At 70.1% G+C, this 51,729-nt stretch carries 55 protein-coding genes (1 of these 55 running past the window's edge); 28 read left to right on the forward strand and 27 right to left on the reverse strand.

Annotation, left to right across the window (positions count from 1 at the left end; genetic code table 11):
• The 4 genes from ACFOY2_RS38880 to ACFOY2_RS38895 all read right to left on the reverse strand — a co-directional run.
• On the reverse strand, positions 1–149 hold the start of the coding sequence (locus ACFOY2_RS38880; protein WP_379533117.1) for a methyltransferase domain-containing protein. 766 nt of this gene lie to the left of the window's left edge; only the first 149 of its 915 coding nucleotides appear in the window; it begins with the start codon at positions 147–149; the stop codon falls past the left edge of the window.
• Entirely contained in the window at positions 146–307 is a 162-nt protein-coding gene (locus tag ACFOY2_RS38885) for a hypothetical protein (protein WP_379533118.1), read from the reverse strand. Before ACFOY2_RS38885 ends, ACFOY2_RS38880 begins: the two co-directional genes overlap by 4 nt.
• 47 nt (positions 308–354) lie before the next feature.
• Positions 355–489, reverse strand: a complete 135-nt coding sequence (locus ACFOY2_RS38890) for a hypothetical protein (protein WP_379533119.1) — start codon at positions 487–489, stop codon at positions 355–357.
• 69 nt (positions 490–558) lie between these two features.
• The gene (locus tag ACFOY2_RS38895; protein WP_379533120.1) at positions 559–1,158 is read right to left on the reverse strand and encodes a TetR/AcrR family transcriptional regulator; all 600 of its coding nucleotides are present in this window, start codon (positions 1,156–1,158) and stop codon (positions 559–561) included.
• 110 nt (positions 1,159–1,268) lie between these two features.
• Here ACFOY2_RS38895 and ACFOY2_RS38900 point away from each other — a divergent pair, with 110 nt between their 5' ends.
• Positions 1,269–2,042 carry an alpha/beta fold hydrolase gene (locus ACFOY2_RS38900; protein ID WP_379533121.1) on the forward strand — a complete coding sequence of 258 codons (774 nt, stop codon included), beginning with the start codon at positions 1,269–1,271 and terminating at the stop codon, positions 2,040–2,042.
• Positions 2,043–2,284: 242 nt separating this feature from the next.
• On the opposite strand, the gene ACFOY2_RS38905 is transcribed toward ACFOY2_RS38900, so the two are convergent.
• Positions 2,285–2,920, reverse strand: a complete 636-nt coding sequence (locus tag ACFOY2_RS38905) for a transcriptional regulator (protein WP_379533122.1) — start codon at positions 2,918–2,920, stop codon at positions 2,285–2,287.
• Positions 2,917–3,312, reverse strand: coding sequence for a DNA-binding protein (locus ACFOY2_RS38910; protein WP_379533123.1), 396 nt, complete (start codon positions 3,310–3,312; stop codon positions 2,917–2,919). The genes ACFOY2_RS38905 and ACFOY2_RS38910 overlap by 4 nt, the downstream gene beginning before the upstream one ends.
• A gap of 60 nt (positions 3,313–3,372) precedes the next feature.
• Between ACFOY2_RS38910 and ACFOY2_RS38915 the strand changes: the two genes are divergently transcribed.
• Together ACFOY2_RS38915 and ACFOY2_RS38920 are read left to right on the forward strand one after the other, a co-directional pair.
• A complete protein-coding gene (locus ACFOY2_RS38915; protein ID WP_379533124.1) occupies positions 3,373–4,827 on the forward strand; it encodes a PEP/pyruvate-binding domain-containing protein in 1,455 nt (484 codons plus the stop codon).
• Between the two features lie 80 nt (positions 4,828–4,907).
• A complete protein-coding gene (locus tag ACFOY2_RS38920) occupies positions 4,908–5,522 on the forward strand; it encodes a histidine phosphatase family protein (protein ID WP_379533125.1) in 615 nt (204 codons plus the stop codon).
• Positions 5,523–5,532: 10 nt separating this feature from the next.
• On the opposite strand, the gene ACFOY2_RS38925 is transcribed toward ACFOY2_RS38920, so the two are convergent.
• From ACFOY2_RS38925 to ACFOY2_RS38940, 4 genes are all read right to left on the reverse strand, one after another.
• Complete coding sequence (locus ACFOY2_RS38925; RefSeq protein WP_379533126.1) at positions 5,533–6,273, reverse strand: cytochrome d ubiquinol oxidase subunit II; 741 nt, start codon at positions 6,271–6,273, stop codon at positions 5,533–5,535.
• 9 nt (positions 6,274–6,282) lie between these two features.
• Complete coding sequence (locus ACFOY2_RS38930) at positions 6,283–7,536, reverse strand: cytochrome ubiquinol oxidase subunit I (protein WP_379533127.1); 1,254 nt, start codon at positions 7,534–7,536, stop codon at positions 6,283–6,285.
• Between the two features lie 96 nt (positions 7,537–7,632).
• Positions 7,633–8,301 (reverse strand): response regulator, encoded by a 669-nt coding sequence (locus ACFOY2_RS38935; RefSeq protein ID WP_379533128.1) that lies wholly within the window; start codon positions 8,299–8,301, stop codon positions 7,633–7,635.
• The gene (locus ACFOY2_RS38940; protein ID WP_379533129.1) at positions 8,298–9,425 is read right to left on the reverse strand and encodes a sensor histidine kinase; all 1,128 of its coding nucleotides are present in this window, start codon (positions 9,423–9,425) and stop codon (positions 8,298–8,300) included. The genes ACFOY2_RS38935 and ACFOY2_RS38940 overlap by 4 nt, the downstream gene beginning before the upstream one ends.
• Before the next feature lie 68 nt (positions 9,426–9,493).
• On the opposite strand from ACFOY2_RS38940, the gene ACFOY2_RS38945 reads away from it, so the two are divergent.
• Positions 9,494–9,712, forward strand: a complete 219-nt coding sequence (locus ACFOY2_RS38945) for a hypothetical protein (protein ID WP_379533130.1) — start codon at positions 9,494–9,496, stop codon at positions 9,710–9,712.
• Positions 9,713–9,742: 30 nt separating this feature from the next.
• On the opposite strand, the gene ACFOY2_RS38950 is transcribed toward ACFOY2_RS38945, so the two are convergent.
• Positions 9,743–10,651 (reverse strand): fatty acid desaturase family protein, encoded by a 909-nt coding sequence (locus ACFOY2_RS38950; RefSeq protein WP_379533131.1) that lies wholly within the window; start codon positions 10,649–10,651, stop codon positions 9,743–9,745.
• Between the two features lie 195 nt (positions 10,652–10,846).
• Here ACFOY2_RS38950 and ACFOY2_RS38955 point away from each other — a divergent pair, with 195 nt between their 5' ends.
• Together ACFOY2_RS38955 and ACFOY2_RS38960 are read left to right on the forward strand one after the other, a co-directional pair.
• Positions 10,847–11,731, forward strand: coding sequence for a phosphotransferase enzyme family protein (locus ACFOY2_RS38955; protein WP_379533132.1), 885 nt, complete (start codon positions 10,847–10,849; stop codon positions 11,729–11,731).
• Between the two features lie 56 nt (positions 11,732–11,787).
• Positions 11,788–13,098: an FAD-dependent monooxygenase gene (locus tag ACFOY2_RS38960; protein WP_379533133.1), complete on the forward strand. Its 1,311-nt coding sequence runs from the start codon at positions 11,788–11,790 to the stop codon at positions 13,096–13,098.
• Here ACFOY2_RS38960 and ACFOY2_RS38965 read toward each other — a convergent pair.
• Both ACFOY2_RS38965 and ACFOY2_RS38970 read right to left on the reverse strand, forming a co-directional pair.
• On the reverse strand, positions 13,020–16,001 hold the full coding sequence (locus ACFOY2_RS38965; RefSeq protein ID WP_379533134.1) for an AfsR/SARP family transcriptional regulator: 2,982 nt from the start codon (positions 15,999–16,001) through the stop codon (positions 13,020–13,022). The two genes, ACFOY2_RS38960 and ACFOY2_RS38965, sit on opposite strands and share 79 nt — an antisense overlap.
• A 57-nt stretch (positions 16,002–16,058) precedes the next feature.
• A complete protein-coding gene (locus tag ACFOY2_RS38970) occupies positions 16,059–16,997 on the reverse strand; it encodes a beta-ketoacyl-ACP synthase III (protein ID WP_379533135.1) in 939 nt (312 codons plus the stop codon).
• A 47-nt stretch (positions 16,998–17,044) separates the two neighbouring features.
• On the opposite strand from ACFOY2_RS38970, the gene ACFOY2_RS38975 reads away from it, so the two are divergent.
• Positions 17,045–17,644 (forward strand): TetR/AcrR family transcriptional regulator, encoded by a 600-nt coding sequence (locus ACFOY2_RS38975; protein ID WP_379533136.1) that lies wholly within the window; start codon positions 17,045–17,047, stop codon positions 17,642–17,644.
• Between the two features lie 6 nt (positions 17,645–17,650).
• Here the strand turns inward: ACFOY2_RS38975 and ACFOY2_RS38980 are convergent, their stop codons facing one another.
• The 4 genes from ACFOY2_RS38980 to ACFOY2_RS38995 are packed head-to-tail and all read right to left on the reverse strand — an operon-like array spanning position 17,651 to position 19,056.
• A complete protein-coding gene (locus tag ACFOY2_RS38980) occupies positions 17,651–17,863 on the reverse strand; it encodes a hypothetical protein (protein WP_357816692.1) in 213 nt (70 codons plus the stop codon).
• A gap of 37 nt (positions 17,864–17,900) precedes the next feature.
• A complete protein-coding gene (locus ACFOY2_RS38985; protein WP_379533137.1) occupies positions 17,901–18,251 on the reverse strand; it encodes a YybH family protein in 351 nt (116 codons plus the stop codon).
• Positions 18,252–18,255: 4 nt separating this feature from the next.
• Positions 18,256–18,573: a DUF3140 domain-containing protein gene (locus ACFOY2_RS38990; RefSeq protein ID WP_379533138.1), complete on the reverse strand. Its 318-nt coding sequence runs from the start codon at positions 18,571–18,573 to the stop codon at positions 18,256–18,258.
• A 42-nt stretch (positions 18,574–18,615) separates the two neighbouring features.
• Positions 18,616–19,056, reverse strand: a complete 441-nt coding sequence (locus ACFOY2_RS38995) for an Lrp/AsnC family transcriptional regulator (protein WP_379533139.1) — start codon at positions 19,054–19,056, stop codon at positions 18,616–18,618.
• Positions 19,057–19,135: 79 nt separating this feature from the next.
• Here ACFOY2_RS38995 and ACFOY2_RS39000 point away from each other — a divergent pair, with 79 nt between their 5' ends.
• Entirely contained in the window at positions 19,136–19,873 is a 738-nt protein-coding gene (locus tag ACFOY2_RS39000) for an AzlC family ABC transporter permease (protein ID WP_379533140.1), read from the forward strand.
• Positions 19,866–20,192, forward strand: coding sequence for a branched-chain amino acid transporter permease (locus ACFOY2_RS39005; RefSeq protein ID WP_379533141.1), 327 nt, complete (start codon positions 19,866–19,868; stop codon positions 20,190–20,192). Before ACFOY2_RS39000 ends, ACFOY2_RS39005 begins: the two co-directional genes overlap by 8 nt.
• Before the next feature lie 285 nt (positions 20,193–20,477).
• On the opposite strand, the gene ACFOY2_RS39010 is transcribed toward ACFOY2_RS39005, so the two are convergent.
• From ACFOY2_RS39010 to ACFOY2_RS39020, 3 genes are all read right to left on the reverse strand, one after another.
• On the reverse strand, positions 20,478–21,494 hold the full coding sequence (locus ACFOY2_RS39010; RefSeq protein WP_379533142.1) for a LacI family DNA-binding transcriptional regulator: 1,017 nt from the start codon (positions 21,492–21,494) through the stop codon (positions 20,478–20,480).
• Positions 21,495–21,569: 75 nt separating this feature from the next.
• The gene (locus tag ACFOY2_RS39015) at positions 21,570–21,839 is read right to left on the reverse strand and encodes a sulfurtransferase TusA family protein (RefSeq protein ID WP_379533143.1); all 270 of its coding nucleotides are present in this window, start codon (positions 21,837–21,839) and stop codon (positions 21,570–21,572) included.
• Between the two features lie 4 nt (positions 21,840–21,843).
• Positions 21,844–22,857, reverse strand: coding sequence for a LacI family DNA-binding transcriptional regulator (locus tag ACFOY2_RS39020; protein ID WP_379533144.1), 1,014 nt, complete (start codon positions 22,855–22,857; stop codon positions 21,844–21,846).
• 111 nt (positions 22,858–22,968) lie between these two features.
• Between ACFOY2_RS39020 and ACFOY2_RS39025 the strand changes: the two genes are divergently transcribed.
• From ACFOY2_RS39025 to ACFOY2_RS39050, 6 genes are all read left to right on the forward strand, one after another.
• Positions 22,969–24,237: an ABC transporter substrate-binding protein gene (locus ACFOY2_RS39025; RefSeq protein WP_379533145.1), complete on the forward strand. Its 1,269-nt coding sequence runs from the start codon at positions 22,969–22,971 to the stop codon at positions 24,235–24,237.
• Positions 24,234–25,148, forward strand: a complete 915-nt coding sequence (locus ACFOY2_RS39030) for a carbohydrate ABC transporter permease (protein ID WP_379533146.1) — start codon at positions 24,234–24,236, stop codon at positions 25,146–25,148. The genes ACFOY2_RS39025 and ACFOY2_RS39030 overlap by 4 nt, the downstream gene beginning before the upstream one ends.
• Positions 25,145–25,909: a carbohydrate ABC transporter permease gene (locus tag ACFOY2_RS39035; RefSeq protein WP_379533147.1), complete on the forward strand. Its 765-nt coding sequence runs from the start codon at positions 25,145–25,147 to the stop codon at positions 25,907–25,909. The genes ACFOY2_RS39030 and ACFOY2_RS39035 overlap by 4 nt, the downstream gene beginning before the upstream one ends.
• Entirely contained in the window at positions 25,902–27,734 is a 1,833-nt protein-coding gene (locus tag ACFOY2_RS39040) for a glycoside hydrolase family 127 protein (RefSeq protein WP_379533148.1), read from the forward strand. The genes ACFOY2_RS39035 and ACFOY2_RS39040 overlap by 8 nt, the downstream gene beginning before the upstream one ends.
• A gap of 9 nt (positions 27,735–27,743) precedes the next feature.
• Complete coding sequence (locus ACFOY2_RS39045) at positions 27,744–31,745, forward strand: galactose-binding domain-containing protein (RefSeq protein ID WP_379533149.1); 4,002 nt, start codon at positions 27,744–27,746, stop codon at positions 31,743–31,745.
• An 82-nt stretch (positions 31,746–31,827) separates the two neighbouring features.
• Entirely contained in the window at positions 31,828–33,867 is a 2,040-nt protein-coding gene (locus ACFOY2_RS39050; protein ID WP_379533150.1) for a sensor histidine kinase, read from the forward strand.
• Between the two features lie 4 nt (positions 33,868–33,871).
• On the opposite strand, the gene ACFOY2_RS39055 is transcribed toward ACFOY2_RS39050, so the two are convergent.
• A complete protein-coding gene (locus ACFOY2_RS39055; protein ID WP_379533151.1) occupies positions 33,872–34,528 on the reverse strand; it encodes a TetR/AcrR family transcriptional regulator in 657 nt (218 codons plus the stop codon).
• Between the two features lie 113 nt (positions 34,529–34,641).
• Between ACFOY2_RS39055 and ACFOY2_RS39060 the strand changes: the two genes are divergently transcribed.
• The 4 genes from ACFOY2_RS39060 to ACFOY2_RS39075 are packed head-to-tail and all read left to right on the forward strand — an operon-like array spanning position 34,642 to position 38,888.
• On the forward strand, positions 34,642–35,151 hold the full coding sequence (locus ACFOY2_RS39060; protein WP_379533152.1) for a (2Fe-2S)-binding protein: 510 nt from the start codon (positions 34,642–34,644) through the stop codon (positions 35,149–35,151).
• The gene (locus ACFOY2_RS39065; RefSeq protein ID WP_379533153.1) at positions 35,148–36,143 is read left to right on the forward strand and encodes an FAD binding domain-containing protein; all 996 of its coding nucleotides are present in this window, start codon (positions 35,148–35,150) and stop codon (positions 36,141–36,143) included. Before ACFOY2_RS39060 ends, ACFOY2_RS39065 begins: the two co-directional genes overlap by 4 nt.
• Positions 36,140–38,389: a xanthine dehydrogenase family protein molybdopterin-binding subunit gene (locus ACFOY2_RS39070; RefSeq protein ID WP_379533154.1), complete on the forward strand. Its 2,250-nt coding sequence runs from the start codon at positions 36,140–36,142 to the stop codon at positions 38,387–38,389. The genes ACFOY2_RS39065 and ACFOY2_RS39070 overlap by 4 nt, the downstream gene beginning before the upstream one ends.
• Before the next feature lie 52 nt (positions 38,390–38,441).
• Positions 38,442–38,888 carry a nuclear transport factor 2 family protein gene (locus tag ACFOY2_RS39075; protein ID WP_379533155.1) on the forward strand — a complete coding sequence of 149 codons (447 nt, stop codon included), beginning with the start codon at positions 38,442–38,444 and terminating at the stop codon, positions 38,886–38,888.
• A gap of 286 nt (positions 38,889–39,174) precedes the next feature.
• On the opposite strand, the gene ACFOY2_RS39080 is transcribed toward ACFOY2_RS39075, so the two are convergent.
• The gene (locus ACFOY2_RS39080; protein ID WP_379533156.1) at positions 39,175–39,765 is read right to left on the reverse strand and encodes a mycothiol-dependent nitroreductase Rv2466c family protein; all 591 of its coding nucleotides are present in this window, start codon (positions 39,763–39,765) and stop codon (positions 39,175–39,177) included.
• A 92-nt stretch (positions 39,766–39,857) separates the two neighbouring features.
• Between ACFOY2_RS39080 and ACFOY2_RS39085 the strand changes: the two genes are divergently transcribed.
• Positions 39,858–40,874 carry a hypothetical protein gene (locus ACFOY2_RS39085; RefSeq protein WP_379533157.1) on the forward strand — a complete coding sequence of 339 codons (1,017 nt, stop codon included), beginning with the start codon at positions 39,858–39,860 and terminating at the stop codon, positions 40,872–40,874.
• A 35-nt stretch (positions 40,875–40,909) separates the two neighbouring features.
• Here ACFOY2_RS39085 and ACFOY2_RS39090 read toward each other — a convergent pair whose 3' ends face one another.
• Positions 40,910–41,776: a TetR/AcrR family transcriptional regulator gene (locus tag ACFOY2_RS39090; protein ID WP_379533158.1), complete on the reverse strand. Its 867-nt coding sequence runs from the start codon at positions 41,774–41,776 to the stop codon at positions 40,910–40,912.
• A 56-nt stretch (positions 41,777–41,832) separates the two neighbouring features.
• Between ACFOY2_RS39090 and ACFOY2_RS39095 the strand changes: the two genes are divergently transcribed.
• Both ACFOY2_RS39095 and ACFOY2_RS39100 read left to right on the forward strand, forming a co-directional pair.
• Positions 41,833–42,768, forward strand: coding sequence for a CPBP family intramembrane glutamic endopeptidase (locus ACFOY2_RS39095; RefSeq protein WP_379533159.1), 936 nt, complete (start codon positions 41,833–41,835; stop codon positions 42,766–42,768).
• 65 nt (positions 42,769–42,833) lie between these two features.
• Complete coding sequence (locus tag ACFOY2_RS39100; RefSeq protein ID WP_379533160.1) at positions 42,834–43,400, forward strand: YciI family protein; 567 nt, start codon at positions 42,834–42,836, stop codon at positions 43,398–43,400.
• A 5-nt stretch (positions 43,401–43,405) separates the two neighbouring features.
• Here ACFOY2_RS39100 and ACFOY2_RS39105 read toward each other — a convergent pair whose 3' ends face one another.
• Positions 43,406–44,056: a response regulator gene (locus ACFOY2_RS39105; RefSeq protein WP_379533161.1), complete on the reverse strand. Its 651-nt coding sequence runs from the start codon at positions 44,054–44,056 to the stop codon at positions 43,406–43,408.
• Positions 44,053–45,174 carry a sensor histidine kinase gene (locus ACFOY2_RS39110; protein WP_379533162.1) on the reverse strand — a complete coding sequence of 374 codons (1,122 nt, stop codon included), beginning with the start codon at positions 45,172–45,174 and terminating at the stop codon, positions 44,053–44,055. Before ACFOY2_RS39110 ends, ACFOY2_RS39105 begins: the two co-directional genes overlap by 4 nt.
• Positions 45,175–45,277: 103 nt before the next feature.
• Between ACFOY2_RS39110 and ACFOY2_RS39115 the strand changes: the two genes are divergently transcribed.
• Positions 45,278–45,949 carry a hypothetical protein gene (locus ACFOY2_RS39115; RefSeq protein WP_379533163.1) on the forward strand — a complete coding sequence of 224 codons (672 nt, stop codon included), beginning with the start codon at positions 45,278–45,280 and terminating at the stop codon, positions 45,947–45,949.
• A 16-nt stretch (positions 45,950–45,965) separates the two neighbouring features.
• Here the strand turns inward: ACFOY2_RS39115 and ACFOY2_RS39120 are convergent, their stop codons facing one another.
• Both ACFOY2_RS39120 and ACFOY2_RS39125 read right to left on the reverse strand, forming a co-directional pair.
• Positions 45,966–46,244 carry an alpha/beta fold hydrolase gene (locus ACFOY2_RS39120; RefSeq protein WP_379533164.1) on the reverse strand — a complete coding sequence of 93 codons (279 nt, stop codon included), beginning with the start codon at positions 46,242–46,244 and terminating at the stop codon, positions 45,966–45,968.
• Positions 46,245–46,354: 110 nt separating this feature from the next.
• A complete protein-coding gene (locus ACFOY2_RS39125) occupies positions 46,355–46,867 on the reverse strand; it encodes a hypothetical protein (RefSeq protein ID WP_379533165.1) in 513 nt (170 codons plus the stop codon).
• 365 nt (positions 46,868–47,232) lie between these two features.
• Here ACFOY2_RS39125 and ACFOY2_RS39130 point away from each other — a divergent pair, with 365 nt between their 5' ends.
• The 5 genes from ACFOY2_RS39130 (at position 47,233) to ACFOY2_RS39150 (ending at position 51,656) form a co-directional block, all read left to right on the forward strand.
• Positions 47,233–47,520, forward strand: coding sequence for a hypothetical protein (locus tag ACFOY2_RS39130; protein ID WP_379533166.1), 288 nt, complete (start codon positions 47,233–47,235; stop codon positions 47,518–47,520).
• A 209-nt stretch (positions 47,521–47,729) separates the two neighbouring features.
• Positions 47,730–47,858, forward strand: coding sequence for a hypothetical protein (locus ACFOY2_RS39135; protein WP_379533167.1), 129 nt, complete (start codon positions 47,730–47,732; stop codon positions 47,856–47,858).
• 68 nt (positions 47,859–47,926) lie between these two features.
• On the forward strand, positions 47,927–48,517 hold the full coding sequence (locus ACFOY2_RS39140) for an RNA polymerase sigma factor (protein ID WP_379533168.1): 591 nt from the start codon (positions 47,927–47,929) through the stop codon (positions 48,515–48,517).
• Positions 48,510–49,508, forward strand: a complete 999-nt coding sequence (locus ACFOY2_RS39145; protein WP_379533169.1) for a CU044_5270 family protein — start codon at positions 48,510–48,512, stop codon at positions 49,506–49,508. Before ACFOY2_RS39140 ends, ACFOY2_RS39145 begins: the two co-directional genes overlap by 8 nt.
• 78 nt (positions 49,509–49,586) lie before the next feature.
• A complete protein-coding gene (locus ACFOY2_RS39150; protein ID WP_379533170.1) occupies positions 49,587–51,656 on the forward strand; it encodes a WD40 repeat domain-containing serine/threonine protein kinase in 2,070 nt (689 codons plus the stop codon).
• Positions 51,657–51,729 lie beyond the last annotated feature (73 nt).

Here is a 51,729-nt window from a genome sequence, read left to right on the forward strand (position 1 = left end):
CCGACGTCGTTGGCGCAGGCCAGCCCGAAAGGCGGGACGAAGAGGTGGCGGGGAACGGCGTGGAAGAGGACTCGTACGCTCTCACCGCAGGGGACGGTGGCGCTGACCTCTGCGATCAGTGCGTCGGTTCTGCGGACGACGTCGGTCATTTGCCGCTGCCGCTGCCATCGCTCCCGTCGCTGCCGCTGCCGTCCTTGTCGTCGTTGGCGCCGCCGCGCTTGCCTCCGCTCGCCTTCCTGTCCGGATTGGGTTTGGCGGGCTTCAGGGGCTCGTCCTTCTTCTTTCCGCCTGCGTGCTTACCGCCCATTGATAGGACTCCTTCGCCTCATCCGGATGCTTGGTGTAAGCGTAAGGTCACTCTATGGATTCGGCCACGCCCGGCCAGTTGACGCGGTGCGACGGATGCCAGGTGTCGCCCGCCGGTTCCCCCGCCATGTTCCAACTCCACGACACGACCGGCGTGATGCGGGTGTAGATGCCGGGCCCCACCAGGCGATTGCCAGATCGAGCCGGCCGCACTCTGTCATGACCGGCACCGGGGGTTCGGCATGAGGTGGGTCAATCGGAGGCGGCGGGTGTCGGCCAGGTGGACATGGCGAGGGCGGCGACCCGGAGCAGGTCGTCCTCGCTTGCCCCGTCCCGCGCCTGTGTGGACATTCCCTGGATCACGACCGCGAAGAACGCCGCCATCCCCTCGGTGTCGGTGTCGGCGGGTAGTGTTCCGGCTGCCACGTCATCGTCGATGCGCTTCTTGAGTGCGGCCCTGGTCTCCTGTCTGAACCTCCGCAGCAAGGCTTCCACCTCGGCCGACTCGGGCCCGCAGTTCACCGCCGCCGTGATGATCAGGCACCCCGCCGGATGCTCCGCGCTGGTGAACTCGGCCGCCGAATCGCGAAGCACCCGCTCGATGGCCCGCCGCCCGGTCGGCTCCTCGGCGAGCGCGTGGGTGGTGGCGGCGCCGTACGTCTGCTGGTAACGCCGTACCGCCTCCTCGAACAGCCGCCGCTTGTCGCCGAAGGCCGCGTACAGGCTGGGTGGTTTGATCCCCATCACGGCGGTGAGTTCGGCCACCGACGTCGCCTCGTAGCCGCGCTCCCAGAACGCCCGCAACGCGCTCTCCAGCGCCGCCTCCCTGTCGAACGTCCGTTGTCTGGCCATGCGCTCATTCTATAGCGATCGCTATGCTACGGTTTATCTGTAGCGATCGCTAAAGAAAGGTGGCGGGAGAATCGACGCCACCGGCGGCGGCAACCTCTAGGAGCACGACCATGCCCACGATCACCCACCGCTCGGGCGCCGTTCACCACGGCCGGGCGGGCAGCGGCCCCGGACTGGTCCTGGTGCACGGCAGCGGCGGTGACGCCGCCACCAACTACGACCACCTCGTGCCGGGTTTCTCCGACATCCGCACCGTCATCACCCCCGACTACGCGGGCAGCGGCCAGACCGCGGACCCGGGTGGGGAGCTCACCCTCGACCTGCTGGCGGACCAGGTCCTGGCCACCTTTGATGGCCCGTCCGACCTCGTCGGCTTCTCGCTGGGCGCGGCCGTGGCCGCGACGATCGCCGCCGGACACCCGGAGATGGTCAGGAGGCTCGTCCTCATCGCCGGCTGGACGCACGTCGACGACAGCCGCCTCGAACTCGGCCTACGCACCTGGGGGCGGCTGGCCACGACCGATCGGGAGAGCTTCGCCGCGTACGGGCCGCTGGTGGGGTTCAGCCCGGGGTTCGTGAGCAGGGTCGGGACACAGGCCCTGATGGCCGCGCCGCCGCCGCCCGGGGCGCTGCGTCAGATCGAGCTGGACCTGCGGCTCGACATCAGGGACCTGCTGCCCAGGATCACCGCGCCCACGCTGGTCGTCGGGAACAGTCAGGACCATCTGATTCCCGTTCAGCACCATCGGGCCCTGCATGCCGCGCTGCCCGGCAGCCGGTATGTCGAGTTCGACAGCGGCCACGTGGTCCTGCACGAGCACCCGGCCGAAATCACGGCGCTGATCAGGGAATTCATCACGAGCCCGGCTCCGGCTGAGGTCTGATCGTCGCCTTCCGGCCGCGTTTGCGGTTCTTTGCGGCTCCAGCAGGTCTGATCGACGCTTTCGGTTTTTTTGCGGCTCCGGCTGAGCGGTGCTTTCCGGCCGTGCGTTTTTCCCGTCTTTACGGCTCCGCACGGGAGGGCCCACCCGCCGGCCGTGGCCGGGCTCAGTCCAGGGAAACGCTCACCGTGCGCACGTGGCGGGCCGCCGCGACGTGCGCACGGGCGCCGGCCAAGTGGTTCGGGTCAGGGTTCCGCGCGCCGGTCGATGCCGAGTGTGGCGATGAGGTCTTCGTGGAGTTCGAACCAGACACGATGGCAGGAGTCGACGTCCGTGCGGTCGACCCAGGCGCCCTCCCCGGCTCGGGCACGCGCCAGGGCCGTGCCGAATCGCGTGTCGTATCCGCGGAACCGGGTCAGGACGCTCCCGAGCCGGTCCACGAGCGGCGTGAGAGCGTGGTCGATGCCCGCGAGCTCGTGGAGGATTCTGGCGTCCCAGGCGTGATCGGAGTGGTCGTTGGCGGCGAGCCGGTCGCCGGGGGTGGGGCGGAGCTGCCAGTCGGTGCAGGCCCGTAGCAGGAGGGCGTTCAGCGGGAGGAACTCGCGGTAGACGTCACGGACCTCGTCGGCACCGCCGACGAGGTCGAGCTCGGCCGCCAGTTGGCGCTCGTTCTCTGTCCGGCCCGGTTCTGTCAACGACCAGCCTCCGGTGCCGGCGAAGGCGGTGTGCTCGACCCAGCCGCGCGCCTGGGCGTCGTACAGCAATTCTTTCGTCTCGGCCGTGTCGAGACCGTATCGCTGCGCGATCACCGGGGTGTCGGCGTACCCGTTGACGCGCACGGCGTGCAGGGCCAGGAGGTCGGGCGAAGAGTTGCGGGTCATGAGTCGGCGTCCTGTCGTGCTGTGAGGCGGTTGAAGTGCTGCTGGCATGCCTGCGGCGAGTTGAACCCCATCGCGTGCGCTATCTGCGCCCAGGTCAGTCCGGCGCTCCTGGCCGTGAACAGCAGCGCGGATTCGAGTCCTTCGACCTCGGAGCGTGCGGCGGGCAGGAGGGCGAGCGCGCTCAGGACGTCCTCGGGGCCCAGGTCGGCGTGGCGCCAGACGGCGTAGCGCACGAGGTCGACCGCAGACGGGGGGACGGGCGGGGGCTGCCACGGGCGGGGGGCGAGTGTGTCCGCGCCCAGGTCCAGAAGATGCTGACGCGCGTCCCGCTCACGTTGGACCTGTGCGTGGTCGGTGTGCGCGTCGTGATCGATGTCCTGCTTGCGTGGCATGCCACTCATGATGAACAATCAACAGAATGTTGTCAACAAACTGTTGAAAGGCAGGAGCGGGTGATCATACCCCTGAGGGAGGCCGTCGCCGATACATGCGGGGGCAAGGCCGGCGCGCTCGGCGCTCTGCTCCGCGCGGGTCTGCCGGTTCCTGACGGCTTCGTCGTTCCGTTCGCCGCCTATCTGGCGGCGGTCCGCGACCTGGGCCTCGGGAGGCGGTTCCTCGGCGAGTCGGGCGAGGACCTGGAGTCCGGGCGGTTCGCCGGCGAGCCGGACGATCCTGACGCGGTGCGGGCGGCGATCCTGGCGCGCCCGGTCCACGCCACCCTGATCGACGCGCTGGGACGCGCACTCGACGAGCTCGGCGACCCGCCCGTGGCGGTCAGATCATCGGCGGCGAACGAGGACACCGGTCAGGCGTCGGCGGCCGGCCAGCACGAGAGCTTCCTCGCCGTACACGGAGCCGGCGACGTCGCCGATGCCGTACGCGCCTGCTGGGCCTCGCTGTTCTCGCCACGCGCCATCGACTACCGCGGCGCTTCCGGCCATGACGGCCATGACGGCCATGACGGCCATGACGGCGATGACGGCTATCACGGCTATCACGGCTATCACGGCGATGACGGCTATGGCGGCTATGACGGCCATGGCCGCTGCGGTGGTCTCGGCGTCTCCGGTTGCGACGGCCGGTCGTCCGGCGATCTTGCGATGGCCGTCATCGTCCAACGCCATCTGGACGCCGAGGTGTCCGGGGTCATGTTCACCCCAGCGGACCCGGACGACGCGACCGCGATCGAGGCGTCCTGGGGCCTCGGCCCCAGCGTCGTCGAAGGCAAGGTCACCCCCGACGCCTACCGTGTCACCAAGAACGGGCCGATCATCCGCACCATCGCCGACAAACGCACCCGCCTCGACCGGAGCGGCACGCGACTCGTCGTGCGCGACGTGCCCACCCCCGCCCGCGACCAGCCGGTGATCGACGACGCGACCGCCACGCGGCTCGCCGAACTGGGCGAGGAGATCGCCGCCAAGCGCGGCGGGCCGCAGGACATCGAGTGGGCGATCGCCGGCGGTCGTATCTGGGTTCTGCAGGCTCGGCCGATCACCGCCGCACCCCCACCGCCGGCGTCGCTTTCCGGTGCTCCGGCTGCCGCACTTCCGACGTCGGCGTCGCCTTACGGCACCCCGGCCGCCGCGCTCACCGGGACGCCGGGCAGTCGTGGGATCGTGACCGGCCCCGCGAGGGTCGTCCGCGGTCCCGGCGACTTCGCGCGTGTGCGCCCTGGCGACATCCTCGTCTGCCCCTTCACCGACCCCGCCTGGACGCCGCTGCTGCGCATCGTCGCCGGCGTCGTCACCGAAACCGGAGGGGTGCTCTCCCACGCCGCGATCGTCGCCCGTGAGCACGGCATCCCCGCCGTCCTCGGTCTCCCGAACGCGACGAGCAGGCTCCACGACGACACCCTCATCACCATCGACGGCACCACCGGCGCCGTCACGGCGGCAAACGCCTGACCGATCGCCGGCCAGGATTCCGGGAGCCGGCCCCACACCCACGGATCGAAAGGAGACGGGCACCGCGCCCTTCACCACTTATGGCAACTCGACACCTCTACCTGGCCCGCCACGGCGCGGCCGACGCGTTTGGGACGCTCACCGACATCGGGCGCCGGCAGGTCGGCCTGCTGGGCGAGCGGCTTGCCGGCGTCCCGGTCGACGCCGTGTGGCACTCTCCGCTGCCACGCGCCGTGGCGAGCGCGCACGAACTCGCCCGGCGGCTACCGGACGTGCCCGTGACCGAGGCCGCCGAACTCATCGACCACGTGCCCTACGTGCCCGGCGCGGCCGAAATGCCCCCGTCCTGGGCCGGTTTCTTCGACGGCTATGACGCCGCCGAGGCGGCCTCGGGCCAAAAGCAGGCCGAGGCCCTGGTCGCCCGGTTCGCGAAGGTCCCTGACACGACCGCGGACGGCACCCGGCCGGACACGCGCGAGGTCCTGGTGACGCACTCCTACCCGATCGCGTGGCTGGTGCGGCACGCACTGGACGCGCCGCCGGTCCGGTGGCTCGGACTGAACAGCGCCAACACCGCACTGACGGTCATCGAGTACCGCGACGGCCTGCCGCCCACGATCGTGATGTTCAACGACATGAGTCACCTCCCGCCCGACCTGCGCTGGACCGGTTTCCCCGTAGGAACGAGGCCGTGAGGCGCGCCCTTCACAGGTAGGAAGGGCCTGTGACCCGGTGCCTGAACGTCCACCACACCCATGCCTGGGCGGCCACCAGGAACGGGATCAGGACGAGGATGATCGGCGTCAGCACCGCGCCGGACGTGCCGGGTTCCAGCGGCAGCCGGAGCCCGGCCACGATCCCCACGGTCACCAGCGCCGCCGACGTCAGCGCGTATGTGCGCAGCTCTCCGGCCCCGCCCGACAGCACGGCCGCCCGCTCCCGCAGCACCCCGCGCAGCCGCAGGGCGGCGAACGTCAGCCCGTGCGTGGCGAACAGGACCGCCAGCATCAGCGCGGGCAGGAGGGAGATCGGCCCTTCGAGGCCGAGCAGCACGTGGCCGAGCAGCAGGCCCCAGCTCAGCGCCAAACCCCAGCTCCCCGCCACGATGGCGCCGTCCCAGAACCCCTGCCAGCGCGCCTCGGGCACCCGGCCCCGCAACCACAGGCCCATGTCGCGGATGACCCAGGCCAGCAGCAGGACCACGATCAACGTGTAGTTCCCGGTCAGCAGTTCGCCTTCCAGCTCGGGGAACAGGCCCGCGAGCACGCCTGCCACGGCCACCAGCCACACTTCGTTGCCCAGGAAGAACGGCGCGATGGCGGCGATCACCTCGCGTCGTTCGGCGGCAGAGCGACCCAGGTAGGGGAGGGTCATGCCGACCCCGATGTCGGCTCCGGCCAGCACGAGGTAGCCGAGGGTGAAGAAGGCCAGGATGAAGATCTCCATGACGGCTCCTCAGAAGGTGGGGGCGGGGACGGGGGTGTCGAGGGGGCGGTCGGCGCCCAGGGTGACGGCGTCGGGGCCGCGGCGGGCGGTTCTGGCCAGCAGCCAGTAGTTCGTGATGATCAGTGCCGTGAACACCGTCACGAACGCCGTCAGCGAGATCCGCATCTGCGCCGCCGTGACCGGCGACATCGCCTCGGACGTCTTCAGCAGCCCGAACACGGCCCAGGGCTGGCGTCCCATCTCGCGGAAGATCCAGCCGGCCAGCATGGTCACGAACGGCACCGGGATCATCAGCGTCAGCAGCCGGTGCCAGAGCCGGAACCCGCGCACGACCGGCCGGAACAGCATCAGCAGGAAGCTCACCCCTGACACGATCGTCATGACCAGCCACAGCATGAGCATCGTGTAGCCGCCGCCCTGCACCCAGCCCAGTGACGGCAGGTAGTCGCCGGGCCCGTGCGCGGCCACCATCTCGGCCTGGGCCGCGGCCAGCCGTTCGGCCGAGCCGACCCACGCCGCGACCTTGGTCGGCTGCAGGGTCTCGAACCCGATCCCGCCGAACGTCGCGGCGGCGAACGTCGCAGGCAGCGCCACCCCGATCCCGATCCGCAGCGACTTCCTGAACAGGTCCTGCTCGGCAGTGCGTTTGCGCAGGTGGTAGGCGCTCACCCCGGCCATGAAGAACCCGCCGACGACCATCGCGCCGCTCATGATGTGCCAGAACGCCACCTGCGCGGCCGGGTTGGCGACCATCGCCCCGAGGTCGGCCAGTCGCAGCGTCGCGCCGTCGACCACATGGCCGACGGGGTTCTGCAGGAAGCCGTTGGCCACCATGATCCAGAACGCCGACGCGTAGGCGGTCAGCGTCACCACCCAGATCAGCGCCAGGTGCGCCCACCGGTTCAGCCGGTTCCAGCCGAAGATCCACAATCCCAGGAACGTGGACTCGATGAAGAACGCCACCAGCGTCTCGATCGCCAGCGCCGAGCCGAAGACGTTGCCCGCGTACTCGGTCAGCCCGCTCCACGACAGCCCGAGCTGGAACTCCATCACGAGCCCGGTCACGATGCCCATCGCGTAGTTGACGATGTAGAGCTGGCCCCAGAAGCGCGTCATCCGCAGGTGCACGGGTCTGCCGCCGAACGTGGCCCGCGTCTGGACGACGGCCACCAGGGTCACCAGGCCCAGCGTCAGGGCGACGAAGAGGAAGTGCGCGCCCGCGGTGAGCGCGAACTGCAGGCGGGCGAGGTCCACGGTGTCCATGATCCGAGCTTCGTGTCATGGTCTCGCCCGCCGCGTCATGCCCGGGCGGTCACCTGGTGTACATCTCCAGGAGTAACGGGCCCGTCCGCGTACACCTCAGGGTGTAAGCCAGCCGGGAGTGATCACCCCGGCCTCATACGCGATCACCACGAGCTGGGCCCTGTCGCGGACGGAGAGCTTGGTCATGATCCGGCTGACGTGCGTCTTGGCGGTGGCGGGGCTGAGCACGAGCCGGGCGGCGATCTCGTCGTTCGACAGGCCGCCGGCCACGAGCGTCATGACCTCGCGCTCGCGTTCGGTGAGCGAGTTGAGCTCGGGTCCGGGCTCGGGGCGTTTGACGCGGCCGGCGAACTCGGCGATCAGCCGCCGCGTGACCGACGGCGAGATCAGCGCGTCGCCCCTGGCCACGACCCGGACCGCGTGGATCAGCTCGGCCGGCTCGGTGTCCTTGACCAGGAAGCCGCCGGCTCCGGCCCGCAGCGCGCCGTAGACGTAGTCGTCCAGGTCGAACGTGGTCAGGATGATCACCTTGACGCCGTCGAGCCTGGGGTCCCCGGCGATCTGGCGGGTGGCCTCCAGGCCGTCGAGCTCGGGCATGCGGATGTCCATGAGCACGACGTCGGGCCGCAGCTCGCGGGCCGAGGCGACGGCCGCGGCGCCGTTCGGGGCCTCGCCGACGACCTCGATGTCGTCCTCGTCGCTGAGTATGGACCGGAATCCGGCCCGTACCAGGGTCTGGTCGTCGGCGAGCAGTAGGCGGATCATCGAGCTCCGTTCAGTGGCAGGTGGGCGACGACGCGGAAGCCGCCTTCGGGGCGCGGGCCCGCCTCCAGGCTGCCGCCGAGCGCGGTGGCGCGCTCGCGCATGCCCTGCAGGCCGAAGCCGGTGCCCCCGTCGTAGGATGCGCCGGGCCCGTCGTCCTCCACGCGGATCATGAGGTTCCCGGACGTGCCGGCGACCGTCAGCGTGGCCGAGGTCGTGCCGGAATGGCGGGAGACGTTCGTCAGCGCCTCCCTGATGATGCGGGTGGCGGCCAGGTCCACCTCGGTCGGGACGGCGTCGAGGGCGCCGGACAGCTCGGTGCGCACGTCCAGCCCCGACGCCTCGACCAGCGCGTCCATCCGGGTCAGGCTGTCGGCGGGCCTGGTCGGCGCGTCCTCGTCCACCTGCCGGAGCACGCCCAGCGTGGTGCGCAGCTCGCGCAGGGTCTCCTTGCTGGTGTCCTTGATCGTCCGCAGCGCGGCCTCGGCGTCCTCCGGCCGCTTCTTGAGCCCGTGCAGCGCCGCCGCGGCCTGCACGTTGATCATGGAGATGTTGTGCCCGAGCACGTCGTGCAGCTCCCTGGCGATCCGCAGCCGCTCCTCGCTCGCCCGCCGCCTGGCCTCCTCCTCCTTGCCGTGCTCGGCGTCGAGGGCGCGCTTGTGGGCCTCCATCAGGTACGCGCGGCGGGTGCGGGTGACCGCGCCGGACGCGATGGCCGCGACGACCCACCCGGCGATCATCATGAACATGCTGTCGTCCACGTGCCTGACCCCGCCGCTCTCGCCGATCCCCATGGCCAGCAGGGAAGCCGCGCCGGTGGCGATGGCCGCCGTCAGGTGGCCCCTGTCGGCGGCGGTGTAGAGGGCGACGAACGACAAGACGATGAGCGGCCCGTCGAGCCCCGCCCACGGGTAGTAGGCGGCGACGGACGCCACCACGACGATCAGGGCCGCGACCGGATAGCGGCGGCGCAGCAGCAGCGCGCCGCACGCCACCAGCGGCAGCACCACGTCCAGGACGGTCGGCTGCCGCTCGGGCGGCCGCAGCGCGTAGGTGAGCAGCGTTCCTCCCAGCACCGCGGCGATCACCGCCAGTGACACGGCCGTACCGGTCGAAAGCCTGCGCATGTCTCCCATTGTGTATGTCTGCGCATTCGGCGGGTAATCGCGGGCGCGCATCTGGGTAGAGCCGGTAAATGAGCATCGAGGATGAACTTCGGCAGGTCGAAGAGGACCTCGTCCGGTTGCGGGCCCAGAACCAGGAGATGCGCCGGCAGGTCAGGGAGGTCGGCGCGACCGACCAGGTGGAGGTCTCTGCCATGATCAGCCAGGCGGACGAGCTGATGGAGCTGATCGCCGGGCTCGAACGCCGCCGTGACACTCTGCGCGAGCGGCTGGAGAAGGGGAGGAAGTGAGGGCGCCTCCCGAAGAGGCGCCCTGGGCGGTCAGCGGAGCGCGGCGCCGACCTGGTGCAGGTGCCGTAGTGCCTGGCCGTACGATTCGATCAGCCCGGTCTGCAGGTAGTCGACGCCGATCTCCTGGCAGTACCGCTCGACGATGGGTTGCGCCTTACGCAGGTTGGGGGCCGGCATGTTGGGGAAGAGATGGTGCTCGATCTGGTAGTTGAGCTGGCCGAGCGCCACATCGGTGAACCAGCCGCCTCTGACGTTGCGCGAGGTCAGCACCTGCTTGCGTAGGTAGTCCAGCTTGTCGTCCTTGGTCAGCACGGGCATGCCCTTGTGGTTGGGCGCGAACGTGCAGCCGAGGTAGACCCCGAACAGCCCTTGGTGCACGATCAGGAACAGCAGCGCCTTGCCGAACGGCAGCACCGCGAAGACCACGCCGAAGTAGGCCGCGAAGTGCGTGATCATCAGCGTCAGCTCCAGCCACCGCCGTTTGGCCGACGGCTGCAGCAGCGACTTGAAACTGGCCACGTGGAGGTGCCAGCCCTCCAGGGTGAGCAGCGGGAAGAACCAGTAGGCCTGATATTTGGCGAAAAATCGCGGTATCCCGGTACTGCGTGCGACCTGGTCCTCCGACCAGACGATCACGGCGGGGGAGACGTCCGGATCGTGATCCTCATGGTTGGGATTGGCGTGGTGGCGGTTGTGCTTGGTGGTCCACCATCCCCAGCCGAGCCCGATGCCGAGGTTGCCCATGAGCAGCCCGGCGATGTCGCTGGGCCGCCGCGTGCGGAAGACCTGCCGGTGTCCGAGATCGTGAGCGACGAACCCGAACTGCGCGAAGATCACCGCCATCACGACGGCGACGAGGAGTTGCAGCCACGAATCGCCCAGCCAGACGAACAACGTCCAGCCGCCCGCGTAGACGACGACCGCGATACTGAGCCGCACAGCGTAATAAAAGGGACGCCGATCAAGAAGTCCGGCGTCCGCGATCTTGCGGGATAGTCGGGCGAAGTCACTGCCCCGAACGTCGGTCGTGCCAGGACTGGCCACAGCTCTCCTTACCTCGCGGTGCAAGTTGCCCCAACATTGGCGCATCCGCCGCCAAACCGGAAGCGTGTGCTCCGACCGTAGGCTGCCAGGGTGACATATACCAAAACGCCGCTCACCCTCGCGATTCGCGAGGCAGTGGCCCTGACCTGGAATGTTACCGGTGAGGGCGAGCGTCTGTACGGCGGCGAGGAGTCGGCGGCCTACCGTCTCGACGGCCACGTGGTCCGCGTCGGCCCCGCGTGGCGTGGCGCCGCCGAGTCGGAGTGGTGCCACGCGATCGCCGGGCACGCCGCCGCCCGGCTGCCGGAGGCGGTAGCGCCGCTGCCCGCCGCCGACGGCGCCACGGTCGTCGTCGTGGAGGGACGCCCGATCTCGTGCTGGCCGTACGTCGAGGGCTCCTGGCCCGACTCCGACCTCCCCGGCCAGCGCGTGGCCGGCGCCCGTCTGCTGGCCCGGCTGCACGAGGCCCTGGCCGGCTGCCGCCCCGGCCCGCGCCCCGTGCCCGCCTTCCAGGAGTCCGGCCTGTACGGCGACCCGCCCCAGGACGCCCCAGAACTGGCCGACCCTGAGCTCGACCGCTGGCTGGCGGCCTTCCACGCCGCCCACCCCGTGCGCCACCCGCTGCACGGCGACTACTACACCGGCAACACGCTGGCCCGCGACGGCGCGCTCGTCGCCGTCCTCGACTGGGACGAGACCTTCGTCGGCGCCCCCGAGGTCGAGCTGGCCGCGGCGGCGCTCGAATGGGGCGACGACGAGATCGGGCCGAGCAAGGAGTTCGTGGCCGCCTACCACGAGGCAGGCGGCACCGCGGGCCCGCTGGACGAGGAGGCGCTGGCCCAGCTCGTCCGGCACAAGTTGCGCAGGGAGTACGCCTACTTCCACAAGGCGGTGCGCTCGGGCGTGGAACATGACGCGGACGACCTCGACTACCACCGCGTCCGAGTGGAGCTGTTCCACCGCCTGCGCCCGTAAAGCCCGTGAAAGCGGCTGACAGAGATCTGGCAGCGCGGCCCGGCATCGTCAGGGGCATGACACACGTACTGATCGTCGGCGCCGGGCCGACAGGACTGACCCTGGCCGTCGAACTCGCCCGCCGAGGCGTGGACCTCCGCATCGTCGACAAGTTCCCCCAGCCGCCCACCGGTGTGCGCGGCAAGGGACTGCAGCCGCGCACGCTGGAGGTCTTCGACGACCTCGGCGTGATCGACCAGGTCTTGGCCACCGGCGCCGAGTACCCGAACGTGCGCGCCTACAAGGGCGAGGAGGTGGTCTGGGAAGGCCGGCTGGACGAGCTGCGCGAGCCGTCCGAGACCATGCCGTACCCCAACCTGTTCATGCAGCCGCAGTGGCGGACCGAGAAGATCCTGCGTGACCGGCTGGCCGAGCTGGGGCATCAGGTCGAGTTCGGGGCCGGGGTGATCGACGTCGAACAGGACGCCGACGGCGTCACCGCCACCCTTGAGGGCGGCGAGCGGGTCCGCAGCGCCTACCTCGTCGGCTGCGACGGCGGCCGCAGCACCGTGCGCAAGCGGCTCGGCATCGGATTCGCCGGCGAGACCTTCGACAGCGAGCGCGTGATGCTCGCCGACATCAGGACGAAGGACCTGGACCGCGACTACTGGCACGTGTGGGGCACCATGGCGCAGCACGCCGTGTATGTGACGATCTGCCCGCTGCCGCACACCGACGTCTTCCAGATCATCGCGCCGGGCGAGGGCGACCTGACCGCGCTGGTGGCCGAGCACGCGCCGCACGTCCACATCGACGAGATCCTGTGGCGTTCTGAGTACCGGGTCAACGTCCGCATGGCGGAACGGTTCCGCGTCGGCCGGATCTTCCTGGCAGGCGACGCGGTCCACGTGCACTCGCCCGCCGGCGGCCAGGGCCTCAACACCGGCGTCCAGGACGCCTACAACCTGGGCTGGAAGCTGGCCATCGGCACGGAGGCGCTGCTGGAGACGTATGAGGACGAGCGGATGGCCGTGGCCGAGCACGTGCTGGGGCTGAGCAGCAGGCTGCACAGGGAACGGCGGACCAGGCTCAGCGACGACACCAACCAGCTCGACCTGGCCTACCGAGGCAGCGCCCTGTCCGTGGGCGAGCGCGGCGGCGAACGGCTCGGGACGTACTTCGCCGAGCAGCGCGGCACCGGCTTCCTCCTGCTGTCCGACACGGCCGCCGACCACGGTTTCAAGCAACTCCCGCCGCTCGACGGCCAGCAGGGCGTCATCCTGGTCCGCCCCGACGGCTACATCGGCTATCACGGGGAGGAGAGCGGCCTCAGCGCGTACCTCTCCGGGTTCGGCATCGCCGCGCCCCTGTCCGACGCGGCCCGGTAGCGGTCGGCGCCCAGCGCGGCCAGGCACCGCGCCTCCAGGCCGACGACGTACGGATCGGCCGAGGCGTCGATCCCGCGCAACGCCCGCGCCGCGCCGAGCAGCTCGGCCGCTTCGCGGGGCTCCAGGTGCTCGGCCACGCCTTCGAGCACACTCGCCCGCGCGGTCCTGTCGGCGCAGCCGTCCATCAGCTCCAGAGCCGCGCGCAGCGGCCCCTCGGGCTCGTGGACGACCCGGGCCAGCTCGACGTTCACCAGCGCCCTGAACTGGGCGCTGACCTCGACCTCCACGGCCAGGGCCGCGCCGAGCAGCCGGGCGGCCCCGGCGGGGTCGCCGACGCGCCTGGCCAGCTCCGCCCTGGCGTGCATGACCCTGGCGGTCATCTCCTGATCCTGCGACCGCGTCGCCGCCTCCCAGGCTTGCCGCAGCAGCTCGGCGGCCCCGGCGTGATCGCCGGCCCGGATCTTGAGCTGCCCGGCCCGCAACAGGAACGTCATCGGCCCGAGCGAGGCGTCGAGCCCCGACAGCTCGGCCGCGAACCGCTCCGGCACCTCGGCGAAGGCGAGGGCGGCGGCGAAGTCGCCGCGGTTCTCGGCGGCCAGTGACAGCCAGCAGAGGGCCGCCCACTGCCCCCACCGGTCCCCGGTCTCCCTGAACCCGGCCAGCGCCGGCTCCAGCAGGCCCTCGGCCCCGGCCACCGCGCCCCACTCGAAGCGCGCGATGCCCCCGAGCAGCAGCACCGCCGACCTGGTCCAGAGGTCAGGATGGGTGCGCAGCCGCTCGACGGCGTCCTCGATACGGCTCACCACCTCGGCGGCGGGGCCGTCGACGCCGCCCAACGCCCATGAGTTCACCGCGGCCGGGTGGTCGGACCCGAGGACCGCCTCGGTCGCCGCGCCGCCCGTCATCACCCGGCAGAGCCCGTGCGCCAGCTCCCTGCCCGCGGGTGGTACGTCACCCACCCGGCGCAGCAGCGCCGCGACCTGCTCGCGCATCTCGCGCTGCCGGCCGCGCATGATCCACGGCCAGAACCTCGGCAGGATGAGCCTGAGCGGGTCGTCGGAGTGCCGCAGGGCCGCGTCCAGGTTGCCCTGCTCGGCGTCCAGCACCGCCAGCCAGGCGAGCTGGTCGCCCGTGCGCAGGTGCGGCTCCGCGGCCTCGGCCAGCTCGGTGTAGTAGCGGGCGTGGGCCAGGCGCAGCTCGGGCAGGTCGGCGACGGCGTACTGCCTGATCGTCTCCAGCATCGTGTAGCGCTCGCCGGAGACCGCGATGAGCGACTTGTCCACCAGCGAGGAGAGCAGGTCAGGGTCGCCGCCGCAGATCCGGGAGATCGCGTCGTACGTGGCGCCGCCGGAGAAGACCGTCAGTCCGCGGAGCAGGTCGCGTTCGCGTTCCGACAGCAGGTTCCAGCTCCAGTCGATGACGGCGCGCAGGGTGCGGTGGCGGGGCTCCGACGTGCGTCCGCCGCGGAAGGCCAGGCGGTCGCCGAGCTGCTCGACCAGCACCGACACCGGCATCGTGCGCAGACGGGCGGCGGCAAGCTCGATGGCCAGCGGGATGCCGTCGAGCTCGTGGCAGATGCGTTCCGCGTCCTCGGGACGCACGTCGAGATCCGGCCTGGCGGCCGCCGCCCGGTCCACGAACAGCTCGGCCGCCGTGGCGTCGGGGAGCGGGAGCACCGGGTGCAGGGTCTCGCCGGGGATGTCGAGCGGCTCCCTGCTCGTGGCCAGGATCCTCAGCCCGGCAATCTCCGACAGCAGCCATCTGGCCACCTCGGCGGCCTCGTCGATCACGTGCTCGCAGTTGTCCAGGATGATCAGCGGGGAGGTGCCGCGCAGGGCGGCGACGAGGTCGGTGGTCTTGAGCACGGCCTCCACGGCCGCCCGAACCTGGGTGGCGGCGGCCAGCTCGACCAGCCAGACGCCGTCCGGCACGTCAAGCCCGGCGGCCACCTCGACGGCCAGCCGCGTCTTACCTGCACCCCCGGGCCCGACCAGCGTCACCAACCGCGCCGCCGCCCCAGCTTCTCCACCCGCCTGGCCCGCTACCGCTGCTCCGGCCTTCGCGCTGGCTTTGCCCGCTTCCGCGTTCGTGCCTGTCCCAGCCGGTGTGCCGGCGGCTTTCGCGTCCGTTTTGGTGGTCGTTCCCGTCAGGAGCCCACGAAGGCGGGAAATATCATCTGATCGCCCAACGAAGCTCGTGAGCCGGGCGGGCAGGTTCGTTCTCGGGACGGGCTCGGCGTCGCGTAACGCCGCCAGATGCGCCTCCCGCAGCTCGGGCCCCGGATCGACGCCCAGCTCCGCCACCAGGGCCGTCCTGATCCGCGAGAAGACGGTCAGCGCCTCCGCGCGCCGCCCCTGCGCGACGAGCGCCCGCATCAGCAGGGCGTGGAACGGCTCCCGCAACGGATGCGCGGCCACCAGCCCCTCCAGCTCGGCCACCACGTCGGGTCCGCCAGAGGAGGCCAGGTCGGCGGCGATCCTGGCGGCCAGCGCCGTCAGACGCAGTTCCTCCAGCCGGGCCGAGGGGGCGGCGGCGAAGGGCAGGCCGGCCGCGTCCGCCAGGGCGGGGCCGCGCCAGAGCGCCAGCGCCCGACGGGTGTCGCCGGTGCGCACCAGGCGTTCGAACGCGCACGCGTCCACCTCGTCGGCCGGCACGTCCAGCAGGTATCCGGCCGGATGGGAGGCGATCACCCCGGGCGCCTCCCTGCGGGCCCGCGACACCAGCGACTGCAATGCCGCCATCGGATGCGTGGGCGGCTCGTCCGGCCACAGGTCGTCGATCAGCCGGTCGGCGGTGACGACCCGCCCGGGGTCGAGCGCCAGCCGTACCAGCAGGGCCCGCACCCGAGCCCCGCCGACCGCGCCCCCCGCCACCTGCAGGGGACCCAAGATCGCGACCCGCATCCACCCTCCACGACCACGCCCGGCCCGCGGCCCCCGACTCCGAACTGTACAGAAGGGTCAGGGGCAGCGGACGATCATGCCGGCGTACGACAGGTTGCCGCCGAAGCCGAACAGCAACATCGGCGCCCCCTTCCTGACCTCCCCCCGTTCCAGCAGCTTGGACAGCGCCAGCGGGACGCTGGCGGCGGAGGTGTTCCCCGAGTCCACCACGTCACGGGCGATGATCGCGTTGACCGCGCCGAGCTTCTTGGCGATGGGTTCGATGATGCGCAGGTTCGCCTGGTGCAGCACCACCGCCGCCAGTTCGTCGGGACGGACGCCGCCGCGTTCGCACACCTGCCGGGCGATGTCGGGAAGCCGGGTGGTGGCCCAGCGGTAGACGGTCTGGCCGTCCTGGGCGAAACGGGTGGGGGTGCCCTCGATGCGTACGGCGTGGCCGAGTTCGGGAGCGGAACCCCACAGGACGGGGCCGATCTCCGCCTCGGGGGACGCGCTGATCACGGCCGCGCCCGCCCCGTCGCCCGTCAGGACGCATGTCGTCCTGTCGGTCCAGTCGGTGATGGCCGTCATCTTGTCCACGCCCACGACCAGGGCGTTCGTGGCGGCGCCCGCGCGGATCGTGTGATCGGCGACGGCCAGGGCGTGGGTGAAGCCGGAGCAGGAGACGCCGATGTCCATCAGCGCGGCGGTGGGCACGCCGAGTTTGGCGGCGACGCGGGAGGCGACGTTCGGTGCGCGCTCGGTCTGCGTGCAGGTGGCGATCAGGACGAGGTCGATGTCGGAGGCGTTCAGCCCGCCGGCGGCCAGGGCCTTGGCGGCGGCGTGCCCGGCCAGGTCGGCGACGCTCTCGTCGGACTCGGCCACGTGCCTGGTTCGGATGCCGACCCGCTGGGTGATCCACTCGTCGCTGGTGTTCACCATGGCCGCTAATTCATCATTTGTCAGTACCTTGGCTGGTTGGTAGTGACCTGTCGCGACCAGTCGTGAGCCGTTCATGGGCCGGACTATAGCAAGCGAACGTTCGGACGCTAATCTGCTGAACCATGAGTCCGCGCAAGTCCGTCGCAGAAGCCCTCACCACCCGTTCGTCCATCCTGGACCGCTCGGTCGCCGTCGCCTCCGTCGAGGGGCTCGAAGGGCTGACCATCGGCCGTCTCGCCGCCGATCTCGGCATGAGCAAGTCAGGCGTGCTCGGGCATTTCGGCTCCAAGGAGTCGCTGCAGCTCGCGGTGCTCGAACGCGCGGGGGAGATCTTCCGCGCCGAGGTCTGGGAACCCGCACGGCGCGTGGCGTCCGGACTGCCCCGGTTGCGGGCGCTCTGCGAGTCGTGGATCTCCTACCTGGAACGCGGGGTCTTCCCCGGAGGCTGCTTCTTCGTGGCGGCGGCGCACGAATTCGACGGCAGGGAAGGCGCCGTGCGGGACGCGGTCGAGTTCAGGTTCGACACCTGGCGCGAACGGCTGCGCAAGGAGGCGGCACGCGCCGTGGCGGCCGGAGACCTGCCCAAGGGCATGAACGCGGAACAACTCGCCTTCGAGTTGCTCGGGCTGGTCATGGCGCTCAACCACGCCATCCAGCTCCATCGTGACCCCGGGGCCGCGAGCAGAGCGCGGCAGGCCGTACGGGCGCGGCTCGGAGAGTGAGCGCGGCTACTCGGCGGACAACCGGTCGAACAGCGCCAGGGCCGCCTGACGTACCTCCTCAGGAGAGACGCCGTCGAGCGTCTTCCTGGCGGCGGCGATGTCGCGCGTCGTGGCCAGCGTGATGGCCACGGACGAGGCGGCGGCGTGGTCGATCGATCCCGTCGGGGCGGCGTCGGCCAGTTGCTGAGCGCTCGCGGCGAGGTCGAGGTTGTCTTTCAACGGATCTCCTCGGGTGAAGATGGCTCGGCCCATTGCATCACTTGGCATCGTGTCTCATCCACCATTCGGTGAATTCCCGGCATCGCCCATCAGGTGCGAACCGGATCACCCAAAGGTTGCTATAAGTTTTGTCGAAATACGTGGTGACCCCTTGGACGACGCTCACATCGTCCGTCACGCTCACCGGATGCCATTCGAACGTGGCCTCGCCCGGCGTGTCCTGCCGCCCCAGCCACTGGGAGACGATCTCGTCACGCCCCTGCCAGGGTGAGCTGTAAGGCTCGGTGTAGTACACGGCGTTCTCGGTGAACAGCGCGGCGATGTCGTCGGGGTCGTTGGAGTTCCAGGCCCGTACGTACCCTTCGATCCACGGGTGCGGCTCGACCATGAGCTCATCCTCTCAGCGGGTCGTGCCCCACGGTCATGAGCTCGTGTCGCGAGTCGTCGTCCGTCAGGTCGCCCATCGTCTGGACCAGATCGACGACTTGGCGCATCACATCGAGGTCCTCTTTGGTGAGATCGATCTTACGCTTGCCCAGCACGTGCAGGACACGGCGCCCCACCTCGTCGATGCCCAGGTCGGGGTCGGGCGGGAAGCCGACTTCGTCGGAGGCGTCGGCGAGGAGGTACTCGCGCAGTTCCTCGGAGTTCATGTTGACCACCCGGTGGAACTCCTCCCACAACGTGTCGGTGTCGAAGCCCTTGGTCATAACCGCCCGTCTACCCGCCAGACCTGCGGTTACGCTCAGGCGTCATGGGGCCGGCTTGACGTTCTTCATGGTGAAGTGCGAGGCGACGCCCCTGACACGCGGGATGGTCATCACGTGCCGGCTGAGGAAGGCCTCGTACGCGGCCAGGTCGGCGACGGCCACCCGGACGAAGTAGTCGGGGCTGCCGAACAGCCGGCGCAGCTCGACGACCTCCTCGGCCCGGATCAGGGCCTGTTCGAAGCGTTCGACGGTCTCCGAGTCCTGGGCGTCGAGGGTGAGGTCGACCAGGACCTCGAACGAGCGGCCCACGGCGGCGGGGTCGATGACGGCCCGGTAGCCGCGGATGACGCCCTCGGCCTCCAGCCGCTGGACGCGCCGCAGGCAGGGGCCGGTGGTGAGCCCGACGCGCTGGGCCAGCTCGACGTTCGTGAGCCGTCCGTCGCGCTCCAGCTCGGCGATGATTGCTCGGTCGATCCGGTCCATGAGAGAAGATTGCCCTATTGGCAGTAGATTGAGCAATATTTGCAATCACATGTCGGGCTTTCTGCGAGAGCATGGAGACGTGCTGCAAGACGTTCAAACCCGGCAGCGGATCACCGCGGGGGTACGCGACTCCTTCTCCGCGGGGCTGGGGATCTTTCCGCTGGGCATCGCCCTCGGCCTGCTGGTCGTCCAGGCCGGCCTGCCCTGGTGGCTGGCCCCTGCGCTGTCGCTGGCCGCGTTCGCCGGTTCCCTGGAGTTGCTCCTGGTAGGCATGGTGGCCACCGTGACGCCGCTGGCCGCAGTGGCGCTGACCGTCCTGGTGGTCAACTTCCGGCACGTCTTCTACGCCTTCTCCTTTCCGCTCCACCTGGTCAGGAACCCGCTGGCCAAGGCGTACGCCGTGTACGCGATGATCGACGAGGCCTACGCCGTCAACGCCTCGCTGCCCCCGGCCGAGCGTTCGGCGGCCCGCCTGCTGGCGATGCAGGTCGCCTGCCAGATCTACTGGGTCGGCGGCGGGCTGGTCGGCGTCGTACTCGGGGCGGCCCTGCCCGCGCCGATCAAGGGCCTGGAGTTCGCGCTGTGCGCCCTGTTCACCGTGCTCACCCTCGATGCGTTCCGCTCCCGCCGCGAGATCCCCTCGGTGCTGCTGGCGGGGGCGAGCGTGACGGTGGCCCTGATCCTCACGCCGGGCGTCGCCATGTTCACCGCGCTGCTGCTGTTCGTCGCCCTGCTGCTGGCCCGCCACGCGCTCACCGTCAAAAAGCCCGCCGCCCCCGACGCCCGCCGATCCATCCCCGAGGCCGCCGATGCCTAGTACCGCCTACTTCGTCGCCGTCCTCGCGATCGTCTTCGCGATCACCCTCGCCCTGCGCGCCGTCCCGTTCGCGGTGCTGCGCACCCTGCGCACCTCGGCGATCGTGCGTCAGTTGTCGGCGTGGATGCCGGTGGGCATCCTCGCGATCCTCGCCGTGACCGCCCTGCGCGGCTCCATCGTCGCCGAGCCGGGCACGACGCTGTACGCGCTGCTCGCGGTCGCGGTCACCGTGGGCGTCCATCTCGCCTTCGGCCGCCGCACGATTCTGAGCGTGGGCATCGGCACCGCCGTCTATGTTCTGCTGGTCAACGCCGGGTAGAGCGGGCGCTTCACCGGATTTCCTATTTCGTTTTGGTATCGAGGTACTTGGACGCCCTCCCGCGCGCTCCTATCAACTGGAGTCGTCTCGGCGCGGGGGACGCGGGGACGGCTCCCGGATGTGTGCCGCGAAGGAGGGGACGGCACGTGCCGAGGGTCGGAACGAGCGGTCTGCCAGCCGCGCGCCCCCGGCCCGCGGCACGTGCCGCGGCGGGACCAGCACCGGTCGGGGGCGGGCCTGGACGACGGGGACCAGGCCCGAACGGCTTCGTGCGGGCCCGGCCCGCTATCGGGAGGAGTGGGCCGGGCCGGTGCTGCCGCGCGGCGTCAGCACGCCCGCCCGGTCCTCGAAGGGGGGCACGCTCTCGCCCGCGATCAACGCCAGCAGCCGCTGCGCCGCGTGCGCCCCGTAGGCCGGGATGTCGCGGGTGAGCGCGGTGAGCGGCGGCCGGACGACCTGGGCGAGCGGAGAGTCATCCCAGGCCACGATCGACAGGTCGCGCGGCACCTCCACCCGCATCTCCTGGGCCACCGACAGCCCGGCCACGGCCATGATGTCGTTGTCGTAGACGATCGCCGTGGGCCGGTCGGGCGAGCTCAGCAGCCGCCTGGTGGCCCTGGCGCCCTCTTCACCGGTGTAGTCGGTGTGCACGATGACGTGCTCGGCCACGCCCTCGCAGGCGGCCTGGAACGCCTGGTCGCGCACGGTCGTGTGGACGAGTTCCGGCAGCCCCGCCACCCGTGCGACGCGGCGGTGGCCCAGCGCCACCAGGTAGCCGACGGTCTCGCGGACGGCCTGCCCGTCGTCGGACCAGACGGCCGGCAGCGTGCCGGACTCCGACGGGTGGCCGATGACCACGACGGGCATGCCGAGCCGTTCCAACTCGGCCACGCGGGCGTCGGAGTAGTGCAGGTCGACGAGGAAGACGCCGTCGATGCGGCTCTCGCCCCACCAGTGACGGTAGACCTCGCTCTCCTGCTGGTGGCCGGTGACGACCTGGAGCAGCAGGGCGTACGAGCGGGCGGCGAGCACGCCCTCGATCCCGCTGATCAGCCCCATGAAGTACGGCTCGACGCCCAGGATGCGCGCGGGCCTGCAGAGTGCGAGGCCGACGCAGTTGGCCCTGGCGCCGTTGAGGGCCCGCGCCGCGCTGTTGGGCCGCCAGCCGATCTCGTCGGCGATGGCGACGATCCTGGCCCGCGTCGCGTCCGACACTCCGGGCTGCCCGTTGAGCGCGTAGGAGACCGCCACTTTGGACACGCCAGCCCGGCTGGCGATGTCGGCGATCGTCGGTCGCTTCACGGGCTCCCTCCCTGAACCGGATAACCCCCCATACTGTAGGACACGAGAGGGCACCCCGGTTAGGGCATTAACCGTTTAAGTCGCGTGCCAGGGCCTCGACTCCTGGGTCTCCTGGGCGGCGTCCGCCACGCGCAGCGCGTACGTGGGCCGCTCGGCCCCCTGCACGGGCCCCAGGTAGGTGTGGCCGGTCAGGTGGCACCACGCGGGCAGGTCGACGGGCGCGGCCGGATCGACGGCGATCAGGTGGATGACGGCGCCTGGTCCGGCCCTGCGCACATGGCCGCGCAGCTCGATGAGCAACTGGACGCACAGCTTGTCGCCGCCGTCCACGACGAGGTCGGGCATGAGATCACGATACGCCCGGCGGAGAGGTGGAATCCCTGATGACGAGCTGGCACGGCATCTTGTGCACCCCGGGGGTGGCCTTGCCGTCGATGGCCGCGAACAGGTGCTGGGCGGCGGTCCTGCCGAGCAGTTCCAGGTTCATGTCGACCGTGGTCAGGGCCGGCCGCGTCTCGGTGGACAGCACCTCCCAGTTGTCGTATCCGACGACCGCGATGTCGTCGGGCACGCGCCGCCCGCGTTCCCTGGCCGTCTCGACGAACCCGGCCGCGATCTGGTCGCTGCCGCAGAACACCGCGTCGATCTCCGGTTCGGCCATCAGCAGCATCTCGGCGGCGTGCCGCCCCCAGCGCTGCGACCAGGGGCCCGACAACGTCTGCCCGTACTGCGGCAGGCCGGCCTCGGCGAGCGCCGAGCGCAGCCCCTCCTCGCGGTCGCGGGAGGCCTTGTAGTGCATCGGCCCGGTGATGTGCGCGATCCTGCGGCGGCCCATGGCGAGTAGGTGGTTGACGGCCATGGCGGCGGCGCCGACGTCGTCGGGCACGAACGACACGTCGGAGGGGTCCTCGGAGGGGCCGTAGGCGTACACGACGGGCACCGGCAGGTCCTTGCTGACCGACGGCCGGGGGCTCGTGCTCTCGCCGACCACGATGAGCCCGTCGACCCGGCGTGACAGCAACGCCCGCAGGTGGTGCTGCTCCCTGATCGCGTCTCCGCGCGCGTCGCAGAGCAGCACGGCCATCTCGCCCGCGCCGAAGGCGTCCTCGGCGCCGAGCAGCACCGGAATGCCGAACCTGCCGACGCTGTCGGAGGTGAGCAGCCCGACCGTGCGGGTCTGCCCGGACAGCAGCCCTCTGGCCAGGGCGTTGGGCTGGAAGGACAGCTCGGCCGCGGCGGCGAGCACGCGCTCGCGTGTGGCCGCCCGTACGTCCTGGCGCCCGTTGAGCGCCTTGGACGCCGTGGCGATCGAGACCCCCGCCAGCGAGGCCACATCGGTGATCGTCGCCCGCTTCCTCGACATGTATCGAAACCCTTTTCGTTCACTTGTCAACTGCTGAGAACCCTAGCACCCATTGACATGGACTCTTGTTTCTTCTACGTTTCCGAAAACCTTTAAGTCCAGGAGCACATCATGAGACGAAGGCTGGCCGGGATCTCCCTTCTCGGTGTGTTAACGCTCACAGCGGCGGCCTGCGGCAGCGGCGGCGGCGGTGGGAGCACGCAGCCGGCGGACGGTCCTGTGACGATCACCATGTGGACCAGGGCGGCCACCCAGACGCAGAGCGAGCGGCTGGTCAAGGCCTACAACAGCACGCACAAGAACCAGGTGAAGCTCACCGTCATCCCGACCGACAACTACCAGCCGCGCATCGCCGCCGCGGCCGGCGCCAAGCAGCTCCCCGACGTGTTCGCGGCCGACGTCATCTTCGTCCCGAACTACACCTCCCAGGGCCTGTTCCTGGACCTCACGGACAGGGTCGCGGCCCTGCCGTACAAGGACAAACTCGCACCCTCCCACATGAAGCTGGGCACGCTCGACGGCCGGCAGTACACCCTTCCCCACACGCTCGACCTGTCGGTCTGGTTCTGGAACAAGGACCTCTACACCAAGGCCGGGCTCGACCCCGAGAAGGGGCCCAAGACGCTCAAGGAGCTCGCGCAGCAGGCCACCACGATCCAGGACAAGCTCGGCAAGGACGGCAAGGTCCACGGCACGTTCTTCGGCGGCAACTGCGGCGGCTGCTACGTCTTCACCTTCTGGCCGTCCGTCTGGGCCGCCGGCGGGCAGGTCATGAACGCCGAGGGCACCAGCTCCCTCAACGACCAGCAGGCCATGACGGAGGTGTTCAAGATCTGGCGCGAGCTGTATGAGAAGAAGGCCACGGGACCGACGGCCAAGGAGGAGCAGGGCCCGACCTGGACCGGGTTCTTCCCCAAGGGCGAGATCGGCGTCATGCCGATGCCCTCGACCACGCTCGGCCTGATGCCCAAGGAGATGAAGATCGGCGTCACCCCGATCGCGGGCCCCGACGGCGGCGAGTCGACCTTCGTCGGAGGCGACTCCGTCGGCGTCTCCTCGACCACCAAGAACGCGGACGCGGCCTGGGAGTTCCTGTCCTGGACGGTCTCCGACGAGGCCCAGGTGGAGGTCATGGCCAAGAACAAGGACGTGCTCGCCCGCACCGACCTGGCCGGCAACAAGTACTCCTCCGAGGACCCCCGGGTGGTGCTGATCAACTCGCTGGTGGCCAAGGGCCAGACGCCGTACGCGCTGCGCTTCGGCCAGACCTTCAACGACCCGCAGGGCCCGTGGCTGCGGCTGGCCCGCGAGGCGGTCTTCGGTGACTCCGCGAAGGTCCCCCAGCTCAACGCCGAGATCACGAAGTCGCTGCAACAATGACCCTGACGATCACGCGAACCGGGCGGCGGCGGGCCCACTCCACGCCGCCCGCCCGGTGGCGGAGCAGAAAGGTCCAGGGCTGGCTCTACACGGCCCCGACGGCGCTCATCGTCGGCGTGCTGTTCATCGCGCCGCTGGCGCTGGTCGTCTGGATGTCGCTCAACCGCTGGCCGCTGCTGGGCCAGGCCACGTTCAACGCCCCGGCCAACTATCTCAAGATCGCCGACAATCCGCTCTTCGTCGACGCGGTCGTCTTCACGCTGAAGTACACGGCCATCACCACCGTCCTGCTGTCGGCCGTGGCGCTCGGGCTGGCCCTGCTCGTGCAGGACCGCAGGCCCGGCATCGGCTTCTTCAGGACCGCGTTCTTCCTGCCGGGCGCCGTCGGCTTCGCCGCCGCCGGGCTGCTGTTCTACGGGATGCTGAACAACGACTTCGGCCCCATCGACCCGATGTTGCAGGCGCTCGGCGTCACCAGCGAACCGGTGAAGTGGATAGGCACGCCCAACATGGCGCTGTTCTCCACGATCACGCTGGTGTTGTGGCGCTTCGCCGGGTTCAACATGCTCATCCTGCTGACCGGCCTGCAGGCGATCCCGACCGAGGTCTACGAGGCCGCCAGGAGCGACGGCGCCAACCGCCGGCAGATCTTCACCAAGATCACGCTGCCGCTGCTGCGCCCGACGCTGGCGCTCATGCTGATTCTCAGCGTCACGGGCTCGCTGCTGGCCTTCGACCAGTTCTTCGTCTTCACCAACGGCGGCCCGGACAACAGCACGGTCTCCATGGTCATGGTCGTCTACCGGGACGCCTTCTTCCGCTTCGACCTCGGCGGCGCCGCGGCGCTGTCGGTCGTGCTGCTCGTGGCCCTCGTCGGGCTCAACACGCTGATGATGCGGAGGCTGCGATGAGTCGCTACCTGACGCTCTCCGCCCTGGCGGTGCTGTTTCTCTTTCCGCTGGTGTGGAGCGGTTACGCCTCGCTGGAGGAGCCGTCCAACTACCTGGAGATGGCCCGCTTCGGCGAGGGGCTGGGCACGTACGCGACCAACAGCGTGCTGGTGTCGGTCATGACCGTGGCGGGCACGCTGGTCGTCTCCGCGCTCGGCGGCTACGGCTTCGCCCGCTTCGACTTCCCGGGCAAGAACGTGTTGTTCCTGGCCACGCTGGCCATCCTCATGGTGCCGTACGCGACGATTTTGATCCCGCTGTACGTGCTGCTCGGCTATCTCGGCCTGCAGAACTCCCTGGTCGGGCTCTCGCTGGTGTTCGTGATGTTCCAGCTCCCGTTCGCGCTGTTCATGATGCGCAACGCGTTCGAGGCGCTGCCGCGCGAACTGGAGGAGGCCGCGCTGGTCGACGGCTGCGGCACCTTGCGCGCCTTCGCCAGGATCCTGCTGCACGCCGTGCGGCCCGCGCTGATCACGGTCGGCCTGTTCGCGTTCCTGGCCTCATGGAACGACTTCTTCGCCCCGCTGATCCTGCTCAACGACGGCGCCTCGTTCACCCTGCCGGTGGCCGTGGTCAGCATGACGCAGCGCACGTTCGGCGCGATCGACTACGGCATGCTCCAGTCCGGCGTCATGGTCATGGCCATCCCCTGCCTCATCCTCTTCATCGTGCTGCAGCGCCACTACGTGCGCGGATTCATGTCAGGAGCTCTGCGTGGCTAATCCTGTCCTGCCCTCATCGGGCGTCCTGTCCCCACTCGGCCTCGACGCGGTACGGCTGTCGCCCGGCTTCTGGGGCGACCGGGTGGCGCTCAACCGCGAGGTCACGATCGCGCATTGCCAGGAATGGGAGGAACGCGAAGGCTGGATCGGCAACTTCCGCGGCGAGCGCCCGCGCCGAGGCAGGGAGTTCAGCGACTCGGAGATCTACAAGCTGCTGGAGGCCATGGCCTGGGCCGACCATCCGGGGCTGCCCGCGCTGGCCGAGATCGTGGCCCAGGCCCAGGAGTGCGACGGCTACCTCAACACCCGCTGGTCCGGCAGCCGCTACACCGACTTCGAGTGGGGCCACGAGCTCTACTGCTACGGCCACCTCATCCAGGCCGGCGTCGCCCGGCTGCGCATGCACGGCGAGGACCCGCTCACGCGGGTCGCCGTCAAGGCCGCCGACCACGTCTGCCGCCGCTTCATGGAGGGGTCGGAGACGTGCGGGCACCCCGTGATCGAGATGGCCCTCGTCGAGCTCTACCGCGTGACCGGGACAGAACGCTACCTGGAGATGGCCAGGCGCTTCGTCGAGCGGCGCGGTACGCCCGCGCTCGCCGACATCCCCTTCGGCCGCGCCTACTACCAGGACGACATGCCGGTCAGGCAGGCGCAGGTGTTGCGCGGGCACGCGGTGCGGGCGCTCTACCTGGCCTGCGGCGTGGTGGACGTCGCCGTCGAGACCGGCGACCAGAACCTGCTCAAGATGGTCGAGTCGCAGTGGGAGCGCACCATCGCCCGGCGCACCCACCTGACCGGCGGCATGGGCTCGAGGCATGCCGACGAGTCGTACGGCGAGGACTACGAACTGCCCCCGGACCGCGCCTACAACGAGACCTGCGCCGGCATCGCCTCCATCATGCTGGCGCACCGGCTGCTGCTGGCCACCGGCGACGTCAAGTACGCCGACCTGGCCGAACGCACCCTGTACAACATGCTCGCCACCGGGGTCGCGCTCGACGGCCGCTCGTTCTTCTACGCCAACCCGCTGCAGGTGCGGGTGCCCTCGGTGCCGCTCGACGGTGTGAACCACGCGGCCGAGGGCGGGCTGCGCTCGCCCTGGTTCGACGTGTCGTGCTGCCCCAACAACATCGCCAGGACGATCGCCTCGCTGCCCGCCTACGTCGCGGGCGCCGCCGCCGACGGGCTCAGGATCCACCACTACGCCTCCGGCGAGATCAGGGGCGGCGGGCCGGCGGTGCGGGTGGAGACCGGCTACCCGTGGAACGGCTCGGTCAGCGTCCGGGTGCTGGAGGACGGGCGGGGGCGGATCGGGCTGCGGGTGCCGGCCTGGGCCGCCGACGCGACGCTCTCGCACGTGCCGGCGTCCTCGCCCGACGCGCCGCTGCCTGAAGGCCCGGTCATCCGGCCGGTCGGCCCCGGTTACGCCGTCGTCGACGGGCCGTGGCGGGCCGGGGACGAGATCCGGCTGGAGCTGCCGATGACGCCCAGGTGGACCTTCCCCGACCGGCGGATCGACGCGCTGCGGGGGAGCGCCGCGGTGGAGCGGGGGCCGCTGGTCTACTGCGCGGAGTCGGTGGCCGACCAGCCGCCGCTCGGCGACCTGAGCGCGCGGGTGCGGCCGCCGGTGGAGCACCACGGTGACGACGTGGTCGAGCTGGAGGTCGCGGCCGCGCTCGGCGCGGGAGACGGCAACGGCTGGCCGTACTCGGCCGCCGCGAACGGGCACGCGGACGGCAGGGACGTGCGGCTGCGGCTCATCCCCTACCACCGGTGGGGCAACCGCGGCCCCGCCACCATGCGTGTCTGGCTACCGATCTAGGAGATGCACGTGCGTAAACCGTTGGTGTGCCTAGCCGTGTTAGCGCTCACAACAGCGCTCGCGGCCGCACCTTCGTACGCGGCGCAGGACGACCTCGGCCTGCCGGTCTTCACCGGCGCCGATCCCGTGCCCGCCGAGCCCGTCGGATACCACCCGCGCAGGATGATGGAGGAGATCTACAAGAGGGAGAAGGGCGGCGACTCGTACTGGATCGACCGCATGCTGGCCCGGCCCGGCGACGATCCCGCGGGGCCGTGGTTGATGTCGCGCGGGCGGGCGCTGTTCATGAAGGAACACGATCCGTCGGTCGTCGGGTTCGGCGGGTTCGTGGCCTACTGGGAGAGCATCGACAACAGGGACGCCTACGAGATCTCCTTCGGCACCGGCCTCACCGAGGACGTCTCCCAACGGCTGCAGATGCCCAGCCACTGGAGCGGAACCTACACCGGCGACGGCCTGTCGGTCGGCGTGAAGAAGTTCATCACGCACGAGAACGTGGCCGTGACGACCCTGGAACTCACCAACACCGGCACGGCGGCGCGCTCTGTGCCCATCACCGTGACCTCGCCCTACGCAAGGACAGCCGACGGCGATCGCGAGCTGACCGGCGTCGTGCCGGCCAGGAACAAGCTGACCACGATCTTCCCCCGGCTCAGCGGCGACGGACTGAAGGCCGCGCAGGGCGCGCTGAAGGGCTCGGTGACGATCGCGCCCGGCAAGACCGTGCGGACCAAGGTGCAGATGGGCTTCGTCACCGAGGAACTGGCCGGGTCGCGCTCGGAGTACGACGGCTACAAGGGGCGCTCGCCCGAGCAGGCGCTGCGGCGCCAGCTCCAGGACTACAACGCCTGGTGGGCCGAGAACCTGCCCTACATCGACGTGCCCGACGACAACATCAAGAAGTTCGTGTACTACCGCTGGTGGCTCATGCGCTTCAACTTCCTCGACGCCGACATCCCGGGCAACGACTTCCAGTTCCCGACGTCGGTCGAGGGCGCGCTCGGCTACAACAACGCGATCGTGCTGACCGTGCCGATGTTCGTGCAGGACCTGAAGTACCTGCGTGACCCGATCTACTCCTACGGGCCGTGGGTGTCGGCGGGCGAGGTCTCCCGCAACTCCAAGTACACCGACAACCCCGGTGATCCGGAGAACTGGTCGAACAGCTACACGCAGTACATCTCGGCCGCGGCTCTGGAGAGCTACCAGATCCACGGCGGGCAGCCCGCGATCCTGCGCAATCTCGCCCGTTACGCGGAGAAGGACGTCTACGGGCAGCTCGACGCCTACGACTCGAACAAGAACGGCGTCATCGAGTACGACTGGGAGGCGATGACCGGCAACGACGCCGACGCGGTCTCCTTCCACTACTACGACCGCGCCAACGAGCGGCTCGAAGGCGCCTACGTGTACGCCAACGCGGTGGCGGCGGCGCAGGCGTACGAGCTCTCCGGCGACCGGGACAAGGCCGCCGAGATGCGCGGCGTGGCCGAGAAGGTGAAGAACGGCATCCTCACCCTGCTCTGGGACGAACAGAACAAGCTGTTCAAACACCGCGACCTCCAGAGCGGCAACCTGATCCCGTGGAAGGAGTCGAACAACTACATCCCGTACGCCACGGGCCTGGTGCCGACGGACGACCCGAAGTACCGGGAGGCGCTGCGCCTGTGGGCCGACCCCGCGGAATATCCGATATTTCCGGCCTACACCGCCAACCAGAAGGACAAGGCCGAGGCCGCGGCCCAGGGCAAGCCGGGCTCCAACAACTTCTCGCAGATCAACTCCACCAGGAACTTCGCGCTGTTCTCCAAGGCGCTGCGCCAGTACGCCAGCCCGTACATCACCGCCGAGCAGTACAAGCAGCTCCTGTACTGGAACGCCTGGTCGCAGTTCGTCGGCGGCGACACCCGCTACCCCGACGCCAACGAGTTCTGGGCCGACTGGAACCCGCGGACCAAGACCATCGGCTACCGCTCCTGGATCCACCACACGATCCTGGGCAGCAGCAACTGGACGGTGATCGAGGACGTCATGGGCCTGCGCCCGCGCTCGGACGGCAAGGTCGAGCTCTGGCCGGTGGACATCGGCTGGGACCACTTCACGGTCAACGGCGTCGACTACCGGGGCGACGACCTGACCATCGTCTGGGACAAACCGGGCGACGGCACCAAGCACTACGCCGGGGTGCCCGAGGGCTACTCGATCCTGGTCGACGGCAAGCGCAAGGTCACGCTGTCAGGGTTGCAGCACGCCGTCTGGGACCCGAAGACAGGCAAGGTCGAGGGCGGCACGGTCGTGTACGCCGAGAAGGCCGCGTCCATGAAGACCCCCACCGAGGTCGCGCTGTCGGGCGACCGCGTCGAGGACCTGTTCCAGAAGGCGGGCGTGGACCTGGGAGGCAAGCGCCCGAACCTGGTGAAAACCGCCACCGCCTCCCACGGCGACCCGGCGGGCGCGCTGGACGGGTTCACCGTCAACGAGCCGTACTGGGGCAGCAAGGGCTCGGGCCAGGCCCAGGACTGGCTGGAGGTCGACCTCGGCTCGGCCCAGAAGGTCGACCAGCTCAAGGTGTACTTCTCCAACGACCGCAAGCCGGACGGCTACCGCGAGCCCGCCCTCTACTCGGTGCAATATCAGGACGGCGAGACCTGGAAGGACGTGCGCGGCCAGGCCAAGAAGCCCGTCTACCCTCGGGCGAACCTGAACGAGGTGCGCTTCCCCGCCGTCACCGCCCGCAAGCTGCGGGTGCTGGTCACCCACCAGCCCGGGTACGCGACGGGCCTGAAGGAGGTCCAGGCGTTCCTGACCGGCGCGGACGGCGGCCCGCCCGGCAACAGGGCGCCGAACGTGATGATCGTCCCTGACCCGACGTTCACCCGCCCGGCCCAGGCCAAGCTGGAGGCGACGGTCAAGGACGACGCCCTGCCGCAGGGCCGGCTCACCACCCAGTGGACCAAGGTCGCGGGGCCCGGTGAGGCGTTCTTCACCAATCCGACCGGCACGAGCACGGTGGTCGCGTTCTCCGAGCCGGGCGCGTACACGCTGCGGCTGACCGCCACGGACGGCGACAAGAACGGCTCGGCGACCACGACCGTCACCGCCACGGCCCAGGCCGCCCAGGCGAACGCAGCCCCCAAGGCCACGCCCACGGCCTCCTACACCTCGCCGTGGGAGAAGGTCACCGCGGTCAACGACGGCATCGACCCGCCGCGCTCCAACGACGGCGCCAACCCGCGCTGGGGCACCTGGCCGCAGCAGGGCACGCAGTGGGTGCAGCTCGAATGGCCGGCACCCGTGCGGGTGAACAAGGCCGAGGTGTACTTCTTCGACGACGGCGGCGGCGTGCGGGTGCCGGCCTCGTGGAAGATCCAGCAGTGGGACGGCGACTCCTTCGAGGACGTCACCGGCGTCGCCTCCTACCCGAAGGCCGTAGACGCCTACAACACCGTCTCCTTCGACACCGTCACGACCTCCAAGCTGCGCGTCCAGTTGGAGGCCGGCGGGGCGTCGGTCGGGTTGCTGGAGACGAAGGTGTATGAGGTGCCGCCCGACTCCGTACGTCCGGTCCACGTGCCGACCCTGGCCGGCACGCTGCCGAAGCTGCCCGCCACCGTGGAGACCCTCTACGCCGACGGCGCCCGCAGCACGGCCGCCGTCACCTGGCAGCAGGTGACGCCCGAGCAGGTCAGGACCGGCGGAACCAGTTTCACGGTCACCGGCCTGGCCGAGGGCGTGCGCCAGCCGGCCCAGGCCACGGTGTACGTCAGGTCCACCGCCGCCGTGACGATCACCTCGATCGCCGAGGAAGCGGTCAGCACCAAGGCCGGGGTCGCGCCCGCGCTGCCGAAGACCGTCGTGGCCACGTACAACGACGGGTCCAAGGACGGCTCGGTGCCCGTCACCTGGGCGGAGATCAGCCCCGACCAGTACGCCCAGCCGGGGACGTTCACGGTGGGCGGCCAGGTCCAGGGGACGACCATCGCCGCCAGGGCCACGGTCACCGTCGGATGAGCGCCAAGGTCCCGGTCCCGCGGGGCCGGGACCTTGGCGGAAACATCCCTCGAAAGGTCATAATCCTTCTCTACGGGGTGGCATGCCGGGGGAGGCGAAGAGCACGGTGGCCGAACTCGCCGAGCCTGAAACACCAGGGAAGACCGTGGCGCGGGCCGTCGCGGTCGCCATGGCGGTGGCCTCGCCGATCGTCACCCTGGCCACGCTGCTGGTCTGGGCGGGGCTGCCCCCGGAGTGGGTGCCCAGAGGGGCGGTGACCCCGCAGTCGGCCGTCACGCTCACCTTCCCCGCGGTCGGGGCCTTCCTCGTCTTCCACCGCCCCCGGCTGAACATGGCCTGGATGATGTGCGTGGGCGGCCTCGCGGCCGCGATCAGCGACCTGGCGCACCTGCTGATGTTCCGCTTCGCCGCCGACGGCGCCATGACCGCGGCGGGCCTCATGCGGCTTCCGATCCAGCTCGGGTGGGCGGTCTGCGGGGTGGCGCTGGCGATGGTGCTGCCGATGTACTCGCCGGACGGCCGCCTGCCCTCCCGGCGCTGGCGGCCGGTCCTGTGGCTGGGCATCGCCTCCGTCACGGCCGTCTTCCTGCGGGTGGTGCTGCGGGTGCCGCCGCCGGCCGGGGTCACCCCGTACCCGCGCACCATCCCGAACCCGTTTCAGGTCCCCGCCGTCGAGCGGTACGCCGCGACGATCGACCTGGTCGGCTGGAGCGGGATCTACACCACCATGGCGCTGGCGGCCCTCTGCCTGGCGCTGCGGCTGCGCCACGCCGACCACGCCGGGCGGCGGCAGATCGGCTGGCCGCTGTTCGCGTTCTCCGGCTACATCGTCTTCCTGATCGTGGGCGCGTTCGTGCCGGCGCTGGAGTGGCCGGCCATCGCCTGGGCGGCGGCGATCCCGTTCGCGATGGCCTTCGCGGTGATGCGCTACCGGCTCTACGGCATCGACACGGTGATCAGCCGGGCGTTCGTGGCCGCCGGTCTGGTGGCCGTGGTCAGCGCCGTCTACTTCGGCGTGGGCGCGCTGTCGGGCCTGCTGTTCTCCGGCTTCGGCGAGGTCGGGGGGATCGCCGCCGCGCTGGTCGCGGGCGCGTTCTTCCAGCCGTTGCGGCGGACGTTGCAGCGGGCCGTGGACCGGCTCCTGTACGGCGCGACCGGCGACCCCGGCGTGCTGGCGGGGCGCCTGACCCAGGCGATCCGGCGCGGCGACCCGGCCAGGGCGCTGACCTCGGTGGTCACCGTGCTGCGCGACGGGCTCGCGGTCGAGGGCGTGGCCGTCGAGGTGAGTGACGGCGAGCCCCGCTACGTCGAGAGCGGCCGGGTGGGTTCCGACCCCCGCGAGGTGCCGCTGATCTGGCACGGCGAACGCGTCGGCCGCCTGCTCGTCGGCCCTCCAGGCCCGCGCCGCTTCCCCGCCGCGCACAACGAGCGGGTGCTGGCCACGCTCACGCCGTACGCGGCGGACGTCGCCCACGCCGTGCGGATGGCGGCCGACCTGCAGCGCTCGCGCGAGCGCATCCTGTCGACGCGGGAGGAGGAGCGCCGCCGCCTGCGCCGCGACCTGCACGACGGGCTCGGCCAGACGCTGTCGGCCATGGCGATGACCATCAACATGGCCCGTCTCAGCCTGAAGAACTCCCCGGACGCCGCCGACGAACTGCTGCGCGAGCTGCACACCGGCATGGGCGCGGTCACCTCGGACATCCGCGAGCTGGTCTACGGCCTGCGCCCGCCCGCCCTCGACGACCTGGGCCTGGCCAAGGCCGTGCGGGACCTGGCGGGGCAGTCGTCGCCGGACACCGAGGTCGAGGTGGAGGTCGAGGGCGACTTGGCGGACCTGCCGGCGGCCGTCGAGGTGGCGGTCTACCGGATCGTCCAGGAGGCGCTGACCAACATCCGCCGCCACGCCGAGGCATCCGGGGCCAGGATCGTCCTGCAGCGCGAGCAGGCGGTGCTGCGGTTGCTGATCGCCGACGACGGCAAGGGGCTCCCCAAGGCGCGCCGCGCGGGCGTCGGCCTCGGGTCGATGCGCGAGCGCGCGGCGGAGCTGGGCGGCGTCTGCGTGGTCGGCGGCGAGCCCGGCGCGGGCACGCGGGTCGAGGTCATGCTGCCCGTGGCCTGAGCATTCACTCGGAGCGTAGCTGGGGCAGGCCGATCGCGAGCGCGGAGAGCAGGCGGGTGAGCGTGGGCAGCAGCTTCGGGCAGGACGCCGCCAGGTCGGGATCCTGGGCGTAGAGCTCGGCCATCGTCGGCGACGGGTTGGTGACGGGATAGAGCATGCCGGCGCACGCGGCGGCGGCGGAGACGAGTTCGGCGCCCTCGCCGTCGTTCAGCCCGCACGCGCGGCCCGCCTGGGCGCCGAGGTCGGAGAGGATGCTTCTCACCGTCCGCTTGAACACGCGCGCCGCCGGCACCGACACGTTGTGCTCCAGGCTGGTGGAGGTGTGGCTGAGCAGGTCGCACAGCAGCGGCCGGTCGGCGAGCGTCTCGGCCAGCGCCGTCACCACGTCGTTTCTGCCGTCGGCGGCGCGCAGCCGGTCGGTGAGGGCCTCCGACCAGCTCTGCCACTCTTCGGCGGCGAGGACGAGGTAGATCTCCTCGCGGGTGCCGAAATAACGCATGATGTTGGACTTGGCCAGGCCGACGGAGTCCGCGACCGCCCCCAGGCTGACGTTGCGCACGCCCGAGGCGGAGGCGAGTTCGCGCGCCGAGACGAGGATCGCCTCGCGCCGCTGCTGCTTGTGCTCCGGCCGCCTGGCCCGGAGAAACGCCGACTCCGTCATGTCCGTGCCAGCATACGGGGCGGATTTAACGGAACGCCATTCTCTTGTTAAGAGTACGCCGTTCTGTTACTGTCACGCTCGGAACAAGGGTTCCCGAAGGCGGAGGAGAGCACGTGACCGAGATACGGATACGGGTCAACGGCGTCGCCGAGGCCCTCGACGTCGAGCCGTGGGTCAGCCTGCTCGACGCGCTACGTGATCGCCTCGGGCTGACCGGCCCCAAGAAGGGCTGCGACCAGGGCGCCTGCGGCGCGTGCACGGTCCTCGCCGACGGCGTGCGGATCAACGCGTGCCTGGCCCTGGCCATGCAGTACGCCGACACGGAGATCACCACGATCGAGGGCATCGCCAAGGACGGCAACACGCACCCGCTGCAGGACGCCTTCGTGCGCCACGACGGCTTCCAGTGCGGCTACTGCACCTCGGGCCAGATCTGCTCGGCGGTCGCCATGCTGCGCGAGCACGCCGCGGGCGTGCCCAGCGCCGTGACCGAGCCGGGCGGCCCCGGCGAGCTGGACGAAACGGAAATCAGGGAGCGCATGAGCGGCAACCTGTGCCGCTGCGGCGCCTACAACGGCATCGTGGACGCCATCAAGGACGTCGCCGGGCAGGGGGCGTCATGAGGCCGTTCGCGTACGTCAAGGCCGCCGACGTCGACGCGGCCGTGCACGCGGTCGCCGCCGGCTCGGGCGCCAAGTTCCTCGGCGGGGGCACCAACCTGGTCGACCTGATGCGCGAGGGCATCGAGCACCCCGACACCGTCGTCGACGTCACCGGGCTGCCGCTCGACGAGGTCGACGAACTGCCCGGCGGCGGGCTGCGCATCGGCGCGCTGGTGCGCAACAGCGCCCTGGCCGCCGACCGGCCCGTGCGCGCCGGCTACCCGGTGTTGTCGCAGGCGATTCTCGCCGGCGCCTCGGCCCAGTTGCGCAACATGGCCACCGTGGGCGGCAACCTGCTGCAGCGCACCCGCTGCCGCTACTTCTACGACCAGGCCGCCGCCTGCAACAAGCGCGAGCCCGGCGCCGGCTGCGACGCGCTCGACGGGTTCACCCGCTCGCACGCGATCCTCGGCGTGAGCGAGAGCTGCATCGCCGCGCACCCGTCCGACATGTGCGTGGCGCTGGCCGCCCTGGACGCCGTCGTCGAAGTGCGCAGCGTGCGCGGCACCCGGCGGATCCCGCTGGCGGACTTCCACCTGCTGCCCGGCGACACGCCGCAGGTCGAGACCGCGCTCGAAACCGACGAGCTGATTACGGCGGTCGAGCTGCCCGCCGCTCCCGTCGCGGCCCGCTCCCGCTACCGCAAGGTCCGCGACCGGGCGTCCTACGCGTTCGCGCTGGTCTCCGTGGCCGCGGCGCTGGAGGTGCGCGACGGCGTGGTGACGCAGGTGCGCCTGGCGCTCGGCGGCGTGGCCGCCAAGCCGTGGCGGGCGCACGAGGCGGAGCGGCTGCTGCTCGGCGGCCCCGCGACGCAAGAGGCGTTCGGCCGCGCCGCCGACGCCGAGCTGGCGGCCGCGACCGTCCGGCCGGGCAACGCGTTCAAGGTCGGGCTGGCCCGCGCCACGATCACGGCCACGCTGCGCGACCTGAGCACCGAGGGGGACACGGCATGAAAGACGTTGAAACGGCTGAGAAGTACGTCGGCCGTCCGATCGACCGGCTCGACGGCGCCGCCAAGACCACGGGCGAGGCCCGCTTCGCGGCCGAGTACCCCTTCCCCGGTCTGGCCCATGCCGCCCTGGTGCACGCCGCGATCCCGCGCGGCCGGGTCACCGCCGTCGACGACGCGGCGGCGCGGGCCGTGCCCGGCGTGATCGACGTGCTCACCCACGAGAACGCCCCCGCGATGAAGCCCGCGCGCAAGTTGAGCATGATGGACCTCAGCTCGATGGTCTCCGGCACCTCGGTCAACTACCTGGCCACCGACGAGGTGCACTGGAACGGCCAGCCGATGGCGGTCGTGGTCGCCGAGACCCCCGAGGCCGCCAGGTACGCGGCGTCGCTGGTGCGGCTGACGTACCAGGAGCTGCCCGCCCGGGTGGACTTCGCGGCCGAGGAGCCGAACGCCGTCCCGCAGAAGAGCTCCATGATCTCGGAGGCCAAGGCCGACAAGGGCGACGCGATCGCGGCGCTGGCCGCCGCGCCCGCCTCCGTGGACCTGCGCTTCACCACGCCACCCCACTCCCACAACGCCATCGAACCGCACGCCACCATCGCCATGTGGGACGGCGACCGCCTGACCGTGCACGAGGGCGCGCAGAGTCTGGCCTGGATGCGCCGGCACCTGGCTCTGCGGTTCGGCGTGCCCGAGCAGGGCATCCGGATGTTGGCCCCGTTCGTGGGCGGCGGGTTCGGCGGCAAGGGCTCGGTGTGGGCGGGCACGCTGCTCGCGGTGCTGGCCGCGCGGGCGACCGGGCGTCCCGTCCGGCTGGCGCTGACCCGCGAGGGCGTCTACCACACCGTGGGCGGTCGCACCCCGAGCACGCAGCGGGTCGCGTTGGGCGCGCGGGCCGACGGCACGATGACCGCGCTCATCCACACCAGCGTGTCCAGGATCGGCCGCGTGGGCGGCGGGCCCGAGTCGATCACCGCCGCCTCCCGCCACCTGTACGCCGCCGAGAACATCCACCTGCGGCAGAACATCGTCGAGCTCGACCTGCTGCCCAACACGTTCATGCGGGCGCCGGGCGAGTCCATCGGCACCTTCGGCCTGGAGTCGGCCGTCGACGAGCTGGCCTGGGAGCTCGGCATGGACCCGATCGAGCTGCGCAGGCGCAACGAGCCCGAGCGCGATCCGGTCAGCGGCGTGCCGTTCGCGCACCGGATGTTGCGGGAGGCGTACGAGCTGGGAGCCGAACGGTTCGGCTGGAGCGAGCGCGTGCCCGAGGCCGGCGCCATGCGGGACGGGCGCTGGCTGGTCGGCATGGGCGTCGCGACCGCCTACCACCCGTCTATGCACATGGCGGCGCACGTCGCCGTGCGGCTGTCCGCGGACGGCGGGGTCGTGGTGCGCTGCGCCTTCCACGAGATGGGCATGGGCGCGGCCACGGCGCAGGCGCAGATCGCCGCCGACGAGCTGGGAGTGCCGCTGGAGGCCGTACGCGTCGAGTACGGCGACACCGACCTGCCGCCGGGGCCGATGGCGGGCGGGTCCGTGCAGACCGCGAGCGTGGCGGCGAGCCTGATCGAGGCCTGCGGCAAGCTGAAACGATCCGTGCACGCCCTGGCGCGGCGCGCGCCCGGCTCACCGCTGCGCGGGCGCAGGCTGGAGGAGCTGACGGCCCGCGACGGCGGGCTGCACCACGCCGGGGGCGGCGAGACATACGCGCAGATCCTGGCGCGGGCCGGCCGCGCCCACCTGGAGGCCGAGGCCAAAGCGGGCACGCTCGGGTTCATGGTGCGCATGCTGCGCGACCGCAGACGTTACGTGAAGGCGGCTTCCGGCGTGCACTTCTGCGAGGTGCGGGTCGACCGGGACACCGGTGAGGTGCGCGTCTCGCGCTGGCTGGGCGTCTTCGACGTCGGCCGGGTGATCAACGCCAAGACGGTCGCCAGCCAGCTCCGCGGCGGCATCGTGATGGGCATCGGCCTGGCCCTGACGGAGGAGACCCTGGTCGACCATCGCACGGGCCGCGTGGTGAACGCGAGTCTGGCCGACTACCACGTGCCGGTGCACGCCGACGTCCCCCACATCGACGTGCACTGCCTGGACGATCCCGACCCGACGATGCCACTCGGCCTGGTCGGGGTGGGCGAGGTCGGCATCACGGGTGTGGGCGCCGCCGTCGCGAACGCCGTACGGCACGCCACCGGCAAACGCGTGCTCGACCTGCCGATCACCCTCGACAAGCTGCTTTGAGGAGTGGCCATTGGGGAAAGATCGTTCTCCAAGCTAATCGTTGGAGGCGACCATGTCCCGCCCGCCCGTCCCGCCGTTCACCGAGGAGAGCGCCCGTATCAAGGTGCAGGCCGCCGAGGACGCCTGGAACACCTGCGACCCCGACCGCGTCGCGCTCGCCTACACGGAGGACTCGGTCTGGCGCAACCGCCACGAGTTCCTGAACGGCCGCGACGAGATCAGGGCGTTCCTGCGCCGCAAATGGGACAGGGAACTGGACTACGCGCTGCGCAAGGAACTGTGGGCGGTGCTGGGCAACCGGATCGCGGTGCGCTTCCAGTACGAGTGCCGCGACGCCTCCGGCCAGTGGTGGCGCAGCTACGGCAACGAACAGTGGGAGTTCGACGATGCGGGCCTGATGAGGCGGCGGGAGGCGAGCATCAACGACGTGCCCATCACGGAGTCAGAACGCCGCATCTTCGGCCCACGCGGCACCGCCGAAGAACTGCCGCTCAGGTGAGCGGGGGTGCGGCGGGTGGAAGGCCGCGCCCTTCCACCCGCCCGCTCGTGCACCTCCTGCCTCACGCGGATGCCGGCGCCGCGAGGGCCGGCGCCCGGAGCGGGCGAGGACAGTCGGCTGTGGCGGACCCCACCGGGCACGCGGTTTCACGACTGGGTGTCGGCTGCCCGGTGACCACGCGGTGCTGATCCCGCCAACCGCTCCGAGAGGCACTTGACAGAGATGTTTTCTGAACTGGACAAAACACAGTGATCTTCACATGAGTTGAGTCCGATGTAAAGAGTGGTCAGTGGAGGCGGGGCTCCTCATGGGGCTTGCCCTTCAACTCGTGGAAGCCCGGGGTGCCGGCCACGAGGAGCGTGCCGTCCCAGAGGCGGCCGGCGTCCTCGCCCTGGGGGACCTGCGACACCACCGGGCCGAAGAACACGGTCCCGCCGGCGGCGATGATCGGGGTGCCGACGTGGTCGCCGATCAGGCCGATGCCCTCGGCGTGCGAGGCGCGTACCAGGTCGTCATAGTCCGTGGACGCCCCGGCCTCGGCCAGGTCGGCGGGCAGTTCGGCCGCCGACAACGCCGCACGCAGGTCCCCGATCCAGTCGCCGCTCCCGCTGGCCGTCCACATCGCGGTGTACAACCGCTCCAGGGCCTGCTGCCCGTGGTGATGCTCGGCGGCGGCGCACACGCGTACCGGAACCCACAGGTAGCCCTCGGGGTCGCCCTCCGGATCGTCGTCGCGGCCCTCGTTGAGGACCGACAGGCTCATCACGTGCCAGCGCACCTCGACCGGGCGCACCTTCCGCACCTCCCGCAGCCACCGGGACGTCAGCCACGTGTACGGGCAGGACGGGTCGAACCAGAAATCAGCCACCATGGTCATCTGGGAAGAGTACGCCCGGTCGGTCGCCATTCTGGACGACTTTCTCGGACGCGTATGGTGATCGCTCGTACACTCTTCGTCGTAATCCTTGAATGGCTCTGGGCAGGGAGGGCAAGGGCTTGGGCGGTGGCGAGGATCCCCGGCAAGAGCTGGAGTCGGTGGCCTGTCACGAGGACCTGGTGAAGTTGCTGGCCGAGCAGTTCGCGCGGGCCGACACGTCGCTGCGGGAGCTGGAGACGCGGGCGGACAGGGCGGGTGGGGCCCGGCTGCCGCGCGCGACGTGCGCGGACATGCTGGCCGGTCGGCGCTTCCCCAAGAAGGCGCTGATGATGGCCTTCCTGCGGGCTTGCCGAGTGCCCGCGGATCAGCTTCCGGCGTGGGAGGGGGCGTGGGAGCGGGCACGGGTCGCCCGCATGTCCATCGAAACGGACAAGGACCGCAGACCCGAGCCACCCGCAATCTCGACAGCCGCGCTGCCCTTGACGACGGAACCCCCCAGTCGGGGTCGGCGCCGAGCCATCGCGGCGGCCATCTTGGCCGTCCTGACAGCCACCGCAGCCCTGAGCATCTTCCTGGACCGATGGGGACGCCGCACACCCAACGATTTCGCCAGCCCAATGGCCCCGGGCCACATCATCACCGACGACGGACGCGCCTTCGACCGAGGCGGCTCAAGCCGTTTCACCGTAACCATCGACCCCGCCAACACCGGAGTACGCCTGGTCCGACGCCTGGACGCAGGCGTCGCCCTGCAACACGCCACCATCACCGTGAACGGGGACCCGGCCGGAGTATGGCGTCCCCTGCCCGGCGACAGCATCCACAAGTGGCGAGACCAGGTCGTAGAAATCCCCCGCACCCTGACGGCGGGAAAACGCACTCTCACCATCGTGAACACGTTCACGGCCTCGTCCCTGGGCTTCAACGAGTTCCTCTACGTCGTCGAGCAGAAACTGAACGACGCCTGGTCCACCGCCGACACCCTCGACATCGGCCCCGACCACACCGCCAGCGAGGCCGCACACAACTACCAGATCATCAGGCAGGGCTGGGCCGACACCCAGACCTTCGCCTACCCACCGGACAAGGAGGACTGGAGAGTCGAGTGACTCGAAGTCCTCACGCAGGGGTGAGAGCCCGTGTGTCAATCCTGTTGCATCTTGCGGCGCCGGCACCCTGAACGCAGAATGGCCGTGACCGAGCGCTCGTGTTCGTCGGTCCATTCGACCTCGGGGTCGGCTTCCAAGAGACCGAGCACCACGGTCGCGATCGCCAGCGCGGGCTCCGACCATTCGGCGGGCTCGGGTGCTCCGAACGGATTGGCCTGGAACCGCTGGGCGGTGATTTCCGGGTTGCTGGGCGCCATCAGTATCAGCCCGCGCAATGTGGCGATGGCCAGACGGGCCACTGTCCCGAAGGTGATGCCGGCACGCGGGCGCAGTCCGATCAGTCTCGCAACCTGGGCGTAGGCGGTTGCCACGTCTTCGACCATGGAGTGTTCCGACTCAGCGAGAGACTGCTGGACCTCAGCGCGTAGATGGCCGTCGGGCAGGCTGCGGAAGGTGGCCTGCAGCGCGAAATAGGTGCGCCAGGCCGATGATCGGTGGAAGATCTGGAACTCGCCGAGCGCGCCTTCCCGCAGCGCCTCTCCGGCCAGGGCGCGGCGCAGACCTGGTGTGCGGGCCCAGCCGAGATGGGCGAGTACGGTGCGGGCCGCCGCTTGCAGCGCGCCGGGATTGGCGTCGGCGATGGCCGGGCTGGCGCCTTTGGCGAGTTCGCGTAGCAGGTCGCTGAAGAACAGGTCCTTGTACGGCCAGCGACGGTAGACGGCGCTGCGGGCGACGCCTGCGTCACGAATGATCTCCTCGAAGCTTATGTGGTCCAGGCTCACCGTCAGCCCGGCTTCTTCGACCGTGGCGGCCGCGGCGGCGAGCATCCGCCGCGCGGTCTCTTCGTCGGACAATCGCTTGCGGCGTCGCGCCAGGCCGCTCTCCGGTGTCTCTCGAGTCACGTTCGTAGTCTATGGTACTTGGGATATCGAGTCCCAATAGAGGTGGTGGTGAACCCGTGAAGGTGCCGGAGCCCAACAGTTCCGTACGCGACCACACCGAACGCCCGGTGCAGTTCTTGGCGCTCGTCACCGCGTTGTCGGTGCCGTTCTACGTTCTGGGGGCCGTATCTCCCACCGTCCGCATCGGCGCCATCGATCTGCCCGCGAGCGCGACCATGTTCGTGCTGCCGGTGCTGGCCGCCGCGATTCTGGCTTACCGTGACGGCGGCCGGGCCGCCGTCACGGCCCTGCTGGCCCGCGTCGTCGATCGGCCCGCGGGACGAGTCCGTTGGTATGTCGCCGCGGCGTTGCTGCCTGCTGCGATCGGCGCTCTTTCGTGGACCTTCGGGTGGCTCGCCGGTGAAGTCGGTTCGGTGCTTCCGACATCGTCGGCGGCCTTGCCGTTGCTGTTCGCCGCGGCGGTGGTGGCTGCCGCGTGCGAAGAACTGGGCTGGACCGGTTACGCCTCCGATCCGATACAACGCCGGTTCGGCACGGTTCGGGGCGGGCTGCTTCTTGGGGCCTTCTGTGGTGTGTGGCATTTGATCCCGCTCCTGCAGGCCGGTCATGGCGCGGCCTGGATCGGGGGCTGGTTCCTGGGTACGGTCGCGGGCCGGGTGATCATCGTCGGCCTGCGCAATGCCACCGGCGGTGTGTCGGCGGCGATCCTGATGCACGCGATGGTCAACGTCACCGCCGCCTACATCCCGGATTATGACGACCCCGTCGCCCCGTTGATGTCCTCTTCGCTTACCGCCGTGGCCGCCGTGGGCATCCTGTTTCTCGGATCATGTCGAGCTCGAAGCGCCCGTACAGGTTCAGGTGGGTCCAGAACAACGCCGTCAGCCCGCGACAGCGAGGCCGGACACAACTACCAGATCGTCAGGCAGGGCTGGGCCGACACCCAGACATTCGCCTACCCACCGGACAAGGAGGACTGGAGAGTCGAGTGACTGTGGGTCCATTTCGACCTGGCCAAGGCAGGACAGCCCCCGTCAGATGGCTGTTGCCGAGGCTCATGGTAAGTACTCTCGGCATGGAGTTCTTCTGTTATCACCGTGATCGGCCTGACTCCGCGACCCTGCGCCACGAGCTGCGGGAAGAGCACTGGTCCTACATGGACCGGTACGCGGCGGAGCTGATCGCCCGTGGCCCGACCTTGGACCGCGGCGGCGACACGGCCACCGGCAGTGTGCACATCGTCGACCTGCCAGATCTCGCCACAGCGCGTGCGTTCGTCTTCGACGAGCCCAACTACCAGGCCGGTGTGTACCGGGACGTGATGTTGCGCCGATGGCGCAACGTGCTGGGGCGCACCATGTGGGATTTCCCCGGCGGCCGAGATGGCGGCAACCGGTATCTGGTGCTGGGCCTCGGCTCCGGGCAGGCCGCCGATCTCGTCCCGCCGCCCGACCGGGACGAGCTGATCGCGTACGGGCCGCTGCTGTCCGACGACGGCACCACCTGGCTGGGTACGGCGCTGCTGGTCCGGGCGCCGGACCCGGACGCGGCACGCGCCGTCCTGACCCTGGATCGGTACGCCGACATCGAGGTCCACGACTGGGCGTTCGGCGGGCGGCGGTAAATGCCTCAACCGCCGGGCCGGATCAGGCCCGACTCATATGCCGCGATAACCGCCTGCACCCGATCCCTGGCCCCCAGCTTGGCGAAGACGTTGCTGACGTGCGTCTTCACTGTGTGCTCGCTGACGACGAGCACCGCGGCGATCTCCGCGTTCGACAGGCCGCGGCCGAGCAGCACGAGCGTCTCCCGCTCCCTGCCGGTGAGGAGGTCGAGCCCGGCCGGCCGCTTCCGCGGCAGCCTGGACACCATGTCATCGATCAGCCGCCGCGTCACGGACGGTGCGAGCAGCGACTCTCCGGCGGCTACCACCTGGACGGCGCGCACCAGGTCGTCCCTGCGTACGTCCTTGAGCAGGAAGCCGCTCGCCCCGGCGCAGAGGGCGTCGTAAACGTAGTCGTCCTGGTCGAAGGTGGTCAGCATGAGGACACGTGTGTCCGTTTCTCCGCACACCACCCTCGCGGCCTCGATGCCATCCATTCCCGGCATCCGGATGTCGAGGAGGAGCACCTGGGGTCGGTGCGTCCGTACAGCCTCGATCGCCGCGAAGCCGTCGCCCGCCTCCGCGACCACGGAGATGTCCGGCTGCGTGTCCAGGATCAGCGCGAATCCGCTGCGGACCAGCTCCTGGTCGTCGGCGACCACCACGTCGATCGTCATCCGGCGACCTCCGCGAGTCCGCGCGGGAGCCGTACCGAGACCTGGAAGCCCCGGCCGGAAGGGGCGGGGCCGAAAGAGGCGGTCCCGCCGCACGCGGCGGCCCGCTCCCTGATGCCGATCAGCCCCTGGCCGCCCTCCCCGCCGCGAGGCCCGCGGCCGTCGTCGGTTACGGTGACGCGCAGGGCCTCCGCCTCCCAGGTGAGACGGACCTCGGCCGAGCGGGCCCCGGCGTGCTTGACGACGTTGGTGAGGGACTCCTGGATGATGCGGTACGCGGCGACCTCGGCGTCGTGGCACAGGTCGAGCCGCGTACCCGTCTCGACGAGGGTTGCTTGGGCGATCCGGTCCACCAGCTCGGGGACGCGGTCCAGCGTGGGCTGCGGGTCGAGCGGTCCCTGCGTCTCCTTGAGCAGGCCGAGCATCCTGCGCAGCTGTCCCATGGCGTCTCTGCCGCTGGCGGCGATCGCGTCGAACGCCGCCTCCGCCCGCTCCGGCCGGGTGCGGACGGCGAGCGGGCCGGACTCCGCCTGGACCACCATGACGCTGACCGCGTGGGCCAGGATGTCGTGCATGTCCCTGGCGATCCGGGCGCGCTCCTGCTGGGCCGCCCGCTCCCCGGCCAGCTCACGCTCCCGTTCGAGCCGCATCGCCCGCTCCCGCAGCGCCAGCGACTGCTGCCGGGTCAGGACCGCCACCCGCCCCAGAGCGTAGGCCGCCACCCACGCCGTCAGCGTCCGTACGTAGGTGTCCACCGATCCCGCGAAGAACAGCGTCCCCACCGCGGTGAGCACGATCGCCACCAGCCGATGCGGTGGCGGCGACCGGTAGGCGACGGTGTAGACGGCGACTATCCAGCCGTACCAGATCGGCTGATCCGGCCCGTTCCCGATGATGTCGTAGAACGGGACCGCGATCAGCACGGCGAACATCACCGTCATCGGAAACCGGCGCCGCAGCAGGAGCGGCAGCGAGGCCGCCAGCACGGGCAGCAGAAGCACGAGCGGCCACTCCCCGTCGGCCGACGTGAACGGCGCGAGCTGCGCGGCGAGCACGCCGACGGTCAGCGCCAGGTTCACCAGGGCCGGCGGCAGCGCACGGAGTCTGTCCAGAAGCGCCATATGGACAAGTAACCACAGCCGTACCCCGAGCACATCACCGGCGAGAGGGACTTCCCTGGACGACACTCGCCTTGGGGACCGAGAGGGAGAATCCCCCGCGCCGGTGATCACATCTCACGGCCGGGACGCGACCCTGGTCGCCATGAACCTCACTGCCAAGTCGTTCGTCCTGGCTCCACTCCTCACACTGGTCTACGGCGTCGTCCGCCTGCTCGACGGGCTCGACGGCAGCCACGGGCCCGGCCTCGCGTGGACGGCGGGTCACCTCGCCTTCCTCGCCGCCCTTGGGCTGTTCGTACCGCTCGTCCTCGAGCTCGCCCGCCGGGCGGCGAACCGGCGGGCCGCCATCGCGATCGCGGTGTTCAGCCTGATCGGTGTGGCGGCTGGCGCCGTCCAGTTCGTCATCGACCTGGTCGTCGGGTTCCTCGCCGCGGACAAGGCGGAGATGGGGCGGCTCTTCGACCAGGTCCAGCAGGTCCCCGGAGCGGAACTCGTGGTCTACGCCGTGGTGCCGACCTTCTTCTACGCCGGCCTGATCGCCCTGGTCGCCATGCAGGCCGCTGCCGGGCGGATCGGGTGGTGGAGCCCGGCGCTCATCGCCCTCGGCGTCGGAGCCGTGGTCGTCGAGAGGGATCTCCTCCCGCTCAGCGCCCTGCTCAACCTCGTCGGCCTCGCCCCCCTGGGGAGGGCACCCGTTCACGCGGACGCCGGGCCGTCGCGTCCTGGCCGGGCGGCGCAAGCCGAAGGCGAGCCCCGAGGAAGTGCGGGCCGATGACTCCTGGCACGGCCCCTCACACGGTGCTGAGCCAGGTGCGGACCTCGTCCATGAGCGCCACCGGCGCGTCGTACTGCACCAGATGCCCCGCACCGCCGATCAGCGAAAGACGCGCCCCGGGGATCAGGCTCCGCAGGCGTTCGGCGGTCTTGGTGGGGATCCAGGTGTCCTGTTCGCCCCACAGGATCCGTACAGGAAGGTCGATGTCTCCAAGCCGCCGCTCGTTCTCCTCAAGGAAGGATTCGTCGTACTCGGCGATCTGCCGGTAGAAGGCCGGCTGGCCGTCCTCTCCCATCCACTTTTACCACCTAACCGATAAGACACGTCTGCACACTCTTGCCCCCTGGCTCTTGACGCACACAAAGAGGCGCGGCCGGGACGGTCACGATGTTGGTGGACGCGGGGTCAGTGACCAGGAGCTGTCAGGCAACCGCCGTCGTTGATGTAGCCCCCTACCTCCACTTTCGACTCACGCTCGTCGTAGAAGCCGGTCAGGCATCCTCCCGACAATTCAATCGCGAACACCACAGCGGAGCGAGCGCCTCCTGCCCTGATGATGACGTTCGTTCCCGGTGGGGCGACCGCCCGGACCGCTTTCGCGACGTGGTCCTCACCGTGCAGGTTCCGCTCGCGCAGGTCAGCGAATTTGCCCCGCAGGGCCTCGGCCACCGGCTCGGCCTCCGCAGCTACCTCCGGAGAAAGCGTGGCGCGCTGGCGGTATGCCTCGTTGTCCGCGTGCTTCTGCTCCCAGGAGGGCATCGTCACGCAAGGGCTGGGCATCGGTGGCTCAGCGGCTTCCGGGCAAGGAAGTAAGGCCGATGGCGACGCCGACGTCCCGGCTTCCTGCGTCCGCACCAAACCACAGCCATTCAGGATGGCTAACAGCAGCACGGCGACAAGGGCGATCAAGATCTTCATCCCTCAACAGTCAGGCACGGCGAACCGGGACACAAGTCACGTCGGCTGCGTTCGTGGCGGGACCGGTCCCGCCACGGCCTGGGTTTGATATCCGTATGCTTGATTCGCAGTCAGTTCCCCGTTTCCGGCCGCTTGCTCGCGTCCTGCTGTCTGCGGCTGTGACCGCTGTGCTCGCGGCATGCTCGGCGAACGAGTCGGTCCCCAACGACACCGCCGCGTCGGCCTCGGCTCCGCCCAAGGCTTCCGCCGCTCCCACTGTCTCCAGCGCTCCCACGACTCCTGCTGCTTCGCCCACGCCATCACTGCCCGTGCCGGCGGACGGTAAGAATCGGCGGTCGTGCGCGGACGGAACCTGCGAGATCCGAGTGACCCGCGGGGTCACGGTGCCGCTACCAGCCCGATTCGGTCTCGGCCCGATCGAAGTAACGGCGATCGACGGCAAGACGGTCACGATGGTCGCACCGTTGACCCAGTCCGAGTTCTCCAGCGACGGTGGGTGTTCTGCCACCATCACAGGACCCGCGGCGAACGCCTCCGCTTATGTGGATCTGACCTGTCCCACGGGCGAGAAGGCAGTCGTCAACAAAATGAACCTGAAGGTTGTCGGCATCGTCAAGAAAGCCGCCGTCATTCGCATCCGGCCCGCGAAGTGACCGTCCTTGTGGTGCAGGGAGACGGTCACCGTCAACGGCGCCAACGTGGCGGACGTCCTTGCCGGGGCGGACCGGCGAGGCCGCACCAAATCGGCAGCACCGCTGCGGTCATCCACGACGGGCCGCCACGGGCCGCCTCCTCGGGCTGGTGACGTCCCGCGACTTCCACCCCCCAACGCCACGACCTCGACGGACCGGTCAGCGGCCGGATGACCGCCCTCGCCGACCTTTCCCATGCCGGCCCCGACATCACGCTCTCCGAGGCCAACGCCCGGTTGTGGGACGAACGCCTGGATTGCCGCCGGTTCCTAATTCTCTCGGGCCAGGTCTGGATCTGATGGCGGGAACCGGTCGGCTGCGGGCGGGCAAGTAGGGGTGTTCCATCCGTGAGCCGAGAGGCCAGAGCATGTCAGAAACGAGCCCCGCCGATTCCGCGGTCATCGCGCGGTCCCGGCAGGAGCCCGAGGCATTCGGGGAGATCTTCCGCAGGCATGCGGCCGAGATCAAGAGATTCGTCATCCGCCGCCTCGGACTCGACGTCGCCGAGGACGTGGTGGCGGAGACCTTTCTCGCCGCCTTCCACCAGCGCGGCCGGTACGACCTGGCCAGGCCCAACGCCCTGCCCTGGTTGTACGGCATCGCAACCAACCTCATCGGCCGCCACAAGCGCACCGAGGCCAGACAGCTGAACCTCCTGGCCCGCACCGGTGTGGACCCGGTCACCGAACCCTTCACCCCGCGCAGCGACGAGCGGCTGAGCGCCCAGGCCGTACAGCAGCGCCTGGCCGCCGCGCTTGTCGCGCTGCCCGCCGGGCACCGTGACGTGCTGCTCCTGGTGACCTGGGGCGGCCTCAGCTACGCCGAAGCCGCCGAGGCGCTCGGCATCCGCGTCGGAACGGTCCGCTCACGCGTCAACCGGGCCCGTGCCAAGATCCGCGAGGAACTGGGCGGGACCGACCCCACAGCACTCGTCATCGAGGAGGTTCGCCATGGATGACCTGGCCCAGCTCAACAACTTCCGCTCCGAGGTCCCCATGCAGGAGGACCTGCGGGCCGAGGAGGAACGCCTGATGGCCGGCATGTCGGCGCCGGCCCGCCTCGACTTTCGCCGCCTCGGACTGCGCGCCGCATTGGCAGGAGGTCTGGCGGCCGCGGTGGGAGTGGCGGTGTTCCTCGTCCAGAATCAGCCCGCCCCGACGCCGCCCCCGCCGCTGATCCGCACGGTCGCGGCCGTGGAGGTGTTGTCGCGGGCGGCCGAGCACGCCGGCAGTCGTCCGGAGCTGCATCCCGGGCCCGGCCAGTTCCTCGTCTACCAGTCGGAGACCATGAACTCGGCCGAAGGGGAAGGGCAGATCTGGCTGTCGCGTGCCAGGCGCACGTTCTGGCAGCCGGTCGAGGGCAGTTCGGTCAAGGCGTTCCTGCAGAATGAGATCTTGGCGCCTCTGCCGTATCCGGGGCACACGCTCCCGCCGCCGGCACAGTGGGAAAAGGAGCAGGTGGGCAAGCCCAGTCGTCCTGAACGGGCCGCTGACTTCGATGACCGCGCCGAGTTCCTGCGCAGCGACTACGCCTACGTCAGCAAGCTGCCGACCGATACCGAGGGCATGCGCAGGCACCTCTACACGCAGGTGTCCTTCGACGGGTTGCAGGACCACGAGGTGTGGGGCAGGGTCGGCGCGCTGCTCGCGGAGTCCTATCTGCCCGCTGCGCAGCGGGCAGCGCTCTTCCGCGCGGCTGCCACGATTCCCGGGGTGGTGACGGTGAAGGAGGCGCAGGACGCCGCGGGGCGCAAGGGCATAGCCGCGGCGATGGTGTCGCCCCTCGGGGTCAGGGAGGAGTACATCTTCGACCGAAAGACCTACGACTATCTCGGCCGCCGGGGGGTGGTCGTGGACGCGAAGCTGGCCAATGCCCCGGTGGGGAGCGTGGTGTCGTCGAGCGCGCAGTTGAAGGTGAGCGTCGCCGACAGCGCACCGATCGTGGAGTAGACGGCGCCCGCTGCTTCCACGCCCTCCGCATCCGTCACCAGGGCACGCTCGACCTCACGGTGATCCTGGGATGACGCGATGCGGAGGCTGATAGACCATGGGGCTCGTCAGCTTGGTGCGCCGGTCGATACGGTGTCGATCGTGTCGGGGACGAGTCGTGAGCTGATCGGCGGGCGATACCGGCTGGTTGAGCTCATTGGCCAGGGCGGGATGGGCCGCGTGTGGCGCGGTTGGGACGAAACCTTGAGACGCGATGTAGCGCTCAAGGAAGTCATCATCCCCACGGGGCTGACGGACGACCAGCGAGAGACCCTGGTCGGGCGCGTCATGCGAGAGGCTCGTGCAGCGGCTCGGCTCAACCATCCCGGCATCATCACCGTCCATGACGCGGTGGAGCACAACGGCGCCCCCGTGATCGTGATGGAGCTCATCGCCGGAAGGTCCCTGGCCACGGAGATCCGGAAACACGGCCGGCTGCCAGTGCGGAGAGTGGCGGAGATCGGCGAGTCCGTCCTGGACGCTTTGAACACCGCGCACACCGCCGGTGTCGTGCACCGGGATGTGAAGCCGGACAACATCCTGCTCTCCGGCCGACGAGTCATCCTCACCGACTTCGGCATCGCCGGTGTGACCGATGCGACGATGGCGCTGACCAGCACTGGAATGATCGTCGGGACGCCGACCTTTCTGGCGCCTGAACAGCTCGACAACAAGCCGGCCACCGCAGCCTCCGACCTGTGGTCCCTCGGCGTCACCCTGTATGCGGCCGTCGAGGGCGAGCCTCCCTTTTCCGGGGACACGCTCACGGCTCTCTGCGTCGCCATTCTCACTCGGGAGCCCCGGCAGGCCCTGCAAGCCGGTGCCCTCGCACCCGTCCTTGCCGGCTTGCTCAGAAAGGACCCCGGGCAGCGAGCCACCGCGGAGAACACCGCGCGGGCGCTTGCCGCCCTCTGCCACACGACACCGGCTGATCCCGCCGCGGTCGACGAGCCGCCCCCGCCCTTGGAGCCGGCAGTTCTGCCCACCGCCACGGACGCGCCCCCACCAGTCGCTCCCGACATCCCCACGAGAACGCGGACCGGGTTCCCTGCCGGACGGGTGAACCCGGCAGACGCACACGAGGGGCCCGTGCCGTCCAGCCGTCCCACGGAACGTGACCGCCGCCTCGTGGGGCGACGCGGGCTCTTAAGTTCCAGTCTTGTCAGTCTGGCTGTAGTGGCGGGCTTGTACCCTCTGGCGGTCTATATCAGGAACGCGTCCGAGACGTCCGAGGAAGGCACGCCGGGCTCCGGCAAGCCCAGCGGCTCAGTGTGGGCCGTGGTCGGAACGAGCTACGGTATGGCATTCAGCTCGGACGGGAAGAAATTTGCTGTCGGCATCTTGGGCGGCAGGGTAGAGCTGTGGAACTCCGCCATGAAGGAGCGGAGTACGCTGCGTCTTGGTGGCGATAGCGACCGGATCTTCTCCGTCGCCTTCAGCCCAGATGGCAGCCTGCTGGCTGGCGCAGGCACCGACAATACGGTGTGGCTGTGGAATTTTGCCACGCGCACCACCGCCAGGCGTCGTGGCCACCCCGACACAATCTGGTCGGTGGCGTTCAGCCCGGACGGCAAAACCCTCGCCAGTGCATCGAACGAGCTCATCCTGGTGTGGGACGTGGCCACCGGCCGCAAGATCCTCACGCTGAAAGACCTCTCCGCGATCAAGCAGCTCGCGTTCAGCCCGGACGGGAGGACCATCGCCACCGCGAGTGGAGAGGCGGTGGTCCTGCGGGACGCCGCCACCGGCAGTTCCACCGCCGTCCTCCACGGCCACGCCAACCAGGTCAACGCGGTGGCGTTCAGCCCGGATGGGAAGACGCTGGCCAGCGCCGGACACGACAAGACGGTGCGCCTGTGGGACCTCGCCACGCGCCGCACCACCGCCACCCTCACCGACCACTCCGGCACCGTCAACGTTCTGGCCTTCAGCCCGGACGGTACGACCCTCGCCAGCGGCAGCAGCGACAAGACGGTGCGCCTGTGGGACGTCAGCAGCGGCCGATCGACTGCTACGGTCACTGGTCACTCCGACGCGGTCAACGGGGTGGCGTTCAGCCCGGACGGGAAAACCCTGGCCACCCCCGCTAGCCCCGTTTTCCGCACGTGAGTGATCTTCAGCGAAGGTCTCGTGGATCGATGTCGAGGAGGTCCAGGAGATCAAGTTGGAGTGCGGTGGGTTG

This window comes from Nonomuraea purpurea (genome assembly GCF_042650645.1).
In the GTDB taxonomy this organism is placed as follows: Bacteria; Actinomycetota; Actinomycetes; order Streptosporangiales; family Streptosporangiaceae; genus Nonomuraea; species Nonomuraea purpurea.

Bases quoted from the DNA above. Each gene is read 5' to 3' on its own strand.
- ACFOY2_RS39075 (WP_379533155.1), top strand. From the start codon at position 38,442: ATGTCCCGCCCGCCCGTCCCGCCGTTCACCGAGGAGAGCGCCCGTATC.
- ACFOY2_RS38925 (WP_379533126.1), bottom strand. From the start codon at position 6,273: ATGGAGATCTTCATCCTGGCCTTCTTCACCCTCGGCTACCTCGTGCTG.
- ACFOY2_RS38940 (WP_379533129.1), bottom strand. From the start codon at position 9,425: ATGCGCAGGCTTTCGACCGGTACGGCCGTGTCACTGGCGGTGATCGCC.
- ACFOY2_RS38900 (WP_379533121.1), top strand. From the start codon at position 1,269: ATGCCCACGATCACCCACCGCTCGGGCGCCGTTCACCACGGCCGGGCG.
- ACFOY2_RS39030 (WP_379533146.1), top strand. From the start codon at position 24,234: ATGACCCTGACGATCACGCGAACCGGGCGGCGGCGGGCCCACTCCACG.
- ACFOY2_RS38910 (WP_379533123.1), bottom strand. From the start codon at position 3,312: ATGCCACGCAAGCAGGACATCGATCACGACGCGCACACCGACCACGCA.
- ACFOY2_RS38995 (WP_379533139.1), bottom strand. From the start codon at position 19,056: ATGGACCGGATCGACCGAGCAATCATCGCCGAGCTGGAGCGCGACGGA.
- ACFOY2_RS38885 (WP_379533118.1), bottom strand. From the start codon at position 307: ATGGGCGGTAAGCACGCAGGCGGAAAGAAGAAGGACGAGCCCCTGAAG.
- ACFOY2_RS39105 (WP_379533161.1), bottom strand. From the start codon at position 44,056: ATGACGATCGACGTGGTGGTCGCCGACGACCAGGAGCTGGTCCGCAGC.
- ACFOY2_RS39140 (WP_379533168.1), top strand. From the start codon at position 47,927: ATGTCAGAAACGAGCCCCGCCGATTCCGCGGTCATCGCGCGGTCCCGG.
- ACFOY2_RS38935 (WP_379533128.1), bottom strand. From the start codon at position 8,301: ATGATCCGCCTACTGCTCGCCGACGACCAGACCCTGGTACGGGCCGGA.
- ACFOY2_RS38905 (WP_379533122.1), bottom strand. From the start codon at position 2,920: ATGACCCGCAACTCTTCGCCCGACCTCCTGGCCCTGCACGCCGTGCGC.
- ACFOY2_RS38960 (WP_379533133.1), top strand. From the start codon at position 11,788: ATGACACACGTACTGATCGTCGGCGCCGGGCCGACAGGACTGACCCTG.
- ACFOY2_RS39055 (WP_379533151.1), bottom strand. From the start codon at position 34,528: ATGACGGAGTCGGCGTTTCTCCGGGCCAGGCGGCCGGAGCACAAGCAG.
- ACFOY2_RS39015 (WP_379533143.1), bottom strand. From the start codon at position 21,839: ATGCCCGACCTCGTCGTGGACGGCGGCGACAAGCTGTGCGTCCAGTTG.
- ACFOY2_RS39035 (WP_379533147.1), top strand. From the start codon at position 25,145: ATGAGTCGCTACCTGACGCTCTCCGCCCTGGCGGTGCTGTTTCTCTTT.
- ACFOY2_RS38990 (WP_379533138.1), bottom strand. From the start codon at position 18,573: ATGACCAAGGGCTTCGACACCGACACGTTGTGGGAGGAGTTCCACCGG.
- ACFOY2_RS39125 (WP_379533165.1), bottom strand. From the start codon at position 46,867: ATGAAGATCTTGATCGCCCTTGTCGCCGTGCTGCTGTTAGCCATCCTG.
- ACFOY2_RS39120 (WP_379533164.1), bottom strand. From the start codon at position 46,244: ATGGGAGAGGACGGCCAGCCGGCCTTCTACCGGCAGATCGCCGAGTAC.
- ACFOY2_RS39080 (WP_379533156.1), bottom strand. From the start codon at position 39,765: ATGACCATGGTGGCTGATTTCTGGTTCGACCCGTCCTGCCCGTACACG.
- ACFOY2_RS38965 (WP_379533134.1), bottom strand. From the start codon at position 16,001: ATGCGGGTCGCGATCTTGGGTCCCCTGCAGGTGGCGGGGGGCGCGGTC.
- ACFOY2_RS39020 (WP_379533144.1), bottom strand. From the start codon at position 22,857: ATGTCGAGGAAGCGGGCGACGATCACCGATGTGGCCTCGCTGGCGGGG.
- ACFOY2_RS38945 (WP_379533130.1), top strand. From the start codon at position 9,494: ATGAGCATCGAGGATGAACTTCGGCAGGTCGAAGAGGACCTCGTCCGG.
- ACFOY2_RS39070 (WP_379533154.1), top strand. From the start codon at position 36,140: ATGAAAGACGTTGAAACGGCTGAGAAGTACGTCGGCCGTCCGATCGAC.
- ACFOY2_RS39050 (WP_379533150.1), top strand. From the start codon at position 31,828: ATGCCGGGGGAGGCGAAGAGCACGGTGGCCGAACTCGCCGAGCCTGAA.
- ACFOY2_RS39135 (WP_379533167.1), top strand. From the start codon at position 47,730: ATGACCGCCCTCGCCGACCTTTCCCATGCCGGCCCCGACATCACGCTC.
- ACFOY2_RS38895 (WP_379533120.1), bottom strand. From the start codon at position 1,158: ATGGCCAGACAACGGACGTTCGACAGGGAGGCGGCGCTGGAGAGCGCG.
- ACFOY2_RS38930 (WP_379533127.1), bottom strand. From the start codon at position 7,536: ATGGACACCGTGGACCTCGCCCGCCTGCAGTTCGCGCTCACCGCGGGC.
- ACFOY2_RS39100 (WP_379533160.1), top strand. From the start codon at position 42,834: ATGGTAAGTACTCTCGGCATGGAGTTCTTCTGTTATCACCGTGATCGG.
- ACFOY2_RS39005 (WP_379533141.1), top strand. From the start codon at position 19,866: ATGCCTAGTACCGCCTACTTCGTCGCCGTCCTCGCGATCGTCTTCGCG.
- ACFOY2_RS38975 (WP_379533136.1), top strand. From the start codon at position 17,045: ATGAGTCCGCGCAAGTCCGTCGCAGAAGCCCTCACCACCCGTTCGTCC.
- ACFOY2_RS39150 (WP_379533170.1), top strand. From the start codon at position 49,587: ATGCGGAGGCTGATAGACCATGGGGCTCGTCAGCTTGGTGCGCCGGTC.
- ACFOY2_RS39110 (WP_379533162.1), bottom strand. From the start codon at position 45,174: ATGGCGCTTCTGGACAGACTCCGTGCGCTGCCGCCGGCCCTGGTGAAC.
- ACFOY2_RS39065 (WP_379533153.1), top strand. From the start codon at position 35,148: ATGAGGCCGTTCGCGTACGTCAAGGCCGCCGACGTCGACGCGGCCGTG.
- ACFOY2_RS38985 (WP_379533137.1), bottom strand. From the start codon at position 18,251: ATGGTCGAGCCGCACCCGTGGATCGAAGGGTACGTACGGGCCTGGAAC.
- ACFOY2_RS39145 (WP_379533169.1), top strand. From the start codon at position 48,510: ATGGATGACCTGGCCCAGCTCAACAACTTCCGCTCCGAGGTCCCCATG.
- ACFOY2_RS39025 (WP_379533145.1), top strand. From the start codon at position 22,969: ATGAGACGAAGGCTGGCCGGGATCTCCCTTCTCGGTGTGTTAACGCTC.
- ACFOY2_RS38970 (WP_379533135.1), bottom strand. From the start codon at position 16,997: ATGAACGGCTCACGACTGGTCGCGACAGGTCACTACCAACCAGCCAAG.
- ACFOY2_RS39085 (WP_379533157.1), top strand. From the start codon at position 39,858: ATGGCTCTGGGCAGGGAGGGCAAGGGCTTGGGCGGTGGCGAGGATCCC.
- ACFOY2_RS38920 (WP_379533125.1), top strand. From the start codon at position 4,908: ATGGCAACTCGACACCTCTACCTGGCCCGCCACGGCGCGGCCGACGCG.